The sequence below is a fragment of the Pseudochelatococcus lubricantis genome, from assembly GCF_011762225.1.
GTDB lineage: Bacteria > Pseudomonadota > Alphaproteobacteria > Rhizobiales > Beijerinckiaceae > Pseudochelatococcus > Pseudochelatococcus lubricantis.
Genome location: NZ_JAASQI010000009.1, coordinates 112838 through 168677, shown reverse-complemented (window position 1 = coordinate 168677; position 55840 = coordinate 112838). Strand labels below are relative to the sequence as shown.

The following is a 55840-nucleotide window of genomic DNA, read 5'->3' as shown; positions in this document are numbered from 1 at the left end:
CACCCAACTGGCGGCTCCTCGCCCGGCCCGCAACGGAAACGAGCTTCTACCGCTCCGAAACGCGCTTCACGGCCGCCTCCATCGCCCGGGGCGAGGAACTGCTGCACCGTTATTGCACCGCCGCCTGCTTCCGGCCCGTCGACGACCCCTCCGACCTCACGCCCTACAACCTGTGGGCGCGCACGGACGGCGACCTGTTCGGGTGGCTGACGCGGGTGTTCGACGTGATCGGGCACAGCCCCTTCGAGCACGGCGCCATCGCACGGCTGAGCGAGCGCGAGCGCTGGCTGCTGATCGACTATTTCCGGGCGCGCGTGGCGGGATCGGCCGTGAACGGCAGCGAGCGCTGGCGCTATCCGATCCCCGCGCCGGCGCTCGGGCTGACCTGCGCCGACGGGCGGAAGCGGCAGCTGCGGGACCTGTCGGGCCGCATCGTGCAGATCGTGGCGAGCGGGGACGGCCGCCTTCCCCGCCTGCCAGAACCGCCGCCGGACATCGGCGTGGCCACCGTCGTGCTTTCGAAGCGCGAACCCGCGACCGGGGAACTTGCCGGGGATATTTGCTACACGTCCTCGCCCGACGCCTGGACCGCGTTCGCCATCGTCAGCGGCGTCGACGAAAGCGCGTTGGCGGGCACGCGGATCCATATCGACGCCAACGGCTGGCTACGCACGCGCGTGCTGCCCTCCGACGTCCTCGACGACGACACATGGCGGCTCGAAATCGCCGACATCGCCAGCGCACCCCTCGTGGCGGACGTCTCGGGCGGACACGGGCATTGAGCGGATGGAATCATTGCCGCGCCGGGGCCTTACCCGGCGGCGCGGCTTTCCGCGAAGCGGCTGGACGGACGCTGGAGACCGAGGTGGTCGCGCAGCGTCGAGCCGGCATATTCGCGGCGAAATATCCCCCGGTTGCGAAGGATGGGAACGACGTGCTCGACAAAGTCCTCAAGGCCGGAGGGCTCGACATCCGGCATGAGGTTGAAACCGTCGACGGCGCCCGCCGCGAACCATTCCTCGATCGCATCCGCGAGCTGTTCCGGGCTGCCGATGACCAGCCGGTGCCAGGATTGCACCCGGTCGAGAAGTTCGCGGACCGTGAGCGTCTCGCGGCGCGCCAGCCGGAGCGCGATCTCGCGTGCGCCCTGCGAATGGGGCGAGAGTTCGGTCGTTTCGAGCAGCGAGCGCGGCAGCGGCTTGTCCCACGCCAGCTCACCCGCATCGACTCCGAGCTGGCGCGCGAAGGTCGCCAACCGACGATCGCCCGCCAGATCGTTGAGCACGCGCGCCCTCTCCCGCGCTTCGGCTTCCGTGCCGCCGAGTATGAAGGACAGACCCGGCATCACCCTGATCGCATCGGCCGGGCGCCCATAGGCCGCCGTGCGCCGCCGCAGGTCGCGCGTGAATTCGAGCGCGTGGTCGAGCGACCCCAGCGACGCGAAAACCGCGTCGGCGTGACGGGCCGCGAGATCGAGCCCGCCGGGCGATCCCCCGGCCTGAAACAGCACCGGCTGGCCCTGCGGCGCACGCGGCAGGTTGAGCGGGCCCTTGACGCTGAAGAACCGGCCGCGATGGTTCACGGGACGGACCGAATGCGGGCGGGTGAACTGTGCCGCCGCCTGATCGGCGACGAGGGCGTCGTCGTCCCAGCTATCCCAGAGCGCACGCACGACATCCACGAATTCCACCGCCTTCGCGTAGCGCTGCTCGCGGTCGGCGTGCGGCTCGCCGCCGAAGTTATCGGTCGTCGCCGCGTCCCAGGTCGTGACGACGTTCCACGCCGCGCGCCCGCCGCTCAGATGGTCGAGCGATGCGATGCGCCGGGCAAGACCAAAAGGATTGTCGACCGTGGTGGACACGGTCGCGACGAGACCGACATGGCTCGTCTGCCCCGCGAGCACGGACAGCAGCACCACGGGATCGAAGGAGTTGACCGGCCCGGCGACCTGCCCGTCGGGACCGAGCGGAACGTTCGTGCCGTCGGCCAGAAAAATCGCATCGAGCGTGCCCTTCTCGGCAACCGCCGCGATGTGGCGCCACTGCGACGGCTTGATGTAGCCCAGCGGATCCGTGCCCGGAAACTGCCAAGCGGCCGGATGCATCCCGGCTGCGAGCACGTTCAGGCCAAGATGCAATTCCCGTTTGCTGGCTGTCGGCATGGCTGTGTCCCTGCGGTTGATCGACCCGAGGCAAAACATTAGCCAGCCGGCTCCTTGCGCACAATATAATTTTTATATAATTTATCGAATTTATAGCATTATCCCGCAGACAGAACGATACCGGAGCCTCTCCCATCATGACCGCAGTCCAGCGCATCCCCGCAGAATCCCTTGACGTCCTGCCCGACCTGCAACCGGTGTTCGATGAGATCGCCGCGACCAGTTCCGAGCGCGACAGCGAGCGGATTCACCCCCTCGACGTTCTGGAAAAGCTCCGCGCGGTCCGTTTCGGCGCGAGCCGTTTTCCCGCCGCGGAAGGAGGCCGGGGGGCTTCGTGGCGCGAGACGCTGGACGCACTGGTGAGGCTGGCGGAGGCCGATTCGAGCGTCGCGCATGTCTTCCGCAACCATCTCTTTGTCAGCGAACGTTTTCTGACGGGCCGGGAGGAAGGCTACAATCCCGAGTGGCGGAAGGCGGTGCTGCGCGGCGAACTCATCGGCCTCGCGACGACGGAACTCGACCGCAAGCAGACCGGCGGGCGCGGCGACCTCAAAACCGTCCTCACCCCGGACGGCGACGGCTTCCGCTTGAACGGAACGAAGTTCTACAGCACCGGCACGCTCTACGCCGAATGGACGCTGGTGCGCGCCACCGGCCCCGGCGACGAGGACGTGTCCATCATCATTCCGACCGGCCGCGAAGGCGTGGAGCGGATCGACGACTGGGACGGCATCGGCCAGAAAGTCACCGGCAGCGGCACCACCAATTTCCATGACGTCCGGGTGGAGGCCGACGAAATCATCCGCGACGCCCGCCCGTTCGTGCAGCCATTTTCCAGCACCATCGCCCAGACCGTCGTCACTGCGGTGAATGCCGGCATCCTGCGCGCCGTGCTGCGGGATGCGAAAGCGCTGCTGCTCGGCCGCACGCGCAACTTCTATTATGCGCCCGCTTCCGTCGCCGCCGATGATCCGCTGCTGCAGCAGACCATCGGGCGTATCTCCGGCGATGCCTTCGCGGCCGAACTCGCCATTCTGGCCGTGGGCGACACGCTGGACGCTTTTGCCGATGCGCGGGACGGCGGCGCGGATGAAGAGACGCTGGCGGACCTCGCTCACGAGGCCTCCATCGCCGCCGCCAAGGCGAAGATCGTCATCGACGAGTTCGTTCTGCGCTCGGCCAACGCCGCGTTCGAGGTCGGTGGCGCGACTGCCGCCACTTTGCGCAAGAACATCGACCGGCACTGGCGCAATGCCCGCACGTTGGCGTCGCACAATCCCGTGGTCTACAAGGCGCAGGCGCTGGGCGCCTATGAACTGCGCGGCACGAAGCTGCCGAGCCTCGGCTTTTTCTGACACCTTGCCGGCGGCGCAGGCCGTTGCGCCGCCGGACAAGCCGGGCGATAACGCGGTAGCGCCGCGTGCCGGCGCACTGCCCTTTTCGAGGAAAACCAATGTTCGAGGCCCAGACGATCACCGTCGCCGACCCGCGTGCGTTCCATGACGATCTCGACCGGCAATTGCGCGCACTCATCGAGGGGGAGCGCGACGCGATCGCCAACGCGGCGAACGCCTCCGCGCTGATCTTCCAGCTCGTTCCCGATCTCAACTGGGCCGGATTCTACTTCCTGCGCGCTGACGACGAACTCGTGGTCGGCCCGTTCCAGGGCAGGCCCGCGTGCGTGCGCATCAAGGTCGGTAAGGGCGTTTGCGGCACGGCCGTGGAGCGGCGGGAGTCTATCGTCGTCGCCGACGTCCACGCCTTCCCCGGCCACATCGCCTGTGACGCCAACTCACGTTCGGAGCTGGTAGTGCCGCTGTTCCACGGCGACAGGGTACTGGGCGTGCTCGACCTCGACAGCCCGGTGCCAGGCCGTTTCGGCGAGGCTGAGCGGATCGGCTTCGAACGCCTCGCGGCCACCTACGTCGCGGGTACCGACTGGTAGGACGGCGGCGGCTCGCCCGGCATCCACCGCTGCCCACGCATCCGGCGTCACGTTGCCGCCGGCTTCGCCGCGTGGCCCTGTTCGACGAGCCAGCCGTCATGCAGCCACTTCTCCGTCTGACGATGGCCGGGTAAGGTAATCCAGACGATATCGCGCTCGAATACCATCGCCTTGCGGTCGGGGCCGACGATCACCCAGAACCAGCGGCCGTCGACGGTGTTGCGCATCTTCACCTTCATGCCGGTCAGCGTGAGATTCTCCGCGCGGCCGTCGCGCGTTACGCGCAGAGGCTCGTCGTGCGGCTCGATCCAGCTGAGCTGAAGACCGGGCAGCAGATCGGGCGCGGCCTGCCGCAGGAAAGCCATGGCAATCTCCCGCGCCTCCTCCCGCGACGGCAGGTCGCCGCCCATGAGGTCGAGGTCCATGCGGGCGAAGCCTTTCAGGCGGCCATCCGCGGCGACGATCGTGCTGAAATGCTCGCCGCCGGCAAAGGCGTTGCGGCCGTCCGCGCGTTCATAGCGCACGAGTTCCGCGTGTTCGCCGTCGACAGCAGCGGCCCGGCGGCCGGCCTCGCGGTAGCCGGCGGGAAGATGCTGGCGGATGACGGCGGCGGATACGTCCGGAGCGGCAGTGGTCATGGCGGGTCCTTTCTTCGTCTGCGCAAGGGCAACGGTGGCAACGGTCGCGGCCAACAGGCCCAGAACGGCGATAGCGATAACGGGCGTTATGCGGGGCATGACCGGTTTCCTCATGTTGCGGTGGACGGCACAGGCCGGCGGGCGACATCCGCCATGAGCGGCGCAAGCAATGCGACGGCACAAAAAGTCATGCGTCAGTGCCCTTTCGTAAATTGACGTTAGCTTTAGATTTGAGGGGTGCGGCGGCCACTCCCCTTGCCTCTCACTCGGCCTGTTTCGCTTCGGCGATCAGGTGCTCCATACGGGCAATGTTCCGTGCAAGGTCGCGCCTGAACGCTGCCAACTCTTCAAGCTGGGCATCGGCTTTGGCGAGCTGGGCCTGAAGGATGTCCAGCACCTTTTCCTTGCCCCTGACGCCGGTTGCATCCTCGAAATAGAGGTCGATCACACCGGCGATTTCGTCGAGGCTGAGGCCAAGCCGCTTCAGCGTGGCAATCTTCTCCAGACGCTTCAGGGCTGTTCCGTCATAGTAGCGATAGCCTGCCCCTTCCCGCTCGGCCGGTTTCACCAGCCCGAGCCGTTCGTAGTAGTGAATGGTGCGGTGACTGACCCCGGCGCGCTGCGCAAGCTCGCCGATCTGCATGAGAGACGACAAACGATCACCTTTATCAACCTGACGTCCAGTATAGATTATGCATGAAACGCCGCTTCGTCAATAGCGGGCGCGATAGCGATATGCGGCGGCATGCCTCATGATGCGGCTCCCGGGGTACAAGCAGGACGGTGACGAGAATGGACAAGGATCTGGAGCGGATGGACCGAGATGCCCTCATCGCGGAGGTGAAGCGGCTTCGTGACGGCATTCGCCGGCATCGCGACAGTTCCGGCCATGACCTGTGCTGGTATCATCCGCAGCTCTGGGGACTGCTGCCGGAACCGGCGGCACCGGAGGTGGCGGTGCCGCCGTGGCCGAAATTCATGCGTGGCTGCGTGGCGTTCCGATCGAGCCTCGACAGAGAATTGCCGGATGCGCCGGTGGCGGACGTGGAATTCGATGCGCCCGCCGTCACGAGCGCGGCAGACCGGCGATCCGGCTGATGAAAAGGCGCAGGGCCCTGCGCACGGCGAGGGCGGGCGGCTCAGCGGGATGCCATTCCGGAAAATGACCATCTATGGCCATGCGCGCGAGGCCGTAAACGAACGCGCGCGAGGCGAGCACCAGGAGGTCGACATCGCTCTCCGGCGCCAGCTGCCCTTGCCGTTTGGCCTCGGTCAGCAACGCGGCCATTCTTTGCCGGATGGCCTCATTCTGGCTGCGGAGACTGTCGGAGGCCTCGAAATCGATCAGTTTGCGGGAGCTGATGATCTGAAAATGGGTAGGGTTGGCAATCGCCCATTGCAGATAGCCCTGCCCGATCGCCTCGACGGCCGCGAGCGGATCCGCTCCGTCGGCAGCCGCCTGTGCCTCGGCGACAGCCGCCGTCAGGCGGTCCATGGCCTGTTCGGCGACCGCCGTCAGAAGCGCCGCCTTCGAGCGGAAATGCCGGAAGGGAGCGCCCGGTGAAACCCCGGCCCGCTTCGCCGCCTCGCGCACGGACACCTGCTCGACACCGCGCTCGGCAATGATCTCCACGGTCGCGGCAATCAGGGCCTCGACCAGATTGCCATGATGGTAGCGCTTGGGGTGACCGGTCTCGCCGGCGTCGGTCGTCTCGGTCATGCCCCTCCGCATAGCACGGCGCGGAAATGTAATCACCGATTATTTCCTTGCGCTCGCACCCTTCCTATGTAATCGTTGATTACATTATCGATGGAGGTATCCATGTTCCGCATCATCGCAACGACCGGCCTCGCCCTTGCCCTGCTGTCGCCCTTGCCTGCGGCAGCGCAGGACAAGCCCGCCGTCGAAATCGTGTGGCCCCCGGCCGGATCGGTCGTCACGCTCGGAGAGGACACCGAAAAGGCGATTGGCGTCGTCGTCAGAAGCAACTTCGCGCTGCTCCCGGCCGGCCAGTGCGGTGACAACCGGCAATGCGGCCACGTGCACATGAAGATCGACCCGGACGGCGATACCTGCAACATTCCCGGCAGGCCCTACAACAGCATGAACAGCGACTTCGGCGGTGACCTTGTCAAGGCACGTTTCGGCCATTGCCCGGACGCAACCGGCCAACACGTGATCGGCATCCTGCTCGCCGACGACCGCCATCGGCCCATCCTCGTGGACGGCAAGCCCGTGACGGCTCTGGTGAAGGTGATAACGAAACAGGCCGAGCCGGCGACCCGGTGAACGCCGTGATTGTGAACATCGCGTTCGCCACCGACAGATGATGCCGCGCTTCCAGCCCCGCCCCGGCTGCGATTGACAAGAAAATCTAACGGATATGTAGAAATATTTATATGCGAGATTTTACTGCCGCTATTTAGATAATAAAGACGGCTAACCGCGCTGCTTTGCATATCCGATACGCGCTATATACATGTATAAAGAGATTTTAGAAATAATGCAGAAAAAATCCCGGAGTATGGACAGAGCATCACTTGAGGGTTCTGGTCCCTTTTCCCTCATGCGATAAGGCGGCACGGCAAAGCCTCCACCCCGTTTCGGCGATGCCGTGCCGCCTTCCCAGCCGGCCACGGTACCCGTCACGGACAGGAGCGACAACGACGCACCGACATGGCGAGAAGAGACGCGCCGATTCGCGTCACGTCGAGAGCCCCGAAACCCCTGCCAGCGCAATGACCCTCAAGGAATTCAGACAAAAAGAAACCCGCCAACCGACTGAGTCAGCGGGGATTTCTGGAGCGGGCGATGGGAATCGAACCCACGACATACAGCTTGGGAAGCTGTCGTTCTACCACTGAACTACGCCCGCGACCGGCAGGATGCAGATTTGTCTGATACCGCCTTTTGCAGTGCTCGCCAAGGAAAATCGCACAGGCGGATGCGGGTGTCACCAAGCAAATACGGGAGCAGATTTCGCTGCTCCCGTACCACAAGTCGTGAATGCGACAGAAGCGCGGATGGCCGTGCCTGTCGTCATGCGGCGCGAGCGGCGGCGCGCTGCGCGGTGAAGTGACCGCACCAGTCCTCAGCCGTCACGACGGGCCACAGCGACTTGGCTTCCGAACCGGCCTGGGGCGCGGGCGGGTTGAAACGGCATACGCCAGCTTCCGTCGCGGAGGCGGCGGCCGCCTGCTTCGTGGCGTCGTCGAAAAAGACGCAGTTCGTGCAGGAAGTCGTATTCATCGTCGTTCTCCTCATTCTTTGAAACAGGTTCCGAAGGCAGCGGATGGAGGGTTTCGCCGCCTTGATTGAAATCACTATAAATTAGATTCATTCCAAAATGCAAGCGGAATATCGGCCGAAGATGTGAAATTCCGGACCCGCACGGCGGCGTCGGATAAAATCTGCATGTTTTTCATAGAGATATAAGGATTCGCATCGGACGAGGTTCTGTTTCCCGAGTAGCCCTCCGGGCAGCTAGCTCGCGCGGGACCGGTCGATGCACCGCGCATGCTGCCCTATGCCTCCTTCAAGGGAAAGCCGATGCAAGCGGGGCGCCCCCTGCTCTTCCGGCAAGAGGGGCCCGGCGGTAGGCAGCGCGACCGAAACGGCCCAAGCAACCCGGCACCCCGATCAAGCCGCTCAACCGATATAAGTGTAGCCGAGATACCGCTTTGCCTCGATCGGGTCATAGCCGAGACGTATGCGCAGTTTCTTGCGCAACTTGCTCATATGTCCCTCGATGACGTTTTCCTCGACGTTCTCGTTGAAAATTCCATAGATCGCGTTGAATATCTGCGCCTTGCTGACACGCCTTCCGCGGTTGCGCACCAGATACTCCAGGATATGGCGCTCGCGGCGCGGCAGGATGAACTTTTCGCCGTTGATCTCCGGATCGCGCCCGTCGAAAAAAACCTGAATGCCCATGCGGCCCAGCTCGCTGTCGACACGCGCATTGATGCGCCTCCAGATCGCGTCGACACGCGCCAGAATCTCCCGCACGTGGATGGGTTTGCGGACGACATCGTCGATGCCGCCCTTGAACAGTTGCAGCGTCTGCTCAAGCGAACGGGTCTCGTTCATCGCGATGATGGGCGCGCGGCAATGCGTCCGGATCATATCGGCACACGATACACGCTCGTCGAAATCACCAAGCAGGAAGCCCTGGACGCATTCCAGATCGGGGTCGGAAGTCGTGGACAGCCACTCGCGAAAGTCCCCGGCGTTAAAGCCAAGCGATGGCAAGCCTTCGCGATCGAAACCCGCGACATAGCCATCCGTTACGATCTGTCGCTGATCAACAACAACGTACATCACCGCCACCTGAATCGTAAAATCCAGATCACCATAGCTTAAAAAAATAAATCATGGCAATAGCTCTCAATAAACGAAAGTATAACTCAATTATATTGAACCGATAATCATGGTTAAATTATTTTATTTATTTGAATTTATATCAAAAAATTTTTCTATTATATAATAATATGTATATTATTTATAATAATAGTTTTTATAAAATATTGATATATTTTAATAAAATAAATAAATATTTGATATCATGACGCACTATCCCAATGGCGACCATCTTAGCACCGTCCCTGAAAATATAATTGCCTGCAGTTACGCTTTACTATGGATTTTGCGGCGCATCAATAAGTAAGATGGCGACAAAACAGGTCTTATCTCGGCTCTACACTTATTATGGGCCCCAGTCTCCTGTCCGCCAGGCCGCCCAGATCGTATGATAACGGGGCCCTGACGCTGCCATCGACTGACAGGCGCGAGACGGAACCATCGAGATAGAGGGCATCGGGGCAACGCAGTTCGTCGCGGAAGAGCCGGGCGAACTGGCCGAAGCTGATTCCCTGCCGGGAAATCGCCAGCACCACCGTGCCGTCCGCGCGCACGCCGACGCCGTTGCGAATCTTGCGCGAGTCGCCGTCCGATTTGAACCGGGGATGAATGCGGCCACCCGTCACGAGCAGCGGGCCGGACTGCGTGGCGACATCCGGCCTGATTCCACGCTTGAGGAACGCCTGCGTCTCCGCAACGCCCGCCCTGCTGCCCCTGACAAAGAAAACGCCGTTCGGCTTCATATAGAAGTTGCCGGTGCCACGGCGGGTGTTGGCCGGGTGGCGCACCTGCCCCGCGCTGACGAAAAGCCCCACGGGCGACAGATCCTCCTCGAACATGCCGGCGTTCATGGTGATCAGGCCCCGCCTCCCCTGCCGCGCGAGCTCCCGCTCCAGCGCACCGAGCGAACCGTAGGGCGCGCCCTTGGAGTCGTCCCAGTGAAGGTCAATACGGTAGCGCCGCAGGTCGATCTCGCAGACCGTGTGCCCCACGCCGGCGAACGAGACCTCCCTGCACATCTGCGCGCCTTCGCGCGAAGCGGCGCCTGACGCACAACACAAAGTGGCGACGCCCGCCAGCACAGCAGCCAGAAGGCGGCGCCCTGCCGCGCCCGCAACCGCCATGCGCCGCTTTCCCACAAGACTCCCGCTATTCACAGCCCCCTCCCGTTTCCGCAACTCCACAGACTCCACCGAACCGTCGTGGTATCAGGTCGGATATCACCTGCCGGGCCGGCCGGCAGCCCGGCGATCATAGCGGAATCGCACCGCTCGGCTACCGACGCGGCAGTGGATAAGACGATCACACGCTCAATACCAGTTATTGACGAAACAGGGTCAATGGGGCACTATATCTTGTGTCTACGGCGCGATTTTATCTGCCGGTGCGGACCAGCGTTGAGCGTCCCGACAACAAGGTTTCATCCCCGGACAGGATCGGGGCCAAGCTGATCGATGCCCGTGCCGGAAAGCGGCGGCGGGCGTCCGGTTGGCGGCATCCGCCTGTCATCACTTCTGAATTGCGATCCGAAGCTTCAAGCAGGAACAGGCCGATGTCTCTGTCACCCGATAACCCCGCGTGGAAATCCGTCCCTGCCACCCTGCCCTCCGGCGCGCCGCATGCGGCGCAGGCAGGGACTGGCGGGGCGCTGGCATTCTCCGTCATCCGCCGCAATGGCTCGCTGTCGCCGTTCGATGCCTCCAAGATCGCGGTGGCTGTCACCAAGGCGTTCCTGGCGGTCGAGGGGAATCAGGCCGCCGCCTCTCGGCGCGTGCATGAGATCGTGGAGGAGCTGACGCAGCAGGTCGTCGTCGCCCTCACACGCCGTGTCGACGGCGAGCGCGCGATCCATATCGAGGATATCCAGGATCAGGTGGAGCTGGCGCTGATGCGCGGCGGCCATCACAAGGTCGCGCGTGCTTATGTGCTCTATCGCGAAGAGCGGGCGAAGGAACGTGCAGCCAAGGCGAAGCTCGCCGGCGAGCCTACGGTCACGCTCAACGTGCGTTCCAGCGACGGCAGCCTTTCGCCGCTCGACGACAGGCGGCTTGCGCGCGTCATCGCCGATGCGTGCGGCGGCCTCGACGGCACCTCGGCCGAGACCGTGCTCGCGGAAACCCGGCGCAACCTCTACGACGGCATTTCCTCCGACGAACTCGCGCTGGCGCAGATCATGGCGGCGCGCACCCTCGTCGAGACCGAACCGAACTATGCTTTCGTCTCCGCGCGCCTGCTGCTCGACAAGCTGCGCCGCGAGGCGCTGACCTACGTCCTCGGCAACGCCCGCGAGGCGGCCGATGCCGCGACCGGCGATCATTACGCCCCCTACTTCCCCGGCTTCATCGCCAAGGGCATCGCCGCCGAGCTGATCGAGCCGGAACTGGCCCGCTTCGACCTCGCGAGGCTTGCGGCGGCGCTGAAGCCGGAGCGTGACCGGCAGTTCCAGTTCCTGGGCCTGCAGACGCTTTACGACCGTTATTTCCTGCACGACCACGGCACGCGCTTCGAGCTGCCGCAGGCGTTCTTCATGCGCGTCGCCATGGGGCTGGCCCTGCGGGAAATCGACCGCGAGGAGAAGGCCATCGAGTTCTACGACCTGCTGTCGTCGTTCGACTTCATGGCCTCGACACCGACGCTGTTCAACGCCGGCACCCTGCGTCCGCAACTGTCGTCTTGCTTCCTCACCACGGTGTCGGACGATCTCGAAGGCATCTTCAAGGCGATCAAGGACAACGCGCTGCTCGCCAAATATTCGGGCGGCCTCGGCAATGACTGGACGCGGGTGCGCGGCCTCGGCGCCCACATCAAGGGCACCAACGGCAAGTCGCAGGGCGTCGTCCCGTTCCTGAAGGTGGCGAACGACACGGCGATTGCCGTCAACCAGGGTGGCAAGCGCAAGGGCGCGGTCTGCGCCTATCTGGAGACGTGGCACGTCGACATCGAGGAATTCCTCGACCTGCGCAAGAACACCGGCGACGACCGCCGCCGCACGCACGACATGAATACGTCGAACTGGATTCCGGACCTGTTCATGGAGCGCGTCGCCGGCGACGGCCAGTGGACGCTGTTCTCGCCCGACGAGGTGCCGGACCTGCACGACCTCTACGGCGCTGCCTTCAGGACGGCCTACGAGAACTATGAGGCGAAGGCGGAGCGGGGCGACATCGCGGTGTTCCGCAAGGTGCGCGCGCTCGACCTGTGGCGCAAGATGCTGACCATGCTGTTCGAGACCGGCCATCCGTGGGTCACGTTCAAGGACCCGTGCAACCTGCGCTCGCCGCAGCAGCATGCCGGCGTCGTGCATTCGTCCAATCTCTGCACCGAGATCACGCTCAACACCTCCGCGACGGAAGTGGCTGTCTGCAATCTCGGCTCGATCAACCTCGTCAACCACATCGGCGAGAACGGCCTCGACCATGAGCATCTGGCGCGCACCACGCGGGTGGCGATGCGCATGCTCGACAACGTGATCGACATCAACTTCTACACCATCCCGGAAGCGCGCCACTCCAACCTGCGCCACCGCCCTGTCGGCCTCGGGCTGATGGGTTTCCAGGACGCGCTGCAGCTCCTGCGCATTCCTTATGAGAGCGACGAAGCGGTGAACTTCGCCGACAAGAGCATGGAGGCGATCAGCTTCCACGCGATCAAGGCGTCCTCCGATCTCGCCGCCGAGCGCGGGCGCTATGCCTCGTTCGAGGGGTCGCTGTGGTCGAAGGGCATCCTGCCGATCGATTCGATCGCCATTCTCGACGAGTCGCGCAACGGCACGCTTGAGATGGACCGCTCCACCAGCCTCGACTGGGACGGCCTGCGCGAGCAGGTGAAGCGCGTCGGCATGCGCAATTCCAACACCATGGCGATCGCGCCCACCGCCACCATCTCCAACATCTGCGGCGTGGCGCAATCGATCGAGCCCGCCTACCAGAACCTCTATGTCAAATCGAACATGTCGGGCGACTTCACCGTCGTGAACGCGCTGCTGGTGCGCGATCTCAAGGCGCGCGGCCTGTGGGACGAGGTGATGGTATCCGACCTCAAGTACTTCGACGGCTCGCTCGGCCAGATCGACCGCGTCCCCGACGATCTCAAGGCGCTCTACGCCACGGCCTTCGAGATCGACTCGGCCTGGCTGGTCGAGGCCGCCTCGCGCCGCCAGAAGTGGATCGACCAGGCCCAGTCGCTGAACCTCTACATCGCCAACCCCTCGGGCAAGAAGCTCGACGAGCTTTACCGCCTCGCCTGGCGCAAGGGCCTCAAGACGACCTACTACCTGCGGTCGACCTCCGCCACGCATGTCGAGAAATCGACGCTCAAGGGAACGGATGGCAAGCTGAACGCGGTCGCCGTCGCGCCTGCGGCAGCCTCGCCCGCGCCGGTGACGCACGCCGTGGCCCCCGCCGGCGCCAACGACATCCGTCTTGACAGCGTGGCATCCGGCAAGGCTTGCCTGATCGACGATCCCGATTGCGAAGCCTGCCAGTAATCATCGGCAGATAAGGAAGAAGAACATGCTCGACTGGTCCGAACCGTCCTCCATCGCGCAAAAGGCGGCTGCCGCCGGTTTCGCCGCGGGCGTCGCGCCCACGGCGAAACCGGCCGGCGGGGACGCCACCGGTCTTGACGCCACCGGTCTTGGCGCCATCGACCGCAACGCGGCGCGTGTCACCGTCGACGACAAGGCGATGATCAACTGCCGCGCAGACGTCAACCAGCTCCTGCCGCTGAAGTATCACTGGGCCTGGGAGAAGTACCTCGCCGCCTGCAACAACCACTGGATGCCGACCGAGGTTTCCATGCAGGCCGACATCGCCCTGTGGAAGTCGCCCGACGGGCTCACCCCCGACGAGCGCCACGCGATCAAGCGTAACCTCGGCTTCTTCGCTGCCTCGGAAAGCCTTGTCGCCAACAACATCGTGCTGGCGATATACCGCCACCTGACCAACCCCGAATGCCGGCAATACCTGCTGCGTCAGGCGTTCGAGGAGGCGGTACACACTCACACCTTCCAATACATCGTGGAAAGCCTCGGCCTCGACGAGGGCGAGCTGTTCAACATGTACCGCGAGGTGCCTTCCATCACCGACAAGGCGGCGTGGGCGCTCTCCTACACCCAGCATCTCGACGATCCGGAGTTCACCACCGGCACGCCGGAGAAGGATCAGGCGTTCCTGCGCGATCTCGTCGCCTTTTACGTGGTGTTCGAGGGGATGTGGTTTTACACCGGTTTCGCTCAGATCCTGTCGCTGGGACGGCGCAACAAGATGGTCGGTGTCGCCGAGCAGTACCAGTACATCCTGCGCGACGAATCGATCCATCTGAACTTCGGTATCGACGTGATCAACCAGATCAAGGCCGAAAACCCGCATCTGTGGACTGACGCATTCCAGAAGGAAGTGCGCAATATGCTTGCGGAGGCCGCCGAACTTGAGGCGGGCTACGGCCGCGATACCATGCCCCGCGGCTTCCTCGGCCTCAATGCCGGGCTGTGCGAGCAGTACATGCACTTCATCGCCAACCGCCGCTGCGCCCAGCTCGGCCTCGCGCCCGTGTTCGCCCCGGCCGAAAATCCGTTCCCGTGGATGTCGGAGGCGATGGACCTCAAGAAGGAGAAGAACTTCTTCGAGACCCGCGTCATCGAATATCAGAACGGCGGCGCGCTGAGCTGGGATTGATCCGGTTTGCGGATAACCTCCCTTCCCTTTGGCGACCCGCTGGCAACGTTCCAGCCCTTCGCCGACGATCCCGTGGCCGCGCTGCTCGACAGCGCGGCCGTTGGTGAAGTGCGCAGCCGCTTTTCCTATCTCGCCGTCGAGCCGTTCTCGGTCATCACGGCCAATGAGCGTGGCGTGCAGGTCGACGGCGCGCAGGTCGACGGCGATCCGTTCGCCGTGCTGCAACAGGCGCTCTCCCGTCTGCGCGGCGGCTTCGAAGCTCACCCGGCCGTGCCTTTCCGCGGCGGCGCGGTTGGCTATCTCGCCTACGAAATGGGCCGGCACGCCGATCGCTTTCCGCCCCTGCCCGCCGATCCCTTTTCCGTGCCGGAGATGGTCATCGGGCTCTATGACTGCGTCATTGCCTTCGACCACAGCGCACGCAGGGCCTTCCTCATCAGTACCGGCCAGCCGGAAACCGACCCTGCCCGGCGGGAGGCACGAGCACGGGCGCGCGAGGCGCATGTCCTGCAGCGGCTCACCCAGGGCGCGGCACTCCCGCCCCTCGACTGGTCGGTGCGTGGCGCATGGCGGGAGGAGCAATCGCGCGCCGACGCCGAACGGGCCGTCGCCCGGGTCGTCGACTACATCCACGCCGGCGACATCTTTCAGGCGAACCTCACCCAGCGCCGGCTTGCTTCCCGGCCGGCGGGCCTCGACGATTTCATGCTCTACCGGCGACTGCGGGCCATCAGCCCCGCGCCCTTCGCCGCCTTCCTCCGCTGCGGCCCGGAAACGAGCGTTCTTTCCGCCTCGCCGGAGCGTTTTCTGGCGCTCGACCGCGAGGGCCATGTCGAAACCCGGCCTATCAAGGGCACCATGCGGCGGGATCCCGATCCCATCCGGGACGCCGAACTCGCGGCGACGCTCCGGACAAGCGTCAAGGACCGGGCCGAAAACCTGATGATCGTGGATCTCATGCGCAACGATCTCGGCCGCATCTGCGAGCTGGGCAGCGTTGCCGCGCCCGCGTTGATGGAGCTGGAAACCTTCGCCTCCGTGCATCACCTCGTTTCCGCCGTCACCGGACGGCTGCATGCGGGGCGCGATGCGGTGGACCTGCTGCGCGTATGTTTTCCCGGCGGTTCGATCACGGGGGCACCAAAAATCCGGGCCATGGAGATCATCGCGGAGCTGGAGCGGCGGCAGCGCGGCGTCTGCTTCGGCTCCGTCGTCCATATCGGCTTCGATGGCGCCATGGACAGCAGCATCGCTATCCGCACGCTTGTGCGCCACCGGGACACACTGATCGCACAGGCGGGCGGCGGCATTGTCGCCGATTCGCTTCCCGCAGGCGAGTATGAGGAAGCATTGCTGAAGATGCGCCCGCTGCTGCAGGCACTGACCGGGGAGATATCGTGATCGGCTGGCTCAACGGATCGTTGCTCGACGGCACCCGGCACGCGCTCTCCGTCTCGGACAGGGGCTTTCTGCTCGGCGATGGCCTCTATGAGACGATCCGCGTCACGAACGGCGAAGCCGCTCACCTCGAACGCCATCTGGCGCGCTTGGCGCACGGCGCGGCGGTGATCGGCCTGCCGCTGCCCGCTGTCGATGTCGCGGCCGCCGTCGCCGCCGTCATCACGGCCAACGCACTGCAGGCGGGCTCGCTGCGCCTCACCATCACGCGTGGCTCCGGCCCGCGCGGGCTTCTGCCACCCGATGCGCCCGATCCCACGTTGCTGATAACGGCCTTCCCGACATCGCCACAGGCTGCTGCCGCACACGTCATTGTCGCCAGCCGCACCCGCCGCAACGAGCATTCGCCGCTCGCCGGCATCAAGAGCACCAACTGCCTCGACAACATCATCGCCCGCCTCGAAGCGCGCGATTGCGGCGCGGACGATGCCCTGCTGCTGAATACTGCGGGACGGATCGCGGAAGCGAGTGCCGCGAATGTGTTCGCGCTGATCGGCGGCGTTTGGCTCACGCCGCCGGTGGCGGAAGGCGCGCTGCCCGGCATCACGCGCGCGCGCATTCTGGAAACCGGGGGGCGTGAGGCCTCCCTGACCGTCGACGATCTGCTGAACGCGGACGAGATCGTGCTGACCAGCAGCCTCGGCATCCGCGCCGTGAAGGCGTTGGCGGGCAAGGATCTGCCCGCCAACGGCCCCGGTGCATCGAGACTCGCCAGGGTGCTGTTCGGCTGATCAGCCCGCCGCTTCTTCGCGCAGGATGCGCGCGGCCGCGACGAGATTGATGAGCGCCGGGCGCACCTCCTCCCACTTGCGAGTCTTCAGGCCGCAATCCGGGTTGACCCAGATCTGGTCGGCGGCAAGACGCTGGCAGGCCTTCTCCAGCAGCTCCACCATCTCCGCGACGGACGGCACGCGCGGCGAGTGGATGTCATAGACGCCCGGCCCGATTTCGTTGGGATAGCGGTAGGTGATAAAGGCGTCGAGCAGTTCCATCTTCGAGCGCGAGGTCTCGATGGAGATCACGTCGGCATCCATGGCTCCGATGGCATCGATGATGTCGTTGAACTCCGAGTAGCACATGTGCGTATGGATCTGCGTTTCGTCCCGCACGCCGGACGACGTGAGCCGGAAGCTCTCCACCGCCCAGTCGAGGTAATGCTTCCAGTCCGCCTTGCGCAACGGCAGTCCCTCGCGAATCGCCGGCTCGTCGATCTGGATAACGCGGATTCCGGCGGCCTCCAGGTCCGCCACCTCGTCGCGCAGCGCCAGCGCGATCTGGCGGCAGACGTCGGCACGCAGGATGTCGTCGCGCACGAAGGACCATTGCAGCATGGTGACAGGGCCGGTCAGCATGCCCTTCACAGGCTTGTCGGTCAGCGACTGGGCGTAGGCGATCCACTCCACCGACATCGGCTGCGGACGCGAGACATCGCCGAAAATGACGGGCGGACGCACGCAGCGCGAGCCGTAGCTCTGCACCCAGCCATTGCGGGTGAAGGCGTAGCCGTCGAGCAGCTCGCCGAAATACTGCACCATGTCGTTGCGCTCGAACTCGCCGTGCACGATCACGTCGAGGCCGATCTCGTCCTGCCAGCGGACGGTGTCCGCCGTTTCCTTGCGCAGGAAGGCGTCATAGCCCGCGTTGTCCAGTTCGCCGCGCGTGTGGGCGGCGCGCGCCTTGCGCACCTCGCTCGTCTGCGGGAAGGAGCCGATGGTGGTCGTGGGGAAGCGCGGCAGATTGAGCGCCTCCCGCTGCGCCTCGCGCCTTTCGCTGAACGGGTGGGCGCGGCGCGTGTCCTCCGGCTTCACCGCTGCGAGGCGGGTGGCGACCGCCGGGTTGTGGATGCGCGCCGACGCGGCGCGCGTCTGCGCGGCAGCAGCGGAGGCGGCAAGCTCATCCTTCACGGCATCGCGCCCCTGCGCCAGCGCACGGCCCAGGATCGACAACTCGTCGAGCTTCTGGGCGGCGAAAGCCAGCCAGCCCTTCAGTTCCGCGTCGAGGCCGGTTTCAAGCGTGAGGTCGTACGGCACGTGCAGCAGCGAGCAGGAGGCCGAAACGATGAGATGATCGGTGCCCCGCCTTGCCGCGACGGGCTCGATGCGGTCGAGGATCGCCGGCAGGTTGGCGCGCCAGACGTTACGGCCATCGATCACGCCGAGCGATAGCACCAGCCCCGCCGGCGCCTCCGCCAGCACGGCATCGAGCTGCCCGGGCGCCCGGGCGAGATCGAGATGCAGGCCGGCGACCGGCAGCGACAGCGCCGTCGCGCGGTTGTCCCCAAGCGCGCCGAAATAGCTGGTGAGCTGGATCTTCAGGCCCGGCACGGCGCGGGCGAACATGCCATAGGCGGAGGCGATGGCGGCGCGGGTCGCGTCGTCGAGATCAAGCGAGAGCACTGGCTCGTCGATCTGCACCCAGTCGGCGCCGTGGGCGGCGAGGCGGCGCAGGATTTCCGTGTAGACAGGCAGCAGGCCAGGCAAAAGCGAAAGCGTATCAAAGGCTTCATCGCGGCTCTTGCCGAGCTTCAGGAAGGTGACCGGGCCGATCAGCACCGGGCGCGTGCGGTATCCGAGTGCCGCTGCCTCGCGAAACTCGTCGATGATCTTGGTCGAGGCGAGCGCGAACTCCTGGCCGCGCGAAAACTCCGGGACGAGATAGTGGTAGTTGGTGTCGAACCATTTCGTCATTTCCAGAGCCGGCAAGCCGGATGTCGAACCATGCGCATGGCCATGAACGGCGCAGGCTTCGACGTCGCCCTCGGTGCCGCGGGCGAGCGCGAAGTAGGTTTCCAACGACACCGGCCCGCCCTTCCAGCCATAGGCGGCGGGAATGGCGCCGACGGTGACGGCGGTGTCAAGAACCTGGTCGTAAAGGGAAAAATCGTTCGACGGAATGTGCGCGATGCCGGCCGCGTGCTGGCGCGCCCAGTTGGCGACGCGCAGGCCGGCGGCGGTTTCGAGCAGGGCTTCCTGCCCGATCTTGCCGGACCAGAAGGCTTCGAGCGCCGTCTTCAGCTCGCGGCGAGGGCCTATGCGCGGCACGCCGAGGGTGGCGGTGGGCACAGAAGGCGGCGGATTGGGAGACGAAGACGTATGAGACAAAGACATCGGCTATAACCCCTTGAAATGGGGGGCAAAAGGCCGAGCGGACGCACGCGGACGCCGCCCCGGGTCCACTCCGGGGACGCGCCACGACAGGCGACCACCGGGTACCCCGCCCGAGGACGTTCATGCATCGTGGCAGGTCTCCTGGCTCGCGGGTCAGCGCACCCGTCCGGCCTTCCCGATGGATGTGGCAAGAATGCCACCATCAGTGACACGAATTGGACGGGCGCTCGCCGCCGACAGTTGCGGGGTGCAGCTCCGGAATCGGATCGCGGCCGCTCCCGCGGCCACGCCCTGCACCGGATTCCCTCTTGGCTTCGCCGCCGCCGACGGCAGGGCGAAGAACCACGACCGTCGCACTATGACAGATCGGGACCGACGGTCAAGCATATATATAAAGATATGTTTATATCATTGTTTTACTTCTGGCTGCTGAAGCGCTCGACGATACGTTTCCGGAGCCCGTCGCGCACGGAACGGTAGGCATCGAGGCGCTGGTCGCGCGATCCCTGCACGGCGGTGGGATCGAAGGTCGGCCAATACTCCACCGCGGCGGCCATGGTTCGGGTCAGTTCCATCGCCCGGTGATGCGCCTCGGGGGAAAGGGTGACGATGAGATCGAAGCCGGTATCCTCCAGCTCCTCCAGCGACTGGGGGCGGTGGCCGGCAAGGTCGATGCCGATCTCGTCCATGACAGCGACAGTGAAGGGGTCGATCTCGTCCGGCCGCACGCCGGCCGAGGCGACGTAAAGCGAGCGCCCGAAATAGTGGCGGGCGATGCCCTCCGCCATGGGCGAACGCACCGCGTTCAGGGCGCACATGAACAGCACGGACTGGATGCGACGCCCCGCCGTTCCGTCGGCCATGTCAGCCCTTCCAGTGCAAGGCGAACAGCAGCGTGAACAGCCGGCGTGCTGTGTCGAAATCGACGTCGAGCTTGCCTGCCAGCCGTTCGCGCAGCAGCTCCGACGCCTCGTCGTGCATGCCGCGCCGCCCCATGTCGATGGCCTCGATCTGCGACGGCGTGGCCGTGCGGATGGCGGCGTAATAGCTTTCGCAGATAAGCTCGTAGTCCTTGATCACGCGCCGGAACGGCGTCAGCGACAGGAAATGCGAAACGACATGCGCGCCTTCCGCCTCGCGTATCTCCAGCGCCAGCTTGCGGTCGACCAGCGCGATGCGCAGCGCATACGGACCACCCTCGTGGCCGGCGACGGTAAAATGGTTTTCTTCAAGAATATCCCAGATGGCGACGGCGCGCTCGTGCTCCTGATCGGGATTGCCCCGCCCGAGCGAGGCCTCGTCCAGCGTCACGGACACGAGACGGCAGCGCTTGTCATCACCGGCGCTTGTCACGACTTGACCTTTCGGTTTGTGAGTGCCCCATCCCGCCCCGCAGCATTTCGTGTTGTCAAAGATTGAGGCGGATGCTGACGGAACGCGCGTGCGCCTGCAGGCCCTCCGTCTCGCCCAGTGCGATCGCCGCCGGGCCGACGGCCCGCAGGGCATCCGCCGTGCAATGCAGGATGGAGGTGCGCTTGAGGAAATCGAGCACACCAAGCCCCGACGCGAAGCGGGCGGAACGGGCCGTGGGCAGCACGTGGTTGGGGCCGCCCACATAGTCGCCGACGGCCTCCGGCGTATACTGCCCGAGGAAGATTGCACCCGCGTTGCGTACTGCCCCGGCCAGCGCCTCGGCGTCGTCCGCGACGATTTCGAGATGCTCCGGCGCGATGCGGTCGACGAGGCCGATAGCCTCGCCGAGCGACGGCACCAGAACGATCGCACCGTAATCCTCCCAGCTCTGGCGGGCGATCTTTTCGCGCGGCAGCGTCACGAGATGGCCCTCGACGGCGGCAGCGACCGCGTCCGCCAGTGCCGCGCTGTCGGTGATGAGGATGGACTGCGCGGCCGTGTCGTGCTCCGCCTGCGCCAGCAGGTCCGCCGCCACCCATTCGGGATTGACGTTCCTGTCCGCGAGAATCAGCACCTCGGACGGGCCGGCGATCATGTCGATGCCGACGAGGCCGAACACGCGCCGCTTCGCCGCCGCGACAAAGGCATTGCCGGGCCCAACGATCTTGGCGACGGGCGCGATCGTCTGCGTGCCGTGCGCCAGCGCCGCCACAGCCTGCGCGCCGCCGACACGATAGATCTCGTCGACGCCCGCGATGCGCGCCGCCGCCAGCACCAACGGGTTGACGGCGCCGCCCGGCATCGGCACCGCCATGACGATGCGCGGCACGCCGGCCACCTGCGCCGGCACGGCGTTCATCAGCACGGACGAAGGGTAGCTCGCGGTGCCGCCCGGCACATAGAGCCCGACCGATTCGATGGCCGTCCAGCGCCAGCCCGCCGTCACGCCCGCCTCGTCGGTGAAGCGCTCGTCCGCCGGTTTCTGACGCCGGTGATAGGTTTCTATCCGCGCACGCGCCACTTCCAGCGCCGCCAGTGCCTCGCGCGGGGAATCGGCGAGCGCGGCGTCGATCTCGTCCTCGCTGACGCGCAGGCGCGCCGGATCGAGCGCAAGCCCGTCGAAACGGGCCGTATAGTCGATCACGGCCCGGTCGCCGCGCGCCGCCACATCGGCGATGATATCGCGGACAACGGCGTCGACATCCTCGGCAACCTCGCGCTTGGCCGCGAGAAGCGCCCGGAAGGCGACTTCGAACCCTTCGTCGCGCGCGTCAAGTCTTACCGGCATCCGATCCTCCGTCATGCTCGCGGCCGCTGCCCTCGCCTTCCGTGTGGGCGGGACGGCCAGCCACCTCCCACATCGGGCCAAGGTCCTTCATTTGCGCCTCTATGCATTCGACATCAAGCCGAATGGCGGCGCCACCGGAGAATTCGAGGACGACGGCACCGGACGGCTTTTCGCCTTCGATGAAGTGGATGGCCAGCAGGTTGAACAGCGAATCGGGCGCGGTGTGTTCCAGGTTGCGGTGACGCACGGCGCGCACCTGGTCGAAGTGCAGCGCCGCCAGGCGGCGGCGCGGCGGCGCGTCTTCGGGCCGCTCCCAGTCGAAACGCTGCAGCGCCAGCACGAAACGGTGCTCGTGGGGCAGGAAGTGCAGGTCCGCACGCCTGACGTGCGCATCCTGCAGATGCGCGGAGATGACGTCGAGGTCATTTTCGTCCAGCGCCAGCAACCGCAGCAGCCGGTCGCCATCCGCCTCGCCGGCCATGTCGTTCTCGTCCATCGTCCCGTATCCATACCCCTAATCTTCTACGATTTATCGGTGACGACAGCCGCAGGCAAGCACGCAAACGATCATGACAGCCGATGAGCGCTCACGTGCCGCAATCCGGCAACGGCGCGGAGCTTCCGTTCCCGCCTTCCGCCAGAGACCGCGCTGCGCCGGCGAAGGGTAATCCCCAGGCGAAGCGAGGTCTTCGCCCCGGAAAGGTCATAATGCGGGCGGAACTTTCACGGCGGAAATGGTATGTAAACTGGTGAATCGGCTGGCACGGATGCACGTAGTCCGGGCGGGACGCCAATAGGGGGATCAATTGAAACGTAGTTCGGCACTGTTGAGCTTTGCCATCGTCGCTGCCCCCCTGCTGTTTGCAGGGGCGGCCGAGGCCCAATATTACCGCGACGACGGACCGCGCGACCGCGGGGAGTTCCGATGGGACGATGGGCCGCCGCCGCCGCGCGGCTATGACCGGAATCGCGACCGCGACTGGGACCGCCGTCCGCCGCCTCCGCCGCCGCCCGGATGGGGCCAACGCCCGCCGCCGCCCGGCTGGCGCCCCGGACCGCCGCCGCCTCCGCCGCCGGGATGGGGCCAGCGCCCGCAGCGCGGCGGCGTGTGCGTGACATCCCGCGGCGCCTGCCCGTCCGGCCCCCTGCGCTCCGGCACGCCCTGCCGCTGCGACATACCGGGCTTCGGCGTCAAGCGCGGCGTGGTGCAATAACGCAGCGGCCTGAGGCGCGAGGCGACAACACGGACTGCCAGAACCGTGGCCGGGCTGAACGGAGATATCCGCCATCGCAGCCCGGTCCGGTTATTCGGACTGTCGGACGAAGAGCATGGCTGTGTGCAGGGATCAGCCCTTCGTCAAGTGATCGAAGAGGATCATCGCGCCGAGACCGAACAGAGCACAGCCACCCGCTGCCTCGGCAATGCGGCCGAAACGCTGTCCGAGAAAGCGGCCTGCGAGCATTCCAATCGAACTCATCACCATGGTCGCGAAGCCGATGGCGACAGCGATGGCGAGGATGTTCACATTGAGGAAGGCCAACGAAACACCTACCGCCATCGCATCAAGCGACGTGCCAACTGCAGTGACGACGATTGCCCAGAGCGAGTGAGAAGCAGGCGCCGCCTCCTCTTTGCGCGTCGACGCCTGAAAGATCATGTGAAGGCCGACAGCCGCCAGCAGGGCAAAGGCGATCCAATGGTCGACAGCCGCTATGTACTGGCTGGCGGCGACGCCCGCCGCCCAACCGATCAGGGGGGTGAGCGCCTCGACCACGCCGAAAATCGCGCCGGTCCTGATCGCATTGCCGAAACTAGGCCGATGCGATGACGCCCCCTTGCCAACAGAGGCGATGAAAGCATCGATCGACATGGAAATGGCGAGGACGCCGATGGCGACCGGAGACATAAGCAGTTCCCCTGGGCTGATCCGGACGATGGACGGACCCCGCCCGCAGAGTCCCACCGCCACGGTCTTGCAAAGCCCAATCAGGACCGGACACGCCACGCGGAATGCCCCGCGAGTATGTTGACGTGCCTCCGCCATCGCTGGCGATCGCTACTCCCCGATGCGGATCGGGTAGACAAAACGTCAAAGAAAGTCAATAAAAACATATATTTAATATTGCATCTCACTTGCAGGAAGCGCCTTGCAGGAAGCGCAGACTCCGCGCGCATGCGAGGATGAGCGGCGGCAGGCTCGGGCCTCGCGGGAAGGATCCGGCCGCTCAGCCGTTGCCGCGCGCCAGGACGGCCCTGCCCAGCCGTTCCAAGGCCTGGCGCAGGGGATCGTCGGCGACGTTCGCCACCGCGTCGCGCACCATCCGCTCCTGCGCGGGATCGAGCTTCGGTTCGGGCACGGGCGCGACGGTGCGGCGGCGGATCGGGCCCTGCCGCAGCGCGAGCTGGCCGACACAGCGCCAGCCGAAATGCACGTTCACACGCTCCACCACCACGGGGGCCATATGCTGCAGCTCAAGCGCGAAGGCGCCGGTGACGCGCACCACGAGCGTGGCGGGCTGGCTCGCGGCCTCGTCGTATTGCGGCATTTTGCGGTTGGCGCGCCCCCCCGTGCCGCCGGCGCCCCTGCCCCGGCGCGGCCACAGCACCTGTAGCGGTTCCGTGTGGCGGGCAAGCCGCTCGCCGACGATCTCCGGCCATGCGAGGATGACATCGGCGGCGGCGAAGCCCTGCGCGGCCAGAACGGGCTCTATGCAGCGGTCGACCAGCTCGGCAAGCGGCTTCAGCCTGACGGAATGCCTGACGTTCACCATTGATGGCGGTCCATTTCGGGGATATTGCTCCGCGCCCCCTGTCCCGCGCCGGGAGAGAGCGTTAGAAAGTTCATGGTAGAGGGTTGCAGCGCAGAGTCCAGATGATTCCCGCAGATGACATCGCCGGCCACGAGACGGCCGACCCAACGGCGCTGCTCGCGTGGTACGACCGCCACCGGCGCGGGCTGCCTTGGCGCGCGCTGCCGGGCGAGACGGCGGATCCCTACCGGGTGTGGCTCTCCGAAATCATGCTGCAGCAGACCACCGTGCAAACGGTGAAGGGCTATTTCGAGCGCTTTCTCGCGCGCTTCCCCACCGTGGAGGCGCTCGCGGGGGCGCCCGTGGAGGCGGTGATGCAGGCGTGGGCCGGGCTCGGCTACTACTCCCGCGCGCGCAACCTGCACGCCTGCGCGCAGGCTGTCGTGGAGCGGCACGGCGGGCGCTTTCCCGCCAACGAGACGGCGCTGCTGGCGCTGCCCGGCATCGGCGCCTACACGGCGGGCGCCGTGGCCGCCATCGCCTTCGACAAGCCCGCCGTCGCGGTGGACGGCAATGTCGAGCGCGTGCTGTCGCGGCTCATGGCGCTGGAAGAGCCCCTGCCGCGCGCCAAGCCGGCAATCCGGGCGCTGGCGCTCGCGCTGATGCCGAAGGCCCGCCCCGGGGATTTCGCGCAGGCGCTGATGGACCTCGGCGCCACCATCTGCACACCGAAAAAACCCGCCTGCGTCCTGTGCCCGTGGTCCCCGCCATGCCGGGCGCGGCGCGAGGGAACGGCGGAGACCTTTCCGCGCAAGGAGGCGAAGAAGACGGGTAACCTGCGCATGGGCGCTGCCTTCGTCGCCGTGCGCGCGGACGACTGCATCCTGCTGCGTGACCGCCCGCCGCGCGGGCTGCTTGGCGGCATGGCGGAAGTGCCGGGCAGCGACTGGTCGGCCGCGTTCGACGCCGGGCAGGCGCTCGCGGCCGCGCCCCTGAACACGCGCTGGCGGCGGCTGCCGGGCAGTGTGCGCCACGTCTTCACGCATTTTCCGCTGGAGCTGACGGTCTATCGCGCCGAGCTGCCCGCACGCACGCCCGCGCCGGAGGGCAGCCGCTGGCGGGCGCGCGCGGAACTGAAGGACGAGGCGTTGCCCACCGTGATGCGCAAGGTGCTGGCTCACGCCGCCATCGAGTGACGGGCCCGGTAGTCGCCGCGCAACTCATCGATGGAGACGAGACTGCCGTCGCGCAGCACGTGCCAGAACGTCCAGCCGTTGCATGAGGGATGGCCCTGCACCAGCGCGCCGACCTTGTGGATGGAACCGACGGCCGGGCCGACGACCAGCGTGCCGTCCGCGCGCACGGTGGCGCAGTGCTTCTCGTGCGCATCGACAAGCGTCTCGCCGGCCGCGATCAGGCCGGATTCGACCAGCGACAGGAAGGGGATGCGCGGTTCGGTGCGCCGGGAGGGCGCGGCGGAGACGGCCCGCGGGTCGAGCGGCTCCACGGCGGCGATGCGCGCGCGTGCCGCATCGGCGTAGGCGGGGTCCCGCTCCAGGCCGACGAAACGGCGGCCGAGCTTCTTCGCCACCGCACCCGTGGTGCCGGTGCCGAAGAAAGGATCGAGCACCACATCGCCGGGATTCGTGGCCGCTATGAGCGCGCGGGCGATCAGCGCCTCCGGCTTCTGCGTGGGGTGGACCTTGCGGCCTGCGGCATCCTTCAGCCGTTCCTCGCCGGTACACAGGGGCAGGAACCAGTCGGACCGCATCTGCGTGTCCTCGTTGCCCGCCTTCAGCGCCTCGTAGTGGAAGGTGTAGTTGCGGGCGTCCATGCCGCGCGCGGCCCAGATCAGCGTCTCGTGCGCGTTCGTGAAGCGCCGGCCGCGGAAGTTGGGCATCGGGTTCGCCTTGCGCCAGACGATGTCGTTCAGGATCCAGAAGCCGAGATCCTGCACCGCCGTGCCGACGCGGAAAATGTTGTGATAGGAGCCGATGACGAACAGCGTCGCCGTCTTCTTCATCACGCGCCGGCACTCGGCGAGCCAGGCCCGGGTGAAATCGTCGTATTCGGCAAAGCTCGCGAAGCGATCCCAGTCGTCGTCGACGGCATCGACGAGCGAGTTGTCCGGCCGCGTCAACGCACCTTCGAGCTGAAGGTTGTAGGGCGGATCGGCGAAAATGAGATCGACGCTCTCCGACGGCAAGCGCCGCAGGGACTCGACACAATCGCCAAGCACGATCTGATCGATGGGGAGCGGCTGCTCCATCCGATCCGCCGGCGTCTGCCTTCCGGTACGCGAAACTCTGATCCGGGGCAGACCGCCAGCGGCATCGGTACGCGGAATACTCATGACGCCTACCAGTTACGCGACTGACAGGGCGACTATGCGCATCGAGGGTAAAGATGAGGTTGAAGCCGCCACGCGGGAAAACGATGCCGGCGGTAACACCTGTCCCAAATTCGGACACAATCGCCACAAGGCGCCGCCAGAACGACTCAGAGACAAGGGTTTTGCGGCGTTATCAATCGGTTAACCATGTTTCGCGAGTCCGCGAAGCCGCCTCACCGCTTGAACGGCTCCATGCCGGCGCGCGCCAGCGCGTCGACGCGCTCGTTCTCGGGATGGCCGTTGTGGCCGCGCACCCAATGCCAGGCGACGTCGTGGCGGCTGGCGGCCTCGTCCAGCCTGCGCCACAGGTCCTCGTTCTTCACCGGCTTACGGTCGGCGGTCTTCCAGCCGCGTTGTTTCCAGCTCGCGAGCCAGGAGGTGATGCCCTGGCGGACGTATTGCGAATCGGTGTGCAGGTCGACGGTGCAAGGGCGCTTCAGCGCCTCCAGCGCATTGATCGCCGCGAGCAGCTCCATGCGGTTGTTGGTGGTGTGCGCCTCGCCGCCGGAAAGCTCCTTCCCGGTGCCGCGAAACATCAGCAGTACCCCCCAGCCGCCGGGGCCGGGATTGCCGGAACACGCGCCGTCGGTATAGATCGTCACCCGCTCGCTCATCGCATGAGGCCGTAGTCGGCGGCGGAGGTGGCGTGGCGGTGGAAGCCGAGCTTGCGGTCGTATTCCAGCGGATCGAGCGGCTTGACCAGCGCGCCTGGGGGCACGTTCAGCCAGTCGACCAGCCGCGTCAGCAGGAAGCGCAGGCCCGCGCCGCGCGCGAGCACCGGCAGCGCCGCGACCTCGGCCTCGGTCAGCGGCCGCACTTCCTCATAGGCATGCGTCATCGCGTGCCCCTTGGTGATGTTGAAGGAGCCGTCGGGCTCGAAGCACCACGCATTGAGGCAGATGGCGAGATCGTAGGCGAAAGCGTCGTTGCAGGCGAAGTAGAAGTCGATCAGGCCGGACAGCCGCTCGCCCAGAAAGAACACGTTGTTGGGAAAGAGATCGGCATGGATGACGCCCTCAGGCAGGCCGCGCGGCCACGCCGCCTCCAGCGCCGCGAGATCGTCCGCGATACGCGCGCGCAGGCCGGGGCTGACGCTGTCCGCCTGATCGCGCGCCTGCTCGCAGAGCGGCCGCCAGCCCGCCAGCGACAGCGCGTTGGCGCGCCGCAGGGAAAAATCCGCCCCCGCCGCGTGCAGACGCGCCAGCGTACGCCCGAGTTCGGCGCAATGGACGGCCTCCGGCCGGTTGACCGACATGCCGGACAGGAAGGTGACCATCGCCGCCGGCCGGCCGGCGAGCCGCTGCAGCGCCCTGCCCTCACGGTCGCGCACCGGACGCGGACAGGTGATGCCACGCTCGGCCAGATGGTCCATGAGGCCGATGAAGAACGGCAGGTCGGCCTCGTTCACCCGTTTCTCGTACAGGGTGAGAATGTAGAAGCCGCTTTCCGTCTGCAGCAGGAAGTTGGAGTTCTCGACCCCCTCCGCGATGCCTTTGGCGGACAACAGCGCGCCGATATCGTAGCGGGCGACGAACGCGGACAGTTCCGCATCCGAAACATCGGTATAAACGGCCATGGATATATGCTCTGGTCAGACTGTCGCCTGCTCGCGCAGGTCGCGCGGCAGGGGGAAAAACACGCTTTCGTCGGCGGTGGAAACCGTCTCGACGCGCACATCGAAGCGCAGGGCGAAGGCGTCGATGATCTCCTCGACGAGGATTTCGGGCGCCGAAGCTCCCGCCGTCAGCCCGAGCCGGCGGATGTCGCCGAACAGCGACCAGTCGATGTCCTCCGCCCGCAGGACGAGCCGCGAGACGGGACAGCCCGCCCGCTCCGCCACCTCGCGCAGGCGCTGGGAATTGGAGGAATTGGGCGAGCCCACCACGATCATCGCATCCACCTGCGGCGCGACGCGCTTGACCGCCTCTTGCCGGTTTGTGGTGGCGTAGCAGATGTCTTCCTTGTGCGGGCTGACGATATCGGGAAAGCGCGCCTTCAGCGCCGCGACGATGCCGGCCGTGTCGTCCACGGAAAGCGTCGTCTGCGTGACGTAGGCAAGCTCCTGGTCCGCGGGAGGCAACAGCCGCGCGACGTCCGCTATCGTCTCGATCAGCGAGATCGCGCCCTCCGGCAACTGACCCATGGTGCCGACCACCTCGGGATGGCCGGCATGGCCGACGAGCACGACGTGACGGCTACGCTTGTGGTGCACCTCAGCCTCCCGGTGCACCTTGGTGACGAGCGGACAGGTGGCGTCGATGGCGAAGAAGCGGCGCGTCACGGCCTCACGCGGCACGGACTTCGGCACGCCGTGGGCGGAGAAGATGACGGGCGCCGTCGTATCCGGAATCTCGTCGAGTTCGTCGACGAAGACCGCGCCCTTGCGGCGCAGGCTCTCGACCACGTATTTGTTGTGGACGATCTCGTGGCGCACGTAGACGGGCGGACCATAGAGCGCCAACGCCTTCTCCACCGCATCGATGGCGCGCACCACGCCGGCGCAGAAGCCGCGCGGGGCGCAGATCAGCACATCGAGCGGCGGCTTGTCAGCCGGCGGAAACGAAGCCGGAGAGACGCAGACGGGCATCGGCCTACCTTCCCGGAGCGCCCCTCCGCCCGCCGGTGTCGCCGGCCCGCGGAAACGCGCCCAAAAAAAATCGCGGAACATCCGCCGGTCGGCCCGGAGCCGCGGATGTTCCAGGGAAGCCGATCTGTGCGGGGATCGGACGCATCTGTCAAGATACAACGGTGGACCGGCGCAGACGGACGGACGTGCCCTGCCGCCCTGCGGCGGGAACCCGACCACGCAATTCAGCTGGCCTCGAATCGCTCTTGCTCGGTGGTCTCGGTGTAGACGTGCACGCGGTTGCGACCGGCGCGCTTGGCGGCGTAAAGCGCGTTGTCGGCGGCGCGCGTGAGTTCCTCCAGATCGTAACCCACAAGCTGGGACGAGGCGACGCCCACGCTGACGGTGATGTCGCGCGCGGCCTTCCCATCGCCCAGCCGGTAGCCCGACATGCTGCGCCCGATGCGCTCCATCACCTGCACGGCATCCTTCTCCCGCGCCGATTGCAGGATGCAGAGAAACTCCTCGCCGCCGGTGCGGAAGAGACTGTCGGTGGGCCGCAATTTCATCGAGGCGCGCTCGGCGAAGGCGCGCAGGACGTCGTCGCCGACGGCATGGCCGTAGGTATCGTTGATCTGCTTGAAGTAATCGAGATCGATGATGGCGACGCAGAGCGGCGCGCTCGATATCGCGTGCCGGCGCACAATACGCTCCGCATATTTGCCAAGCGCGCGGCGGTTGCCGAGGCCCGTCAGCGGATCGACCAGAATCTGCACCGCCTGCTCGGCCTCCAGCCGCTCCTTGGTCAGGGAAAGCGTGAGATAGGCGATGGCGATGTTCGCGCCGAGCGACACCAGCCGCATCGGCGCCGCCCAGTCGTCGGGCAAGGCCGCCGCGACCGGGTTCCCGGTGTGCAGGGCGCCGGCGAGAAGCACCAGCCCACGCATGACGAAAATCGCGCTTTTGCCCGCAAGCGCCACGCAAAGCGGCATACGTGACGGCATGTATTCACGCCGTCCGCGCGACAGCTCGAAAATCGCCAGCGCGCCATAGAGCACGGGCACGGCGGTGGTCGCGACGGTTCGTCCCATGACGAGAAGGTCGCCGCTCGCGACAAGGGAAAAGGCGAGCCAGCCGATGCCGCCTGCCGACGCCTGCAGGATGGATGTCGGCAGCCTCTCGAACAGACGCGCCGCCTGCCACGCCGCGCCATAGCCGAAGAACAGCATGGCGAAGCCAACGTCAACGAAGTGGGGCACACCGATGCCCACGGCGTAGCCCGCCAGCAGATCGAACAGCGCCGCACCCGCGAAGCATATGCCGAGGAACAGCAGCTCGCGATTGGCCCGGCTGTTACGCCACGAGAAAAGCAGCAGCCCCCCGAGCAGCAGGTGCACGACAATGCCGACCGTCCGCAACGTCACGGGATCTAGCTGCATCGGGCGCGGCCTCCGGCGCCAGCACGCCGCGGCAGGACGAATGCCCTGCGGTTCACGACGCAGGGCGAATGCCTGTCGATCAGCCGGCTCCACCTGACATGGGAGGATTCTACGACAGCGCCCATAATCGAATCCGGTTCAAAAGCAGCTTCAGATAAAGTATAGTTTCTAATGATACTACTTTAGCAAATGCATAAGAGCGGATAACACAGCACCCGCCCGGCCAGAACGGGGTATTATCCTTTCACGCGATTTCCAACCTTAAAACTGTCGCCGTGTCAATCCGCTATACGCAGGCGGCCGCGATTATCCTGCGCGGCGAGGGCATCGATGTCGCGCCACACCAGCGCCAGCCGGGGCCGGCCGGCAAGCAGGGCGCCTTCCTCCAGCGCGTGGCGGATGATGGCGGCGCGCCCCTCCACCGCCGCGCCGAGCGCGCGGGCGAAGGCCACGGCCGCGACGTTCACGGCCGAAATCCACACGCCCGTGCAACTGGCACCGCAGAAGGACAGGCGGCGGGCCAGAGCCGACACCAGCCGGGCGCCGATGCCGCGGAAGCGGAAGCCGTGGCGCACGTAGACCCCCTGAATTTCGGCATCGGCGTGCAGCAGCGGATCCCGCGCCAGCCCGCCCACGCAGAGGCCCACCACCTCGCCGCGATACTCCGCCACCAGCCGCGCGCCGCCGGGGGCCTGCGACCACGCGCCGCGCTCACTCTCCGGCGTTCCCGCGATTTGCGCCGGCAACAGGCCGCAGTTCATCTCGCGCCATACATTGTCATGAAGGCGGGCCATGGCGGGCCCGTCCGCCACCGTCGCAGAGCGGACGATAACCTTTGCCGCCCCCGGCGCCCCGATCGGATCGAACATGTTTTCCAGCATCTGGCATCTCCCCGGGCTTCTCTCCCGTGCGGGACCGCGCCGACGACGCAGCCTCGCACAAATCGCGGGGATAGTGCTTCCCGAGAATGGCCAGAAAGCGGCGAATCGCCGGTAATCCGTAGCGGCGCGTTACACCGGCGCCCCCGGCCCCCGACCGCTCGCGTGCGGGTTTTGCGCAAGCGCCGCAAGGGCTTGACCGTCCATCGACGATCCAGGCGCTCAAGGTACGGTATTATTCGCCCGGCCGCGCCTGAAGGCCGCGCAGCGGATGCGCCGCATAGACGCCCAGGATGTGCGTCTGCCGCGAGAAGAACGCGAGCTCTTCCAGCGCCAGCCGCAGGGAGCGATCTTCCGGATGGCCGTCCACCTCCGCATAGAAGCGGGTGGCGACGAAGCGGCCCTCGACCATGTAGCTTTCGAGCTTCGTCAGGTTGACGCCGTTGGTGGCGAAGCCGCCGAGCGCCTTGTAGAGCGCGGCGGGCACGTTGCGCACCTCGAAGATGAAGCTCGTCACCGTGGGGCCGTTGCCGGCGGGCGCCCATTGCGGCTCGCGCGCCAGCACCACGAAGCGGGTGGTGTTGTCCTTCTCGTCCTCGACATCGCGCGCCAGGGTGACGAGACCGTAGATCTCGCCGGCAAGCGACGGAGCGAGCGATGCCTGCGTCGGGTCGTTCCATTCCGCCACCTGCCGCGCGGAGCCCGCCGTGTCCGACGCCACCACGGCCTTGAGGCCGAGTTCGCGGATGATGCGCCGGCACTGGCCAAGCGCGTGGACGTGGCTGTGGACGGTGGTGATGGTCTGGAGCGTCGCGCCCTTCGGCGCCAGAAGCTGGAAGCGGATCGGCAGGAAGTGCTCGCCGACGATGTAAAGCCCGGAGGCGGGCAGCAGGTGATGGATGTCCGCGACGCGCCCGGCGATGGAGTTCTCGATCGGGATCATGCCGAGCCCGGCCCGGCCCTCCGAAATCGCCGCGAGGGCATCCTCGAACGTGGCGCACGGCAGGGGCTGCCAGTCGGGAAACACCTCGTGGGCGGCGATATGGGAATTGGCCCCCGGCTCGCCCTGATACGAAATGACGCGGGGTTGCTGGTCGAACGTGGCGGTCATGCTTTCTCGGTTCCTGTGAGGATGGCGCGGGCGCGGGCGAGATCGCCGGGCGTGTCGACGCCGAGCGGCACATCATCCACGACGACGATGTCGATGCGCATGCCGTGCTCCAGCGCCCGCAGCTGCTCAAGCTTCTCCCGCTGCTCCAGCGGCGAGGGCGCCAGCGAGACGAAGCGCGCCAGCGCCTCCCGGCGATAGGCATAGAGCCCGATGTGATGCAGCAGCGGCCCCTCCCCCCACGGGGCCGTGGCGCGGGTGAAGTAGAGCGCGCGCAGGCGCCCTCCGCCGAGGTCGCTACCGACAGCCTTCACCACGCTGGGCGCTGTGCGTTCCTCTGCGCGCGTGATGACGGCCGCGAGCGTCGCGATGTCGACGGCCGGATCGTCGAGCGGCGTGAGCGCGGCGGCGATCACGGCGGGGTCGATGGTCGGCAGGTCGCCCTGCACGTTGACGACGACGTCGTGCCGCCCCTGCGGATCGATGAGGGTAAGCGCCTCGAAGATGCGGTCGGAGCCCGAGGGGTGGTCCGCGCGGGTGAGGACGGCGCGCCCGCCCGCCTGCTCCACCACGGTGGCGATGGCGGGCGAATCAGTTGCCACGACTACCGGCCCGACCGCCGCAGCCTCCGCCCGGCGCAGCACCTGCACGATCATCGGCAAACCGGCGATGTCCGCCAGGGGCTTGTCCGGCAGACGGGTGGCGGCGAGACGCGCGGGAATGATGACGACGGGCGAGGCCATTGCAGGACCGGAACCTTCGAAAAAAGGGGAGTTCCCGCCACGGTTAGCGAAAAAATCCCGGGATGTCACACACGATCTTTCGCGATACCCCGCTATCGTCGGCTTCCCCTTGATTATACGAGTTGCAAAGTACTGGGAAAACCGGTTAATCATCCTCGCTGTGATCGCTCGCATGGGCCGGCATGGTCCTCCCGGGCAGCAGTTTAGGTTTGGACCGGAGCCGCACACCGATGGATTCCTTCGAGCTCAACAAGATCGCCGGCGGAGTGCTCGGCACCCTGCTTTTCACGATGGGCCTTGGCGTTTTATCGGGCATCATCTTCAACCCGGCGATCCCGGTCATCCCCGGCTATGACCTGCCGAGCGGCGCGGATGCGGGCGGCGGCGCTGCGGCACCGGCCGCGGCGAAGGTGGCGCCCATCGCCACGCGGCTGGCGAGCGCCGATCCCGCGCGCGGCGAGAAGGCGGTCGCCAAGTGCAAGGCCTGCCACAACTTCGTGGAAGGCGCGGGCGCCAAGGTGGGCCCGGACCTGTACGACATCGTCAACCGCACCATAGGCGCCGTCGAGGGCTTCGGCTACTCCGCGCCGATGAAGACCCACGCGAGCGCCGGCGACAAGTGGACGTACGACAACCTCGACCACTTCATCACCAATCCCAAGGGCTTCGTGCCGGGCACGATCATGGCCTTCGCCGGTGTGGCGAAGCCGGAAGAGCGCGCCGATATCATCGCCTACCTGCGCACACTCGCCCACGAACCCGCGCCGCTGCCGGTGCCCGACGCAGCACCGGCTGAAGGGGCAGCGCCCGCTGAAGGAGCCGCGCCGGCCTCCGGCCAGTAAGGCACGGATGGCCTCCACGGGAAAATCCCGGCGCGGCCGGGGTTTTCTGCGCGGGGCTTCCTGCAGCGGCCCGGAGCATTCCTACCTTTCGCTGAAATGCTCCGTCTTTTCGTTTGAGCAGGATTGCTTCGGGCAGGATTGCTCCGAAAAGTGTTATCCACTTTCCGGGTCGTGCGTCAGAGCTTGTCGAGCAAGCCGAAACCGATCATCGCCGCCGTCAGCAGCGGGCGGCGCAGCCAGCGGCCGCCGGGCAGCTCAGGCACCGGCAGCGCGGTCATCCGGTCGAAACGCTCCGTATCGCCGACAATGGCCTCGGCGATGAGGCGGCCGGTGTAGGGGCCGAGCATCACTCCCTGCCCCGAAAAGCCGGATGCGACGTAAAGCCCGTCCTCCCGCCCGCCTTCCAGCCGGCGCACGAAGGGCAGGCGCGTCGAGGTGACGCCGAGCCGCCCGCCCCAGCCGTGCGTGATCGCCGCTGTCGCGAGTTGGGGATAAAGCACGAGCATGCGCCGCCGCACGCGCGCGGCGAAATCCGCCGGCAGATCCGCGCCATAGCTTTCCCCGCCGCCGAAGATGATGCGGTTGTCGTCCGTGCGGCGGAAATAGTTGACCACGCAGCGCGTGTCCGAAGCGGCGATGGCGCCGGCCAGCACCGTGTCGGCCAGCGCGGGGTCGAGCGGCGCGGTGGCGATCATGAAATTCACCAGTGGCATGACGTGCGCCGCCGTCACCTCCGACAGCGGATCGAGCGAGCCATCGCCCGTCAGCAGCACCGCCCGCGCCCGCACGGCGCCCGCTTCCGTCGCCACGCGCCAGAGATCGCCCTCGCGCGCGACGCGAAGCACCCGCGACTGCTCGTGAAGCCGCGCGCCCGCCGCTTCCGCGAGCCGCGCGAGGCCGCGCGCCAGCGCCAGCGGATCGAGGTGGCCGCCATGGGGATTGAAGACGCCGCCGTGGCAACCGCGCATGTGGGTGTACTTCTCCACCGCGCGCGCATCGAGCACCTCAAGCCCGGCGACACCGTAATGGCGGGCCAGATGCTCGGCATCCTCCGCCAGCGCGCGGAAATGGCGTGCGCGGTGCGCCAGCAGCAGCAGGCCGGGCCGCAGGTCGCAGCCGCCCGCGCCGTCGCCTGCCAGACTGGCAGCGTTGTCGATGTCGGCAGCGATGTCGCCGAGCCACAGACGCGCCTCCTCGGCGATCTGCCATAGCTCGCGCGCCCGCGCCTCACCCACGCGCGCCTCCAGCCACGCCTGCTCGCGCCGCTGGCCGGGATGCACCTGGCCGCCGTTGACGCCCGATGCGCCGCCGCCGACGCGCGACGCCTCGACGACGCGCACGTCCACGCCCGCCCGCGCCAGCGTGAGAGCCGCGCCGAGACCGGTGAAGCCCGCGCCGACCACGCAGACGTCGGCAAGGATATCGCCCGCGACAGCGGGACGGGGTGCGCGGGCATCTGCCCGCTCCGCGTAAAGATTCGTCAAGGAAGCTGGCGCCATCGGCCGTCGGTCCGCAATGGAGGGAGAGCGCTATGGGGGGCGAGGATGAGGCGGGGATTGCCGGCCAGAACCATTCCGCTTGTTGGCGAACGCGCGAATGGCCCTGACGTGCTGTTTGGACGCGCTTTCGGAGCGGAAGCGCAGCGGCCGGACGGAAAGGCTGCTGCAACCCCCGCCCTTTCCTGAAGTGCAGATTCCATATGTTCAGACGTTCAGCAACAGATATTCGCGCTCCCAGGGGCTGATCACCTGCATGAACGTCTCGTACTCGGTGCGCTTCACCGCCGAATAGGTGTTGACGAAGCTCTGGCCCAGCACGTCGATCAGCGGTTCGCATTCGCCAAGCTCGATCACCGCCTCCAGAATGCCGCGCGGCAGGTCGAAATCGAGATTGTAGGCGGAGCCCGTCACCGGCTCGCCGGGCTGGAGGCCCGCCTCGATGCCGAGATAGCCACAGGCGAGCGTCGCGGCGATGGCGAGATAGGGATTGGCGTCGGAGGACGGCACGCGGTTTTCGACGCGCCGCGCAGCGGCGTCCGAAGGCGGCACGCGCAGGCCCGTGGTGCGGTTGTCGTAGCCCCAGCGCACGTTGATGGGCGCGGTGGAGTTGCGCGTCAGCCGCCGGTAGGAGTTGACGTAAGGCGCCAGCATCGACATGGCGGCGGGCAGATAGGTCTGCAGGCCGGCGATGAAGGAGAAGAACGCGGGCGACGGCGAATCGTCCTCGTTGGAGAACAGGTTGCGGCCGGTCTTCGTATCCACGACGGAGGTGTGGATATGCATGGCCGAGCCCGGCTGGCGGGCGATGGGCTTGGCCATGAAGGTGGCGTACATGTCGTGCTGCAGCGCGGCCTCGCGGATGGTGCGCTTGAAGAGGAACACCTGGTCGGCGAGATCGATGGGATCGCCGTGGCGCAGGTTGATTTCCATCTGCCCGGCGCCTTCCTCGTGGATGAGCGCGTCGATGGCCAGGCCCTGTGCCTCCGAATAGTCGTAGATGTCCTCGAACAGGTCGTCGAACTCGTTGACGGCGGCGATGGAATAGGCCTGCCGGCCGATCTCCGCCCGGCCCGAGCGGCCGATCGGCGGCTCCAGCGGATAGTCGGGGTCGGTATTGCGCTTGACGAGATAGAACTCGATCTCCGGCGCGACCACGGGCTCCCAGCCGTTGCGGCGGAAAAGCTCGACCACGCGGCGCAGCACCTGCCGCGGCGCGTTCTCCTGCGCGCGGCCGTCACGGTGGAAGGCGTCGAGGATGACCTGTGCCGTGGGGTCGGAGGCCCACGGCACCGCCGTCAGCGTGGAGAAGTCCGGCCGCAGGACGAGATCGCCGTCGGCGGGCATCTCGCGCTGGAGCACCTCCTCCGGATAGTCGCCCGCGATGGTCTGGTAGAAGATCGCCCCCGGCAGGCTCATCACCGGATTGCCGAGAAACTTTTCGGACGGCATCACCTTGCCACGCGCGACGCCGGCCTGGTTGGCGACGAAGCACTCGATCTCCTCGATGCCGGCGCGCGCCATGAAATCGCGCGCGTCGTCGATATCGACCGCGCCGCGCCGGCTGCGCAAACTCTTCTTCTGGGCTGTTTTCTTCCTGGTCATCCATCACCCGTTCGATCTGCCGCAGGCAGTAATCGCCGAGACGCCGCATCTGTCAATCATCTGACATCAAATCCCCGGATCGTGGTCCGGCAGGATGGGGAAAAGCGAAGGCGCTTGCGGCGGCTCCGCGTGGCCGCTAACGTTTTTTCCGCAACAAGGCGAGGGGAGCACGGGGCGTATGTCCGTGCCCGGAACTCAGGATTGGCGCGTCTATGACCGAGGCTCGGACTGAAGCTCGAACAGAAGCACGCAAACGCGATTCGCTGGCGATCGGCGCGGTTCGCCGCGACTTCGCGCCGTGGCTCGACCCGCACGCGAAGCCCCTGATCCGCTTCGATCAGGTGACCAAGCGCTTCGGCGATTTCGTAGCTGTGGATAACCTCACCCTTCATATCTACGAGCGCGAGTTCTTCTGTCTGCTCGGCCCGTCGGGCTGCGGCAAGACGACACTGATGCGCATGCTCGCCGGCTTCGAGGAGCCGACGCAGGGCAAGATCGTTCTCGGCGACCAGGTGGTGAGCGGCATCCCGCCCCACCGCCGGCCCGTCAACATGATGTTCCAGTCCTACGCGCTCTTCCCGCACATGAACGTGGAGAAGAACATCGCCTTCGGGCTGGTGCAGGACGGCCTGCCGAAGCAGGAGATCGCCGACCGGGTGGCGGAAATCCTGCGCCTCGTGCAGCTCACGCCCTTCGCGCGGCGCAAGCCGGACCAGCTCTCCGGCGGCCAGCGGCAGCGCGTGGCGCTGGCGCGCGCGCTCGTGAAACGGCCCAAGGTGCTGCTGCTCGACGAGCCGCTCGGCGCGCTGGACAAGAAACTGCGCGAGGAAACGCAGTTCGAGCTGATGGACCTGCAGGTGAACCTCGGCATGACCTTCCTCGTCGTCACCCACGACCAGGAAGAGGCCATGACCATGGCCGACCGCATCGCGGTGATGGACAGGGGCACCATCAGGCAGATCGCGCCGCCCGGGCAGGTCTATGAGCAGCCGGCGAGCCGCTACGTGGCGGAGTTCATCGGCGACGTGAACATCATCGAGGGCAGGATCGCCGCGAGCGACGCCGGGCGGCTGCGCATCGCGCGCACGGACGGCGAGGGCGAACTGGCGATCGAGGCGCCGCCCGGCGTGGCGACGCAGACGGGGCAGGAAATAGCCGTGGCGCTGCGGCCCGAAAAGCTGGTGCTGCACCGCGAGCCCCCGGCCGGCGCGCAGAACCTGCTGTCGGGCGAAATCTGGGATATCGGCTATCTGGGCGACTGGACGATCTATCTGGTGAAGCTCGCCAGCGGCCAGATCGTGCGCGTGTCGCGCGCCAACGCCAGCCGCTTCGTCGAACAGCCGCTGACCTGGGACGACAAGGTGCACATCACCTTCGCGCCCGAGGCCGGCGTGCTGCTGACGCAATAGGCGGGGAGCGCCGGCATGAGCGACAACGCCCTTCCCGCCACGCAGACGCCGGAGACGGCGCCCTTTTCGCGGACACCGCGCCTGCTGCGCGCGGTGGTGCCCGCCCTGCCCTTCCTGTGGCTGCTGATCTTCTTCCTCACGCCGTTCGCCATCGTGTTCAGGATGTCGCTGTCGCAGCCGGCGACGGCGCAGCCGCCCTATACGCCCGTGATCGACTGGGCGCAGGGGCTCGCCGGGCTGTGGGCGGCGCTGGGCGAACTCAACATCGACAACTTCCTGCTGCTCGCGGACGACTATCTCTATGTCGCCTCGGCGTTCTCGTCGCTGCGGATGGCGGCGGTCTCGACGCTGCTGCTGCTCCTGATCGGCTTCCCCATGGCCTATGCCATGGCCAAGGCGCCGGAAAACCGCCGGCCTGTGCTGCTGGTGCTCGTCATCCTGCCGTTCTGGACGAGCTTCCTGATCCGCGTCTATGCCTGGATCGGCATCCTGAAGCCCGAAGGGCTGCTCAACACGGTGTTGATCAGCCTCGGGCTGATCGACCAGCCGCTGCAGATCGTGAATACTGACATCGCCATCTTCATCGGCGTGGTCTACTGCTACCTGCCCTTCATGGTGCTGCCGCTCTACGCGACGCTCGAAAAGATGGACTGGACGCTGATCGAGGCGGCGCAAGACCTGGGCTGCCCGCCGTGGCGGGCCTTCTGGCGCATCACCGTGCCGCTGGCGCTGCCCGGCATCGCCGCCGGCGCCCTGCTGTGCTTCATCCCCATCGTCGGCGAATACGTGATCCCCGAACTGCTCGGCGGCCCGGACTCGCTGATGATCGGCAAGACGCTGTCGGACGAGTTCTTCAAGAACCGCGACTGGCCGCTGGCATCGGCCGTGGCGGTGGTGCTGCTGATCATCGTCGTCGGCCCGGTGATGGTCTACCGCGAGCTTGAAACCCGCAGGCTGGAGAAGGCCCGATGACCCGCCGCTTCACGCTGTTCGACACCACGGCGCTGACCTTCGGCTTCGCGTTCCTCTACGTGCCGTTGCTGGTGCTCATCGCCTATTCCTTCAACGACTCGCAGCTTCTCAATGTCTGGGGCGGCTTCTCCACGCGCTGGTATGTGTCGCTCTGGCACAACGCGCCGCTGCTCACGGCGCTGCGCAACTCGCTCGCCATCGGGTTCCTCTCGGCAGCGATCGCAACCTTCTTCGGCACGCTCGCGGCGCTCGCGCTGGTGCGCTACACGCGCTTCTGGGGTCGGCCGCTGTTCACCGGCATGGTCTATGCGCCGATGGTGATGCCGGAAGTGGTCACGGGCCTGTCGCTGCTGCTGTTCTTCGTCTCGGTGGGCGCGGAACGCGGCTTCTGGACCGTGACGCTCGCGCATACGACATTCACGATGTGCTACATCGCCGTCGTGGTGCAGTCGCGGCTGGTCGCCTTCGACAGGACGCTGGAGGAGGCCGCGCAGGACCTCGGTTGCCCGCCGGTGCGCACCTTCTTCACCATCACGCTGCCGCTGATCGCGCCTTCCGTCGCGGCCGGCTTCCTGCTCGCCTTCACCCTGTCGCTCGACGACGTGGTGATCGCGAGCTTCGTCACCGGCCCCGGCACCTCGACGCTGCCCATCGAGATTTTCAACAGGGCGCGCCGCGGCCTCTCGCCGGAGATCAACGCGCTGTCGTCGCTGATGCTGCTGGTGGTGACGGTGGTGGTGGTAGGGTCGTCGCTGGTGACGAAGCGGGCGGCGTTGCCGACACGGTAAGGTTGCGGGCTGCCCGCAAGCTTGACGAAATGTTAATGCGATTCATCTCCTATTGGACGTTACACTGACGCGGTTCGATTCGTGTCATCGCCTTTCGGGAGATCGCTCTTGGTTCGCCGTATTCGCCCCCGTTCGCCGGATGAGCCTTCCGTCGAGGCGTTGCGCCGCGCCACAACCCTCGCCACGCGCCGCGACCTGCTCGGCCTCGCGGGCGGCATCGCCGGCGCCGCGCTCGCCGCGCGCCTGCTGCCGGCCGCGGCAATGGCGCAGGAGAGCGCGCCTCCGGCCGGCGATGCGTATGAGGCGCACGGCCTTTCCGCGTTCGGCGACCTGCAGTTGCCGAAGGATTTTCCGCACTTTCCCTACGTGAATCCGGACGCGCCGGTGGGCGGCAAGATCGTGATGCGGGTCACGCAGGGCAGCTTCGACACCTTCAACACACTGAACGCCTTCGTGCTGCAGGGCGACGCGGCGGCCGGCATGAGCGCGACGTTCGACTCGCTGATGGCCGGCTCGGGCGACGAGCCGGACGCTGTCTACGGCCTGGTGGCGCAATCGGTGCAGGCGAGCGCCGACCGGCGCACCTATCGCTTCCGGCTGCGCCCCGAGGCGCGCTTCCACGACGGCACGCGGTTGACCGCGGCGGACGTCGCCTTCTCCTTCGATATCCTGAAGGAGAAAGGCCATCCATCCTACCGCGCCATCCTGGCGGAGGCCGAGCGGGCGGTGGCGGAGGTGGATGACGTCGTCACCTTTCACCTCTCAGAACGGCGCGGGCGCGACCTGCATCTCATCGTCGCCAGCCTGCCGATCTTCTCGAAGGCGTACTGGAGCACGCGCGATTTCGCCGCCTCCACGCTGGAGCCGCCGCTGGGCTCGGGCGCCTACAAGGTGGGGCGGTTCGAGGTGGGGCGCTTCATCGAGTTCGACCGCGTGGACGACTACTGGGCGCGCGATCTCAACGTCAATGTCGGGCAGAACAGGTTCCGGCACGTGCGCTACGAGTATTTCCGCGACGAGCAGGTGATGTTCGAGGCGTTCAAGTCCGGCATCATCAACTTTCACGAGGAATATACCGCGAGCCTGTGGGCGAACGGCTACGACTTTGCCGCCTTTCGCGAGGGCCGCGTGAAGCGCGAGAAGATCGAGACCGCCGCCGCGCCCAACGTGCAGGGCTGGTACTTCAACACGCGCCGCGAGAAGTTCGCCGATCCGCGCGTGCGCGAGGCCATCGGGCTGGCGTTCGATTTCGAATGGACCAACGCCAAAATCATGTACGGCGCCTACCGGCGCACGACGTCGTTCTTCGAGCACACGCCCCTGAAGGCGGAGGGCCTGCCCGCGCCGGAAGAGCTGGCGCTGCTGGAGCCGTTTCGCGGCAAGGTGCCGGACGAGGTGTTCGGCGAGCCGTTCGTGCCGCCCGTCTCCGACGGCTCCGGTAACGACCGCAACATGCTGCGCCGCGCCTTCGCGCTGCTGACGGAAGCAGGGCTGAAACGCGAGGGCGACACGCTGCGCCTGCCGGACGGCAAGCCGTTCGAGATCGAATTCCTCGATTCCGGCACGCGGCTGCAACCGCACACGCAACCGTTCCAGGGCAACCTGCGCCGGCTCGGCATCACGGCGACGTCGCGCATCGTCGATCCGTCGCAGTATCAGGAGCGGCTGCGCAAATACGACTACGACGTCGTCAGCGTGGCGCGGCAGGGCAGCCTGACGCCGGGGGCGGAACTGCGGGTGTTCTACGGCTCCGAAGCCGCCAGGACACCGGGCGGGCTCAATCTCGCCGGCATCAACAGCCCGGCGGTCGATGCGCTGATCGAGCACATCATCCGCGCCGGGACGCGCGAGGAAATCACCATCGGCGCCCGCGCCCTCGACCGCGTGCTGCGCGCCGGGCGCTACTGGGTGCCGATGTGGTTCCGGCCTGACGACTGGTATGCCTTCTGGGACATCTTCTCCCGCCCCGCGCAGCCGCCCCGCTACAGCTCGGGCGCGCCGGGCACGTGGTGGTTCGACGCCGAGAAAGCCGCACGCATCGGCTGGAAGGGCTAGTCCATGTTCGCCTACGTCGCGCGGCGCCTGCTGCTGATGATTCCCACCATCTTCGGCATCATGCTGATTTCCTTCGTCATCGTGCAATTCGCCCCCGGCGGGCCGGTGGAGCGTATCATCGCGCAGATGCAGGGAGCGGACGGCGGCGCCACGGCACGCATCGGCGGCGGGGGCGGCGGCGATCTGGGCGCGGCAGGCGGCGCCGCGGACGCGGGTTCCGGCGGGCGCTATCGCGGCGCGCAGGGGCTCGACCCCGCTTTCATCGCCCAGCTCGAAAAGCAGTTCGGCTTCGACAGGCCGGCGCACGAGCGCTTCATCAAGATGATGACGGACTACGCCACCTTCAACTTCGGCAAGAGCTACTTCCGTGACGTCTCTGTGCTGTCGCTGATCGGCGAGAAGCTGCCGGTGTCGATCACGCTCGGCCTGTGGATGACGCTGATCTCCTACGCTATCTCCATCCCGCTCGGCATCGCCAAGGCGGTGCGCGACGGTTCGAGGTTCGACGTGTGGACATCGGGCGTGGTCATCGTCGGCTACGCCATTCCCTCCTTCCTGTTCGCGATCCTGCTGATCGTGTTTTTCGCGGGCGGCTCGTTCTGGCAGATTTTCCCGCTGCGTGGCCTCACCTCCGAGAATTTCTCGGAGCTGTCGCTCGTCGGCAAGATCGCCGACTACCTGTGGCACATCACGCTGCCGATCTTCTCCATGGCGATCGGCGCGTTCGCGACGTCGACACTGCTGACCAAGAACTCGTTTCTGGACGAAATCCGCAAGCAGTACGTGCTCACCGCCCGCATGAAGGGCCTCACGGAACGGCAGGTGCTCTACGGCCACGTGTTCCGCAACGCCATGCTGATCGTCATCGCCGGTTTTCCGGGCGCGTTCATCGGCGCCTTCTTCGCCGGCTCGCTGCTGATCGAGACCATCTTCTCGCTGGACGGGCTGGGGCTGCTGTCGTTCGAGTCCATCGTCAACCGGGATTACCCGGTGGTGTTCGCCAGCCTGTTCATCTTCTCGCTGCTCGGACTCGTGGTGAACCTGCTGTCGGACCTCACCTACACGTGGATCGATCCGCGCATCGATTTCGAGACGCGGGAGGTCTGAGATGACGGACGCCGCAGCCATCGCCGCCGCGCCGCCCCTGCCCGAAAAGGGTTGGCTGCGGCTGTCGCCGCTCAACCGCCGCCGGCTGCGCAACTTCCGCGCGCACAGGCGCGGTTTCTGGTCGCTGTGGATATTCCTGGCGCTGTTCTTCGTGACGCTGGGCGCGGAGTTCATCGCCAACGACCGGCCGCTGGTCGCCTCCTACAAGGGCGAAATCCTGTTTCCCGTGCTGGTGGACTATCCGGAAGAAAAATTCGGCGGCTTCCTCGCCCGCACGGACTACCGCGATCCGTTCATCGCCGACGAGATCAACGCGAACGGCTGGGCCCTCTGGCCGCCGGTCCGCTTCGCCTACAACACGCACAACCTCGCCATTCCGGTGCCGGCGCCCGCGCCGCCGACGTGGCTGCTGACGGACGAGCAATGCGGCGGCTCATGCGCCGGCATCGAGTGGAACTGGCTCGGCACCGACGACCAGGGCCGCGACGTGCTGGCGCGCCTCATCTACGGCTTCCGCCTCTCGGTGCTGTTCGGGCTGATCCTGGCCGGAATCTCGTCGGTGATCGGCATCTTTACAGGCGCCGTGCAGGGCTATTTCGGCGGCTGGACGGACCTCGTGCTGCAGCGGATCATCGAGATCTGGAACTCGATCCCCTCGCTCTACCTGCTGATCATCGTCTCGTCGATTATCACGCCGGGCTTCTTCGTGCTGCTCGGCATCCTGCTGCTGTTCTCGTGGGTGGCGCTCGTCGGTGTCGTGCGGGCCGAGTTCCTGCGCGCGCGCAACTTCGAATACGTGAACGCGGCGCGGGCGCTCGGCCTCTCCGACGCCACCATCATGTTCCGCCACCTGCTGCCCAATGCCATGGTGGCGACGCTGACCTTCCTGCCCTTCGTGCTCAACGGTTCCATCACCACGCTGACCTCGCTCGACTTCCTCGGCTTCGGCCTGCCGCCGGGCTCGCCCTCGCTCGGGGAGCTGCTGGCGCAGGGCAAGGCGAACCTGCAGGCGCCCTGGCTTGGCCTCACGGGCTTCTTCGTCATCGCGCTGATGCTGTCGCTGCTGATCTTCATCGGCGAGGCGGTGCGCGATGCCTTCGATCCGCGCAAGACGTTCAACTGAAGGAGACAAGCATGAGTGCGCCGCTGCTCTCCGTCAGGAATCTCGCCGTCAACTTCCGCCAGGACGGGCGCGAGATAAAGGCCGTCAGGGGCGTTTCCTTCGATCTCGCGGCGGGCGAGACGCTGGCGCTCGTCGGCGAATCCGGCTCCGGCAAGTCGGTGACGGCACTGTCCGTGCTGCGGCTGCTGAACTATCCGGCGGCGTACCATCCGTCCGGCGAGGTGCTGTTCAAGGGCCGCGACCTGCTGCGCGCCACGGAGGACGACCTGCGCAAGGTGCGCGGCAACGACATCACCATGGTGTTTCAGGAGCCGATGACCTCGCTGAACCCGCTGCACGTGATCTCGCGCCAGATCGGGGAGATTCTCGCGCTGCACAAGGGCATCACGGGCGAGGCCGCGCGCCGGCGCACGCTGGAACTGCTGGAACTCGTCGGCATCCGCGACGCGGAAAGCCGGCTCGACGCCTATCCGCACCAGCTCTCCGGCGGGCAGCGCCAGCGCGTGATGATCGCCATGGCGCTCGCCAACGAGCCGGATCTGCTGATCGCCGACGAGCCCACCACGGCGCTCGACGTGACCGTGCAGGCGCAGATTCTCGACCTGCTGGCACAGCTCAAGGCGCGGCTCAACATGTCGCTGCTGTTCATCACCCACGATCTGGGCATCGTGCGCCGCATCGCCGATCGGGTCTGCGTGATGACCGGCGGCGAGATCGTCGAGACCGGGCCGGTGGCGCAGGTGTTCGACGCACCGCAGCATGCCTATACGCGCAAGCTGCTGGCCGCAGAGCCGAAGGGCGCCCCCCAGCCGGTGGCGGACAACGCGCCGGTGGTGGTGGAAGCCGGCCCCATCAAGGTATGGTTCCCGATCCGGCGCGGCTTCTTCCGCCGGACGGTGGGCTACGTGAAGGCGGTCGACGGCGTGTCGCTGACCGTGCGTGAGGGCGAAACGGTAGGCATCGTCGGCGAATCGGGATCGGGCAAGACGACGCTCGGCCTCGCGCTTTTGCGGCTGATCCGCTCGGAAGGGCCGATCGCCTTTCTCGGCCAGCGCATCGACGGGCTGAAGCGCAAGGCGGTGAAGCCGCTGCGACGCTCCATGCAGATCGTGTTCCAGGACCCCTACGGCTCGTTGTCGCCGCGCCTTTCCGTGGCCGAGATCGTGGCCGAGGGGCTCGGAGCGCTTTCCGGCCGCGTGGAATCACTCGGCCGATCAGAACTCGCCCGGGAAAAAGAAGCGCGGAGCGAGGACCGGATCGACTCCGGCCTTCGCGTGCAGCAAGGCCACCTGTCGCAGGCGGAACGGCGCGCCCGGGTGGCGCGGGCGCTCGCCGATGTCGGGCTCGATCCCGCGGCCATGGATCGCTATCCGCACGAGTTTTCCGGCGGCCAGCGCCAGCGCATCGCCATCGCGCGCGCCATGGTGCTGGAGCCGCGCTTCATCGTGCTGGACGAACCCACCTCGGCGCTCGACATGTCGGTACAGGCCCAGATCGTCGACCTGCTGCGCGAGCTGCAGCGCACGCGCAGGCTCGCCTACCTGTTCATCAGCCACGACCTCAAGGTGGTGCGGGCGCTATCCAACACCGTGATCGTGATGCAGAATGGCCGGGTGGTGGAACAGGGGCCGGCCGGCCCGCTGTTCGCCGATCCGCAGACGGAGTATACGCGCACGCTGTTCGCGGCCGCTTTCGCGTCATCGGCGCGGGAAAACGCGGGCGTGGCCTCCTGAGGCGGGCGAAGGGGGACGCCGCAAGGCCGCAGATCAGAGGGGAGCATCATGGAAGGCGTCACGGTCGTCGATCATCCGCTGGTGCGGCACAAGCTCACGCTGATGCGCGACAGGACGCGCTCCACCAAGGGCTTCCGGCAGTTGCTGAACGAGATCGGCATGCTGCTGTGCTACGAGGTGACGCGCGACCTGCCGACCGAGCTGATCGAGGTGCAGACGCCCATCGCCACGATGCGCGCGCCGGTGCTCGCGGGCAAGAAGCTCGTCTTCGCGCCTATCCTGCGGGCGGGCGCGGGCTTTCTCGATGCCATGCTCGACCTGGTGCCCTCCGCGCGCGTCGCGCACATCGGCCTCTACCGCGATCCGGAGACGCTGCAGGCGGTTGAATACTATTTCAAGGCGCCCGCGGATGTGGCGGAGCGGCTCGTCATCGTTATCGACCCGATGCTCGCCACCGCGAATTCAGCCATCGCCGCCATCGACCTGCTGAAGCAGCGCGGCGCGCGCGACCTGCGCTTCGTGTGCCTGCTCGCCGCGCCGGAGGGCATCCACCGGCTGCAGGCGGCGCACCCGGAAGTGCGCATCTGGACGGCCGCCATTGACGAAGGCCTGAACGAGCACAGCTACATCGTGCCCGGCCTCGGCGACGCGGGAGACCGCATGTACGGCACGCGCTGAGCCGGCACCCCGGAGGAACGGTGACGTTAACTATTTGTCGTAAAGGCGGGCAAACTGCCAAACATCCGTCATGATACTGGTATTCTTTGTTGTATAGGCACGTGCCGTTGCACGGTCGCCGCGCAACCTCCCGGTGGAGCGATTTTGCTATTCGTCGAAACGCTCAAGTGATCCGGGTTTCTTATTTGACCGCCGCACGGAAAAAGCGCTATCCACTTTTCCCGAACGCGCCACAGCAGCCATGAGCCTGTAAGGAACACCATGTTTCCGAAGCCCCTCCCCCTGCTCACCCCCAACACCTACGAATACGAATCGTTGCCGATGGTGAAGCCCACGGGCTTTCGCGAATACGATGCGCGCTGGTTGTTCGAGAAGGAGATCAACCTGATGGGCGTGCAGGCGCTGGGGCTCGGCCTCGGCCACCTGCTGCACGAATTCGGCGTGAAGCCGGAGATCGTCACCGGCCATGACTTCCGCGGCTATTCGGCGTCGATCAAGTATGCGCTGATCACCGGCTTGCTGGCGGCGGGCGTCAAGGTGAAGGACATCGGCCTCGCGCTTTCTCCCATGGCCTATTTCGCGCAGTTCGCGCTCGACGTGCCGGCGGTGGCGATGGTCACTGCCTCGCACAACGACAACGGCTGGACCGGCGTGAAGATGGGCGCGGCCCGCCCCCTCACCTTCGGCCCGGATGAAATGTCGCGCCTCAGGGAGATCGTGCTGAACGGCACCTCGCAGGCGCGCCCGGGCGGCGAATACGAATTCGTCGAGGGCTTCGCGCAGCGCTATATCGACGACCTGATCAACCGGCCGAAGCTGAAGCGCAAGCTCAAGGTCATCGCCGCCTGCGGCAATGGCACGGCCGGCGCCTTCGCCCCGCAGGTGCTGGAGGGCATCGGCGCGGAAGTGGTGCCGCTCGACACGACGCTGGACCACACTTTCCCGCGCTACAATCCCAACCCCGAAGACATGAAGATGCTGCACGCCATCGCCGACGCGGTGCGTGAATCGGGCGCGGACGTCGGGCTCGGCTTCGACGGCGACGGCGACCGCTGCGGCGTCGTCGACAACGAGGGCGCGGAAATCTTCGCCGACAAGATCGGCGTGATGCTGGCGCGCGATCTCTCCGCGCTTCATCCCGGCTCCACTTTCGTGGTGGACGTGAAGTCGACCGGCCTCTTCGTCACCGATCCGGTGCTGCAGCAGAACGGTGTGAAGGCGGACTACTGGAAGACCGGGCACAGCTACATCAAGCGCCGGGTGAAGGAACTCAACGCGCTCGCGGGCTTCGAGAAATCGGGCCACTTCTTCTTCAATGCTCCCATCGGCCACGGCTACGACGACGGCCTCGTCACAGCGCTCGCGGTCTGCGACATGCTCGACCGCAACCCGGACAAGTCGATGGCCGACCTCTACCGCGCCCTGCCGCGCACCTGGGGCACGCCGACCATGTCGCCCCATTGCGCGGACGAGGTGAAGTATGACGTCGTCGCGCGCGTGGTGAAACGCTTCGAGACGCTGAAGGCCGAAGGCGGCAAGGTCGGCGGGCAGGCGATCCACGATCTCGTCACCGTGAACGGCGTGCGCGTCGTTGCAGAGGACGGGACGTGGGGGCTGGTGCGCGCCTCCTCCAACAAGCCGGAACTCGTCGTGGTGATCGAAAGCCCCATCTCCGAGGCGCGCACGCGCGAGATGTTCAAGGCGGTCGACGACATCCTGCGGGAGAACCCGGAAGTCGGCGCATACAATCAGACCTTCTGATTTTTTCTGGAACCTTCTGATTTTACTGAATAATCGGACATGCAGGCGCGGGAGGCAACTCCCGCGCCTTTTCCATCAGGGCAACAGTTCGCGCATCTATCCCTGTCAATACTTCATAAACCATCTGGACAAATCAGCGATTTGGGATTCAGATGGAGTCGATTCGGAAAGATGCGGCACGTCTTACCGATCAGACGTTTGGGACTCCGAAGGGGGCGTTGCATGGCGCGCGCGCAAGCGGCGGGCGTGCCCGCACGCGCGGGCACGATTCTGGGAATTACGCGATCGATCGCCAATCCCGGATACCGCCAACTGGCTATGATGGAACCGTGGCTGAGGCTCATGGTGCCGACGCTGCTGTTTGTGTTTCTCACATCGCTGATCGCCGGCGCGGTGCTGCAGGGCATCGACAGCCGCAACGAAACCCTGAACGACGCCATTACCGAAATCGACCTCGTTGCCGCGCTCGCCACAAGCGAAATCGGCCAGAAGCTCGCCGCCTCCGCCGCCGGGGACGACGAGGTGTCGCTGCCGGCGTTGGCGCGGGCGGTTCTGGAGCGCACCATTCCCGCGCAGGCCGTCACGGACGGACGGCTGGTCGCGGTCGCCGACGCCACCGGCCGCGTCAGCGCCGCGCGTCCAGCGGCGGCGGTCGGCGCGAAACTCGCGGATATCCTCGGCGGCGCGCAGCCTCTCACCACTTTCGCCGACCGGGCCGGCGTGCTGCGCATCCAGCTCGCCTCCGGCGAGGCCGCACTCGCGACGGTGCGCAACCTGCCCGGCGGCGGGCAGGTTGCCGTCATCCAGCCGGAAAACCGGGCGCTGGCGGGTTGGCGCGCTGGCCTGACGGGGCAGACGACACTGCTCGCGGCCTGCGCCTTCGTGCTGGTGGCGCTGGCGCTGGCCTATTTTATGCAAGCGGGGCGCGCGCGGGCGGCGGACGAGGTGTGCGAAAAGGTGCGCGAGCGCGTGGACGCCGCCCTCGACCGCGGCCGCTGCGGCCTGTGGGATTGGGACATCGCGCGCGGGCGGCTCTACTGGTCGGACTCGATGTACGACATCCTCGGCTATCGCCGCCACGACGAGTTCATGTCGTTCGGCGAGATGAACCGTCTGGTGCATCCGGACGACGCCGATCTCTACGCCATGGCCGACATGGTGGCGAGCAACCGTGCTTCCGCCATCGACCACGAGTTCCGCATCCTCAACGCGGACGGCCAGTGGGTGTGGATCAAGGCCCGCGCGCAGCTCATCGACGACGAGGGCGGCGACGGGCCGCATCTTGTCGGCATCGCCGTCGACATCACCGAGCAGCGCCGCCTGGCCGAGCGCACCGCCACGGCCGACATGCGGCTGCGCGAAGCGGTGGAGACCATCTCGGAAGCCTTCGTGCTGTGGGACGCGAACAACCGTCTCGTCACCTGCAACTCGAAGTTCCAGCGCCTGCACGGGCTGGCGCCCGAAAGCGTGGTGCCGGGCATGGCCTATGACGAGCTTATGAGCCTCGGCACCCTGCCCCCCGTGCGCACGGAATTGATGGGGCAGGCGAAGCCCGGACACGCCCGTGAAACCGGCGCGCGCACCTTCGAGGCGCAGCTGGCGGACGGGCGCTGGCTGCAGATCAACGAGCGGCGCACGCGCGACGGCGGCTACGTCTCCGTCGGCACAGACATCACAGCGCTGAAGAACCACGAGGAAAAGCTGATGGAATCGGAACGGCGGCTTATCGCCACCGTGGCCGATCTCAAGCGCTCCCGCCAGAAGCTGGAGTCGCAGGCACGCCAGCTCGCCGATCTCGCCGAACGCTATCTGGAGCAGAAGGCGGAAGCCGAATCCGCCAACCGCGCCAAGGCGGAGTTCCTCGCCAACATGAGCCACGAGCTGCGCACGCCGCTCAACGCCATCATCGGCTTCTCGGAAGTGATGGAAAGCGGCATCTTCGGCGAACTCGGCAACGAGAAATACCACGAATACTGCCGGGACATCCGCCAGAGCGGCAAGTATCTGCTCGACGTCATCAGCGACATTCTGGACATGTCCCGCATCGAGGCAGGGCGTATCAGGCTGGCGTGCGAATCGCTCGCCGTCGACACCGTGATGCGCGAGGCCGCCCGGGCCGTGACTCGCGACGCGGAACTGAAGGGCCTCGCGCTCGCCGTGGAAACACTGCCCGAAACCGCCATCAGCGCCGACCCGCGCGCCGTGGAGCAAATCCTTGGCCATATCCTGCGCAACGCCGTCAAATTCACGCCCGAGGGCGGCCGCGTGACGCTGCGGGCGCGCGTGTCCGGTCCGAACATCCATCTCTATGTGGAGGATACGGGCATCGGCATTCCGGCCGAGGCGCTGAAGAAGCTCGGCCGGCCGTTCGAGCAGGTGGAGACGGAATTCGCCCGCAGCTACAAGGGATCGGGACTGGGCCTCGCCATCGCCCGCTCGCTCGCGGAACTGCACGGCGGCGCGCTGCGCATCCGCTCCAGCGTCGGCAACGGCACCGTCGTGATGGTCAGCCTGCCCGCCGAAATCCAGAGCCGGCAGGCAGCCTGATACCGAATCAGCGGCCGGCCGGCGTGCGGATGTCGAGAGGCCCGGCGGAGCGCGCCGCAACCGGTGACGACACGACGGCGGGCGCGGGCATTACAGCCGGCGCAGACGGCACGCGGGTTGCAACGGGAACCTGCGGCGACGCGGGCGAGGTGTAGAACGCGCTCATCTCATCGAAACCGGCGCTGTCCCCGGCCGCGCCATAGTTCGGAATCGCATCGCCCGGGATGGTGACGGTGCGCCCGCCCGATCCGTTGAGGCAGTCGGCGCAGATGCCGCCAACCGCCTGCTTGGCGCTGCGCTCCCAGCGGTCGAAACGGCGCTGCTCCTCGTCGAGGGCGCGCAGGTTCGCCTCACGGTCGCGCACTTTCTCGTCCCGCCATTCCGGCGAGAACATCTCGGGCCCGGCAACGGCGGCGGCATTGGCCGAGCCGGTGGCTGCGGCGCCTCCCCCGGCGGCGTGTGCCGCCCCTGCCAGCAACGTGAACGCCAGAACAGCGACAATCCTCACGGCAATACCCTCATAGCCACGTACGACAGCAGGCCGCCGCCGGAACCGGCGTTCGGGCGGCAGCGCGAACTCTATTATCTGGCAGATAATACCGTCATCAATAAGGCGCAATGACAGATGTCATGCATCCTGAACGACGAACATCCGCCTGGAAGCCCGTTCGCCGTCCTGTCTTCTTGTCGACGTATCGGATTCATCCGGAAAACGGCACCCGTTTTCCGGTCTGAAGCTCCATGCGGGCGTCACGCCTGCGGGCGCGGACGGTCGGCCAGCAGATCGCGGATCTGCGTGAGCAGCTTGACGTCGGCGGGCTCCTCGGGCGCCGGCGCCGGCGGCTTGTTCCGCTCCGCCTGGCGCTTCAGCTCGTTGATGCCCTTGACCACGAGGAACAGCACCCACGCGACGATGATGAAGTTGATGGCGGCGGTGATGAAGCTGCCGTAGGCGAGCACCGCGCCCTGCGAGCGCGCGGCGTCGAGGGACGTGGACGTCACCTCGCCGGAGAGCGGCAGGAAGTAGTTGGAGAAGTCGACGCCGCCGCGCGTGATCCAGGCGATCAGGGGCATGAAAATGTCGCCGACGATCGATTCAACGATCCGGCTGAACGAGGCGCCGATGATCACGCCGATGGCGAGATCCACCACGTTGCCCCGCAGGGCGAATTCCCGAAATTCCTTCAGCATCAGTTCAGTTCCTCAGGCCCGGAGGTTTTTAGAATCTGTCCTGTTTATGTTGAAACAGGACAGATTCTAGGTTCCTTATTTTGAGTGAATTCTGATTGATCAGATGATTCCATCTGATCGGCAAGCGCTCTGGGGTCAAGTTCCCGGGACGCCAATACTGCATTGCGGGCGTTTTTGGTAGCAGAACATCGCCCCCTCAACCACCAAAGCGGGCGGCGATGGCGCGGCTGAGGCGCTCGCCCTCCGCGAGATAGCGCGCGACCGATACCTGCGCCGCATCCGTGCAGATGCGGTAGGTGACGGAGAACCCCCGGTAACCCTGGTTGAAGGCGCCCGCGAGCCGCGCGCGCGTCTCCGCATCCCGCGATTCGCTGTCGATCAGCGCCGCCATGCGCCCGTGCCATTCCGGCGCATCCGGCGCGCCGCACAGCGCGCGCAGGAACGACAGGGCGCCCATGACTTCCGAAAGGCGCACCAGGTTGTTTTCATAGCCGGGCGGCGGCGTGCGAATGGTCTCCGCCTCCGGCTCCTGCACCGGCGCGCTTTCCGCCGGCGGCGCCTCGCGCACGGGCGGCAGCGGCGCACGCTGAGCGCGCGCGGCGGAACTCACATGGGCGGATGCCGCCGCCAGCAGGCAGACGGCGAGAAGCCGCGGGAAACGGCGGCGGGCGCCCCGCGCGCTCACACGTGCTGCCCGCCGTTGATGTGCAGCTCCGCACCCGTCACGTAGGACGACGCCTCGGTGCACAGGAAGTAGATCGCCTTCGCTACCTCATCGGGCGTGCCAAGGCGGCGCAGCGGAAACGCTTCCGCCATGCGCGCCGTGCCGGGAGAAAGGATCGACGTGTCGATCTCACCGGGCGAAATGGCGTTGACGCGCACGCCCAGCGGCCCGAAATCCGCCGCCATCTCGCGCGTGAGGGCCGCGAGCGCAGCCTTCGACGTCGCATAGGCCGCACCCGCGTAGGGATGGACGCGCGAACCGGCGATGGAGGTGACGTTGACGACCGAGCCGCTCGCCCGCGACAGTTCCTCGACGAGACCGCGCGCCAGCATGACGGAGGCGAAGAAATTCACCTGAAACACGCGGTGCCAGTCCTCGATGGGGGTGTCGAGCGTGTTCAGCCGGCCGCCGCTCCCGCCTTTGGGAGAGATGCCGGCGTTGTTGACGAGCGCGTCCAGCACCCCGCCCTCTTCAGCGAGGCGGCGCTTCATCTCATCGATGGCGGCGAGGGTGGAGCCGGTATCGGCGAGATCGACCTGGATATGGTCTTCCGGCCCCATCTCCCACGGACATTGCTCGGGAAAGGCGTGGCGGGAGCTGGTGATTACGCGCCAGCCCGCGGCGGAAAAGCGTTTGACCGTGGCATGGCCGATCCCCCGGCTGGCGCCGGTGAGCAGCATGATGCGACGTCGGGCATTCGTGGTTCTGGTCACGGCGGATTCTCGTCTGAGGTATATGCGACACACTACGCCCGGATCGCGCCGCGGTCCACTGCCACCGCGCGAATGCGCCGATATCATGCGCACGGGCGATCTTCCCGCGCAGCTGACGGCCACAGAACACTTGTATTCGCGTCGCGCAGGCGCGATAACTGCGGCCATGAGCGAGAAAATCCCCTCCTCCGCCCTCGCGGACATCGACGGCCTGCCTTTCGAAAAGGCACTGGCCGAGCTTGAACAGATCGTGTCGCGCCTTGAGCGCGGCGACGTGCCGCTTGAAGAATCCATCGCCATTTTCGAGCGCGGCGAGCTGCTGAAGAAACATTGCGACGCGCTGCTGAAAACCGCCGAGGCCCGGATCGAGAAGATCTCGCAGGCGGGCAATGGCACCGTCGCCACGGAACCGCTCGACGTCGAAGCCTGATCGTGCCCGCCGGTTGCATCCTTGCGCGGCGGAACACCCGGGATCACGGGGAATTTGACGAAATCTCGCCAAACGCCTATTCCCTGTTATCTTGCGCGAGAAGGCCGCGCACACCGTGGCGCGGCCGTTTCGCGATCCATGACATGACGGGACCCGAGAGGTTTCCGGAGGTTTTCTGACGTTGCCCATATCCACCCCGCTCCTCGATACCATCCTGACGCCCGCCGACCTGCGCCGCCTCCCGGAGGCCGCGCTTCCGCAGCTCGTCGACGAGTTGCGCGCGGAGGTGATCGACGCCGTGTCCGTCACCGGCGGGCATCTCGGCGCGGGGCTCGGCGTTGTGGAACTCACGGCAGCGCTGCACTACGTCTTCGACACGCCGGACGACCGGCTGATCTGGGACGTGGGCCACCAGGCCTATCCGCACAAAATCCTCACCGGGCGGCGCGACCGCATCCGCACGCTGCGCAAGAGCGGCGGCCTCTCGGGCTTCACCAGGCGGGCGGAAAGCCCCTACGATCCATTCGGCGCCGGCCATTCCTCCACCTCCATCTCGGCGGGGCTCGGCATGGCCGCCGCGCGCGACCTTTCGAACGGCGGCAACCACGTGGTCTGCGTGATCGGCGACGGCGCCATGTCGGCCGGCATGGCCTACGAGGCCATGAACAACGCCGGCGCGCTCGGGGCGCGGCTCATCGTCATCCTCAACGACAACGACATGTCGATCGCCCCGCCCGTGGGCGC

General features: G+C 66.4%; 52 protein-coding genes, 1 tRNA gene and 2 riboswitches (2 of these 55 cut by a window edge). Of the genes, 24 read left to right on the top strand and 29 right to left on the bottom strand.

Going from position 1 to position 55840, the window contains the following annotated elements; genetic code table 11:
- Nucleotides 1–782, top strand: partial view of a CopD family protein gene (locus FHS82_RS17385; protein WP_166955190.1) — the end only. The gene continues 1102 nt to the left of window position 1, outside the view; 782 of the gene's 1884 nt are visible here — the last part of the coding sequence; its start codon lies off the left edge, out of view; the stop codon is at nucleotides 780–782.
- Between the two features lie 29 nt (nucleotides 783–811).
- Here FHS82_RS17385 and FHS82_RS17380 read toward each other — a convergent pair whose 3' ends face one another.
- Nucleotides 812–2161 carry an LLM class flavin-dependent oxidoreductase gene (locus FHS82_RS17380; protein ID WP_166955188.1) on the bottom strand — a complete coding sequence of 450 codons (1350 nt, stop codon included), beginning with the start codon at nucleotides 2159–2161 and terminating at the stop codon, nucleotides 812–814.
- Nucleotides 2162–2298: 137 nt separating this feature from the next.
- Here FHS82_RS17380 and FHS82_RS17375 point away from each other — a divergent pair, with 137 nt between their 5' ends.
- Nucleotides 2299–3516: an acyl-CoA dehydrogenase family protein gene (locus FHS82_RS17375; RefSeq protein WP_166955186.1), complete on the top strand. Its 1218-nt coding sequence runs from the start codon at nucleotides 2299–2301 to the stop codon at nucleotides 3514–3516.
- 98 nt (nucleotides 3517–3614) lie between these two features.
- Complete coding sequence (locus FHS82_RS17370) at nucleotides 3615–4106, top strand: GAF domain-containing protein (RefSeq protein ID WP_166955184.1); 492 nt, start codon at nucleotides 3615–3617, stop codon at nucleotides 4104–4106.
- Nucleotides 4107–4153: 47 nt separating this feature from the next.
- On the opposite strand, the gene FHS82_RS17365 is transcribed toward FHS82_RS17370, so the two are convergent.
- Nucleotides 4154–4843, bottom strand: a complete 690-nt coding sequence (locus FHS82_RS17365; RefSeq protein WP_166955182.1) for a hypothetical protein — start codon at nucleotides 4841–4843, stop codon at nucleotides 4154–4156.
- A 163-nt stretch (nucleotides 4844–5006) separates the two neighbouring features.
- Nucleotides 5007–5399, bottom strand: a complete 393-nt coding sequence (locus tag FHS82_RS17360; RefSeq protein ID WP_208394307.1) for a MerR family transcriptional regulator — start codon at nucleotides 5397–5399, stop codon at nucleotides 5007–5009.
- Nucleotides 5400–5536: 137 nt separating this feature from the next.
- Between FHS82_RS17360 and FHS82_RS17355 the strand changes: the two genes are divergently transcribed.
- The gene (locus FHS82_RS17355; RefSeq protein WP_166955180.1) at nucleotides 5537–5842 is read left to right on the top strand and encodes a hypothetical protein; all 306 of its coding nucleotides are present in this window, start codon (nucleotides 5537–5539) and stop codon (nucleotides 5840–5842) included.
- On the opposite strand, the gene FHS82_RS17350 is transcribed toward FHS82_RS17355, so the two are convergent.
- Nucleotides 5811–6464, bottom strand: coding sequence for a TetR/AcrR family transcriptional regulator (locus tag FHS82_RS17350; protein WP_166955178.1), 654 nt, complete (start codon nucleotides 6462–6464; stop codon nucleotides 5811–5813). The genes FHS82_RS17355 and FHS82_RS17350 overlap by 32 nt on opposite strands.
- A 102-nt stretch (nucleotides 6465–6566) precedes the next feature.
- Between FHS82_RS17350 and FHS82_RS17345 the strand changes: the two genes are divergently transcribed.
- Entirely contained in the window at nucleotides 6567–7034 is a 468-nt protein-coding gene (locus tag FHS82_RS17345; RefSeq protein WP_166955176.1) for a hypothetical protein, read from the top strand.
- Between the two features lie 511 nt (nucleotides 7035–7545).
- Here the strand turns inward: FHS82_RS17345 and FHS82_RS17340 are convergent.
- The 4 genes from FHS82_RS17340 to FHS82_RS17325 form a co-directional block, all read right to left on the bottom strand.
- A tRNA-Gly gene (locus FHS82_RS17340) sits at nucleotides 7546–7620 on the bottom strand.
- A gap of 164 nt (nucleotides 7621–7784) precedes the next feature.
- Complete coding sequence (locus tag FHS82_RS17335; RefSeq protein WP_166955174.1) at nucleotides 7785–7994, bottom strand: hypothetical protein; 210 nt, start codon at nucleotides 7992–7994, stop codon at nucleotides 7785–7787.
- Between the two features lie 399 nt (nucleotides 7995–8393).
- On the bottom strand, nucleotides 8394–9065 hold the full coding sequence (locus FHS82_RS17330) for a response regulator transcription factor (RefSeq protein WP_166955172.1): 672 nt from the start codon (nucleotides 9063–9065) through the stop codon (nucleotides 8394–8396).
- Nucleotides 9066–9430: 365 nt separating this feature from the next.
- A complete protein-coding gene (locus FHS82_RS17325; RefSeq protein ID WP_166955170.1) occupies nucleotides 9431–10228 on the bottom strand; it encodes a phosphodiester glycosidase family protein in 798 nt (265 codons plus the stop codon).
- A 428-nt stretch (nucleotides 10229–10656) separates the two neighbouring features.
- Between FHS82_RS17325 and FHS82_RS17320 the strand changes: the two genes are divergently transcribed.
- Genes FHS82_RS17320 through FHS82_RS17305 form a run of 4 tightly spaced genes read left to right on the top strand, consistent with a single transcriptional unit; the run spans nucleotide 10657 to nucleotide 16968 of the window.
- Complete coding sequence (locus FHS82_RS17320; protein ID WP_166955168.1) at nucleotides 10657–13590, top strand: ribonucleoside-diphosphate reductase subunit alpha; 2934 nt, start codon at nucleotides 10657–10659, stop codon at nucleotides 13588–13590.
- 25 nt (nucleotides 13591–13615) lie between these two features.
- Nucleotides 13616–14779, top strand: a complete 1164-nt coding sequence (locus tag FHS82_RS17315) for a ribonucleotide-diphosphate reductase subunit beta (protein ID WP_166955166.1) — start codon at nucleotides 13616–13618, stop codon at nucleotides 14777–14779.
- Nucleotides 14780–14785: 6 nt separating this feature from the next.
- Nucleotides 14786–16180 (top strand): anthranilate synthase component I family protein, encoded by a 1395-nt coding sequence (locus FHS82_RS17310; protein ID WP_208394306.1) that lies wholly within the window; start codon nucleotides 14786–14788, stop codon nucleotides 16178–16180.
- Nucleotides 16177–16968 (top strand): aminotransferase class IV, encoded by a 792-nt coding sequence (locus FHS82_RS17305; protein WP_166955164.1) that lies wholly within the window; start codon nucleotides 16177–16179, stop codon nucleotides 16966–16968. Before FHS82_RS17310 ends, FHS82_RS17305 begins: the two co-directional genes overlap by 4 nt.
- On the opposite strand, the gene metE is transcribed toward FHS82_RS17305, so the two are convergent.
- The 5 genes from metE to FHS82_RS17280 all read right to left on the bottom strand — a co-directional run bounded on the left by metE (nucleotide 16969) and on the right by FHS82_RS17280 (nucleotide 22541).
- Nucleotides 16969–19344, bottom strand: coding sequence for a 5-methyltetrahydropteroyltriglutamate--homocysteine S-methyltransferase (gene metE / locus FHS82_RS17300; protein WP_166955162.1), 2376 nt, complete (start codon nucleotides 19342–19344; stop codon nucleotides 16969–16971).
- Between the two features lie 114 nt (nucleotides 19345–19458).
- Nucleotides 19459–19706, bottom strand: a riboswitch (cobalamin riboswitch).
- A gap of 54 nt (nucleotides 19707–19760) precedes the next feature.
- Entirely contained in the window at nucleotides 19761–20207 is a 447-nt protein-coding gene (locus FHS82_RS17295; RefSeq protein ID WP_166955159.1) for an arsenate reductase ArsC, read from the bottom strand.
- 1 nt (nucleotide 20208) lies between these two features.
- On the bottom strand, nucleotides 20209–20697 hold the full coding sequence (locus FHS82_RS17290) for a UPF0262 family protein (protein ID WP_166955157.1): 489 nt from the start codon (nucleotides 20695–20697) through the stop codon (nucleotides 20209–20211).
- A gap of 55 nt (nucleotides 20698–20752) precedes the next feature.
- Entirely contained in the window at nucleotides 20753–22045 is a 1293-nt protein-coding gene (hisD, locus tag FHS82_RS17285) for a histidinol dehydrogenase (protein ID WP_166955155.1), read from the bottom strand.
- Nucleotides 22029–22541 (bottom strand): DUF2948 family protein, encoded by a 513-nt coding sequence (locus FHS82_RS17280; RefSeq protein ID WP_246225407.1) that lies wholly within the window; start codon nucleotides 22539–22541, stop codon nucleotides 22029–22031. The genes hisD and FHS82_RS17280 overlap by 17 nt, the downstream gene beginning before the upstream one ends.
- A 310-nt stretch (nucleotides 22542–22851) precedes the next feature.
- Between FHS82_RS17280 and FHS82_RS17275 the strand changes: the two genes are divergently transcribed.
- Nucleotides 22852–23259 carry a hypothetical protein gene (locus FHS82_RS17275; protein WP_246225406.1) on the top strand — a complete coding sequence of 136 codons (408 nt, stop codon included), beginning with the start codon at nucleotides 22852–22854 and terminating at the stop codon, nucleotides 23257–23259.
- 132 nt (nucleotides 23260–23391) lie between these two features.
- Here the strand turns inward: FHS82_RS17275 and FHS82_RS17270 are convergent, their stop codons facing one another.
- Both FHS82_RS17270 and FHS82_RS17265 read right to left on the bottom strand, forming a co-directional pair.
- Nucleotides 23392–23952 carry a manganese efflux pump MntP gene (locus tag FHS82_RS17270; protein WP_166955153.1) on the bottom strand — a complete coding sequence of 187 codons (561 nt, stop codon included), beginning with the start codon at nucleotides 23950–23952 and terminating at the stop codon, nucleotides 23392–23394.
- 4 nt (nucleotides 23953–23956) lie between these two features.
- A riboswitch (yybP-ykoY riboswitch) is annotated at nucleotides 23957–24123 on the bottom strand.
- A 148-nt stretch (nucleotides 24124–24271) separates the two neighbouring features.
- Complete coding sequence (locus FHS82_RS17265) at nucleotides 24272–24817, bottom strand: DUF721 domain-containing protein (RefSeq protein WP_166955151.1); 546 nt, start codon at nucleotides 24815–24817, stop codon at nucleotides 24272–24274.
- Between the two features lie 101 nt (nucleotides 24818–24918).
- On the opposite strand from FHS82_RS17265, the gene mutY reads away from it, so the two are divergent.
- Nucleotides 24919–25992: an A/G-specific adenine glycosylase gene (gene mutY / locus FHS82_RS17260; RefSeq protein WP_166955149.1), complete on the top strand. Its 1074-nt coding sequence runs from the start codon at nucleotides 24919–24921 to the stop codon at nucleotides 25990–25992.
- Here mutY and FHS82_RS17255 read toward each other — a convergent pair.
- The 8 genes from FHS82_RS17255 to FHS82_RS17220 all read right to left on the bottom strand — a co-directional run bounded on the left by FHS82_RS17255 (nucleotide 25974) and on the right by FHS82_RS17220 (nucleotide 33922).
- Complete coding sequence (locus FHS82_RS17255; protein WP_166955147.1) at nucleotides 25974–27149, bottom strand: site-specific DNA-methyltransferase; 1176 nt, start codon at nucleotides 27147–27149, stop codon at nucleotides 25974–25976. The two genes, mutY and FHS82_RS17255, sit on opposite strands and share 19 nt — an antisense overlap.
- 212 nt (nucleotides 27150–27361) lie before the next feature.
- Nucleotides 27362–27802: a ribonuclease HI gene (rnhA, locus tag FHS82_RS17250; protein WP_166955145.1), complete on the bottom strand. Its 441-nt coding sequence runs from the start codon at nucleotides 27800–27802 to the stop codon at nucleotides 27362–27364.
- Complete coding sequence (thrB, locus tag FHS82_RS17245) at nucleotides 27799–28764, bottom strand: homoserine kinase (RefSeq protein ID WP_166955143.1); 966 nt, start codon at nucleotides 28762–28764, stop codon at nucleotides 27799–27801. The genes rnhA and thrB overlap by 4 nt, the downstream gene beginning before the upstream one ends.
- A gap of 15 nt (nucleotides 28765–28779) precedes the next feature.
- On the bottom strand, nucleotides 28780–29775 hold the full coding sequence (ispH, locus tag FHS82_RS17240) for a 4-hydroxy-3-methylbut-2-enyl diphosphate reductase (protein WP_166955141.1): 996 nt from the start codon (nucleotides 29773–29775) through the stop codon (nucleotides 28780–28782).
- Between the two features lie 224 nt (nucleotides 29776–29999).
- The gene (locus FHS82_RS17235; protein ID WP_166955139.1) at nucleotides 30000–31193 is read right to left on the bottom strand and encodes a GGDEF domain-containing protein; all 1194 of its coding nucleotides are present in this window, start codon (nucleotides 31191–31193) and stop codon (nucleotides 30000–30002) included.
- Nucleotides 31194–31471: 278 nt separating this feature from the next.
- Nucleotides 31472–32074: a GNAT family N-acetyltransferase gene (locus FHS82_RS17230; protein ID WP_166955137.1), complete on the bottom strand. Its 603-nt coding sequence runs from the start codon at nucleotides 32072–32074 to the stop codon at nucleotides 31472–31474.
- 232 nt (nucleotides 32075–32306) lie between these two features.
- Nucleotides 32307–33182: a prephenate dehydratase gene (locus FHS82_RS17225; RefSeq protein ID WP_166955135.1), complete on the bottom strand. Its 876-nt coding sequence runs from the start codon at nucleotides 33180–33182 to the stop codon at nucleotides 32307–32309.
- Nucleotides 33179–33922: a 3-deoxy-manno-octulosonate cytidylyltransferase gene (locus tag FHS82_RS17220; protein WP_166955133.1), complete on the bottom strand. Its 744-nt coding sequence runs from the start codon at nucleotides 33920–33922 to the stop codon at nucleotides 33179–33181. Before FHS82_RS17220 ends, FHS82_RS17225 begins: the two co-directional genes overlap by 4 nt.
- 230 nt (nucleotides 33923–34152) lie before the next feature.
- Between FHS82_RS17220 and FHS82_RS17215 the strand changes: the two genes are divergently transcribed.
- On the top strand, nucleotides 34153–34764 hold the full coding sequence (locus tag FHS82_RS17215; protein ID WP_166955131.1) for a c-type cytochrome: 612 nt from the start codon (nucleotides 34153–34155) through the stop codon (nucleotides 34762–34764).
- A gap of 176 nt (nucleotides 34765–34940) precedes the next feature.
- On the opposite strand, the gene FHS82_RS17210 is transcribed toward FHS82_RS17215, so the two are convergent.
- Both FHS82_RS17210 and FHS82_RS17205 read right to left on the bottom strand, forming a co-directional pair.
- Nucleotides 34941–36248 carry an NAD(P)/FAD-dependent oxidoreductase gene (locus tag FHS82_RS17210; protein ID WP_166955129.1) on the bottom strand — a complete coding sequence of 436 codons (1308 nt, stop codon included), beginning with the start codon at nucleotides 36246–36248 and terminating at the stop codon, nucleotides 34941–34943.
- Between the two features lie 219 nt (nucleotides 36249–36467).
- Nucleotides 36468–37865 (bottom strand): glutamine synthetase family protein, encoded by a 1398-nt coding sequence (locus tag FHS82_RS17205; RefSeq protein WP_166955127.1) that lies wholly within the window; start codon nucleotides 37863–37865, stop codon nucleotides 36468–36470.
- Nucleotides 37866–38077: 212 nt separating this feature from the next.
- Between FHS82_RS17205 and FHS82_RS17200 the strand changes: the two genes are divergently transcribed.
- The 10 genes from FHS82_RS17200 (at nucleotide 38078) to FHS82_RS17155 (ending at nucleotide 52038) form a co-directional block, all read left to right on the top strand.
- The gene (locus FHS82_RS17200; RefSeq protein ID WP_166955125.1) at nucleotides 38078–39274 is read left to right on the top strand and encodes an ABC transporter ATP-binding protein; all 1197 of its coding nucleotides are present in this window, start codon (nucleotides 38078–38080) and stop codon (nucleotides 39272–39274) included.
- A gap of 15 nt (nucleotides 39275–39289) precedes the next feature.
- On the top strand, nucleotides 39290–40246 hold the full coding sequence (locus FHS82_RS17195) for an ABC transporter permease subunit (RefSeq protein ID WP_166955123.1): 957 nt from the start codon (nucleotides 39290–39292) through the stop codon (nucleotides 40244–40246).
- Entirely contained in the window at nucleotides 40243–41034 is a 792-nt protein-coding gene (locus FHS82_RS17190; RefSeq protein ID WP_166955121.1) for an ABC transporter permease, read from the top strand. The genes FHS82_RS17195 and FHS82_RS17190 overlap by 4 nt, the downstream gene beginning before the upstream one ends.
- A gap of 261 nt (nucleotides 41035–41295) precedes the next feature.
- Nucleotides 41296–43089, top strand: coding sequence for an extracellular solute-binding protein (locus FHS82_RS17185; RefSeq protein ID WP_166955251.1), 1794 nt, complete (start codon nucleotides 41296–41298; stop codon nucleotides 43087–43089).
- A gap of 3 nt (nucleotides 43090–43092) precedes the next feature.
- The gene (locus tag FHS82_RS17180) at nucleotides 43093–44196 is read left to right on the top strand and encodes a microcin C ABC transporter permease YejB (RefSeq protein WP_166955119.1); all 1104 of its coding nucleotides are present in this window, start codon (nucleotides 43093–43095) and stop codon (nucleotides 44194–44196) included.
- A gap of 1 nt (nucleotide 44197) precedes the next feature.
- Nucleotides 44198–45319: an ABC transporter permease gene (locus FHS82_RS17175; protein ID WP_166955118.1), complete on the top strand. Its 1122-nt coding sequence runs from the start codon at nucleotides 44198–44200 to the stop codon at nucleotides 45317–45319.
- Nucleotides 45320–45330: 11 nt separating this feature from the next.
- Nucleotides 45331–47052 (top strand): ABC transporter ATP-binding protein, encoded by a 1722-nt coding sequence (locus FHS82_RS17170; RefSeq protein ID WP_166955117.1) that lies wholly within the window; start codon nucleotides 45331–45333, stop codon nucleotides 47050–47052.
- Between the two features lie 48 nt (nucleotides 47053–47100).
- Entirely contained in the window at nucleotides 47101–47730 is a 630-nt protein-coding gene (gene upp, locus FHS82_RS17165; RefSeq protein ID WP_166955116.1) for a uracil phosphoribosyltransferase, read from the top strand.
- A 261-nt stretch (nucleotides 47731–47991) separates the two neighbouring features.
- On the top strand, nucleotides 47992–49491 hold the full coding sequence (locus FHS82_RS17160) for a phosphomannomutase/phosphoglucomutase (RefSeq protein WP_166955115.1): 1500 nt from the start codon (nucleotides 47992–47994) through the stop codon (nucleotides 49489–49491).
- A 222-nt stretch (nucleotides 49492–49713) separates the two neighbouring features.
- Complete coding sequence (locus FHS82_RS17155; RefSeq protein ID WP_166955114.1) at nucleotides 49714–52038, top strand: PAS domain-containing sensor histidine kinase; 2325 nt, start codon at nucleotides 49714–49716, stop codon at nucleotides 52036–52038.
- A gap of 7 nt (nucleotides 52039–52045) precedes the next feature.
- On the opposite strand, the gene FHS82_RS17150 is transcribed toward FHS82_RS17155, so the two are convergent.
- The 4 genes from FHS82_RS17150 to FHS82_RS17135 all read right to left on the bottom strand — a co-directional run bounded on the left by FHS82_RS17150 (nucleotide 52046) and on the right by FHS82_RS17135 (nucleotide 54633).
- Nucleotides 52046–52546: a hypothetical protein gene (locus tag FHS82_RS17150; RefSeq protein ID WP_166955113.1), complete on the bottom strand. Its 501-nt coding sequence runs from the start codon at nucleotides 52544–52546 to the stop codon at nucleotides 52046–52048.
- A gap of 242 nt (nucleotides 52547–52788) precedes the next feature.
- A complete protein-coding gene (gene mscL, locus FHS82_RS17145) occupies nucleotides 52789–53229 on the bottom strand; it encodes a large conductance mechanosensitive channel protein MscL (RefSeq protein ID WP_166955112.1) in 441 nt (146 codons plus the stop codon).
- 196 nt (nucleotides 53230–53425) lie between these two features.
- The gene (locus FHS82_RS17140; protein ID WP_343042606.1) at nucleotides 53426–53914 is read right to left on the bottom strand and encodes a TIGR02301 family protein; all 489 of its coding nucleotides are present in this window, start codon (nucleotides 53912–53914) and stop codon (nucleotides 53426–53428) included.
- Nucleotides 53911–54633, bottom strand: coding sequence for an SDR family NAD(P)-dependent oxidoreductase (locus FHS82_RS17135; RefSeq protein WP_166955247.1), 723 nt, complete (start codon nucleotides 54631–54633; stop codon nucleotides 53911–53913). The genes FHS82_RS17140 and FHS82_RS17135 overlap by 4 nt, the downstream gene beginning before the upstream one ends.
- 199 nt (nucleotides 54634–54832) lie before the next feature.
- Here FHS82_RS17135 and FHS82_RS17130 point away from each other — a divergent pair, with 199 nt between their 5' ends.
- A complete protein-coding gene (locus FHS82_RS17130; RefSeq protein ID WP_166955110.1) occupies nucleotides 54833–55096 on the top strand; it encodes an exodeoxyribonuclease VII small subunit in 264 nt (87 codons plus the stop codon).
- Between the two features lie 181 nt (nucleotides 55097–55277).
- Nucleotides 55278–55840, top strand: partial view of a 1-deoxy-D-xylulose-5-phosphate synthase gene (dxs, locus tag FHS82_RS17125; RefSeq protein WP_246225404.1) — the 5' portion only. It continues 1360 nt past the right edge of the window; the window shows 563 of its 1923 coding nt (coding positions 1–563); it begins with the start codon at nucleotides 55278–55280; its stop codon lies off the right edge, out of view.

What these genes read in the sequence shown, in the direction of transcription:
- FHS82_RS17225 (WP_166955135.1), bottom strand. Translation starts at nt 33,182, where the DNA reads ATGACCGCCACGTTCGACCAGCAACCCCGCGTCATTTCGTATCAGGGC.
- FHS82_RS17200 (WP_166955125.1), top strand. Translation starts at nt 38,078, where the DNA reads ATGACCGAGGCTCGGACTGAAGCTCGAACAGAAGCACGCAAACGCGAT.
- FHS82_RS17175 (WP_166955118.1), top strand. Translation starts at nt 44,198, where the DNA reads ATGACGGACGCCGCAGCCATCGCCGCCGCGCCGCCCCTGCCCGAAAAG.
- FHS82_RS17180 (WP_166955119.1), top strand. Translation starts at nt 43,093, where the DNA reads ATGTTCGCCTACGTCGCGCGGCGCCTGCTGCTGATGATTCCCACCATC.
- FHS82_RS17265 (WP_166955151.1), bottom strand. Translation starts at nt 24,817, where the DNA reads ATGGTGAACGTCAGGCATTCCGTCAGGCTGAAGCCGCTTGCCGAGCTG.
- FHS82_RS17170 (WP_166955117.1), top strand. Translation starts at nt 45,331, where the DNA reads ATGAGTGCGCCGCTGCTCTCCGTCAGGAATCTCGCCGTCAACTTCCGC.
- FHS82_RS17345 (WP_166955176.1), top strand. Translation starts at nt 6,567, where the DNA reads ATGTTCCGCATCATCGCAACGACCGGCCTCGCCCTTGCCCTGCTGTCG.
- FHS82_RS17330 (WP_166955172.1), bottom strand. Translation starts at nt 9,065, where the DNA reads ATGTACGTTGTTGTTGATCAGCGACAGATCGTAACGGATGGCTATGTC.
- FHS82_RS17135 (WP_166955247.1), bottom strand. Translation starts at nt 54,633, where the DNA reads ATGCTGCTCACCGGCGCCAGCCGGGGGATCGGCCATGCCACGGTCAAA.
- FHS82_RS17315 (WP_166955166.1), top strand. Translation starts at nt 13,616, where the DNA reads ATGCTCGACTGGTCCGAACCGTCCTCCATCGCGCAAAAGGCGGCTGCC.
- FHS82_RS17280 (WP_246225407.1), bottom strand. Translation starts at nt 22,541, where the DNA reads ATGGACGAGAACGACATGGCCGGCGAGGCGGATGGCGACCGGCTGCTG.
- FHS82_RS17375 (WP_166955186.1), top strand. Translation starts at nt 2,299, where the DNA reads ATGACCGCAGTCCAGCGCATCCCCGCAGAATCCCTTGACGTCCTGCCC.
- thrB (WP_166955143.1), bottom strand. Translation starts at nt 28,764, where the DNA reads ATGGCCGTTTATACCGATGTTTCGGATGCGGAACTGTCCGCGTTCGTC.
- FHS82_RS17295 (WP_166955159.1), bottom strand. Translation starts at nt 20,207, where the DNA reads ATGGCCGACGGAACGGCGGGGCGTCGCATCCAGTCCGTGCTGTTCATG.
- rnhA (WP_166955145.1), bottom strand. Translation starts at nt 27,802, where the DNA reads ATGAGCGAGCGGGTGACGATCTATACCGACGGCGCGTGTTCCGGCAAT.
- FHS82_RS17230 (WP_166955137.1), bottom strand. Translation starts at nt 32,074, where the DNA reads ATGCTGGAAAACATGTTCGATCCGATCGGGGCGCCGGGGGCGGCAAAG.
- hisD (WP_166955155.1), bottom strand. Translation starts at nt 22,045, where the DNA reads ATGCCGGTAAGACTTGACGCGCGCGACGAAGGGTTCGAAGTCGCCTTC.
- FHS82_RS17160 (WP_166955115.1), top strand. Translation starts at nt 47,992, where the DNA reads ATGTTTCCGAAGCCCCTCCCCCTGCTCACCCCCAACACCTACGAATAC.
- FHS82_RS17380 (WP_166955188.1), bottom strand. Translation starts at nt 2,161, where the DNA reads ATGCCGACAGCCAGCAAACGGGAATTGCATCTTGGCCTGAACGTGCTC.
- mutY (WP_166955149.1), top strand. Translation starts at nt 24,919, where the DNA reads ATGATTCCCGCAGATGACATCGCCGGCCACGAGACGGCCGACCCAACG.
- FHS82_RS17155 (WP_166955114.1), top strand. Translation starts at nt 49,714, where the DNA reads ATGGCGCGCGCGCAAGCGGCGGGCGTGCCCGCACGCGCGGGCACGATT.
- FHS82_RS17320 (WP_166955168.1), top strand. Translation starts at nt 10,657, where the DNA reads ATGTCTCTGTCACCCGATAACCCCGCGTGGAAATCCGTCCCTGCCACC.
- FHS82_RS17235 (WP_166955139.1), bottom strand. Translation starts at nt 31,193, where the DNA reads ATGCAGCTAGATCCCGTGACGTTGCGGACGGTCGGCATTGTCGTGCAC.
- FHS82_RS17365 (WP_166955182.1), bottom strand. Translation starts at nt 4,843, where the DNA reads ATGCCCCGCATAACGCCCGTTATCGCTATCGCCGTTCTGGGCCTGTTG.
- FHS82_RS17190 (WP_166955121.1), top strand. Translation starts at nt 40,243, where the DNA reads ATGACCCGCCGCTTCACGCTGTTCGACACCACGGCGCTGACCTTCGGC.
- ispH (WP_166955141.1), bottom strand. Translation starts at nt 29,775, where the DNA reads ATGCCCGTCTGCGTCTCTCCGGCTTCGTTTCCGCCGGCTGACAAGCCG.
- FHS82_RS17205 (WP_166955127.1), bottom strand. Translation starts at nt 37,865, where the DNA reads ATGACCAGGAAGAAAACAGCCCAGAAGAAGAGTTTGCGCAGCCGGCGC.
- FHS82_RS17185 (WP_166955251.1), top strand. Translation starts at nt 41,296, where the DNA reads ATGGCGCAGGAGAGCGCGCCTCCGGCCGGCGATGCGTATGAGGCGCAC.
- mscL (WP_166955112.1), bottom strand. Translation starts at nt 53,229, where the DNA reads ATGCTGAAGGAATTTCGGGAATTCGCCCTGCGGGGCAACGTGGTGGAT.
- FHS82_RS17215 (WP_166955131.1), top strand. Translation starts at nt 34,153, where the DNA reads ATGGATTCCTTCGAGCTCAACAAGATCGCCGGCGGAGTGCTCGGCACC.
- FHS82_RS17270 (WP_166955153.1), bottom strand. Translation starts at nt 23,952, where the DNA reads ATGTCTCCGGTCGCCATCGGCGTCCTCGCCATTTCCATGTCGATCGAT.
- FHS82_RS17350 (WP_166955178.1), bottom strand. Translation starts at nt 6,464, where the DNA reads ATGACCGAGACGACCGACGCCGGCGAGACCGGTCACCCCAAGCGCTAC.
- FHS82_RS17255 (WP_166955147.1), bottom strand. Translation starts at nt 27,149, where the DNA reads ATGAGTATTCCGCGTACCGATGCCGCTGGCGGTCTGCCCCGGATCAGA.
- FHS82_RS17355 (WP_166955180.1), top strand. Translation starts at nt 5,537, where the DNA reads ATGGACAAGGATCTGGAGCGGATGGACCGAGATGCCCTCATCGCGGAG.
- metE (WP_166955162.1), bottom strand. Translation starts at nt 19,344, where the DNA reads ATGTCTTTGTCTCATACGTCTTCGTCTCCCAATCCGCCGCCTTCTGTG.
- FHS82_RS17335 (WP_166955174.1), bottom strand. Translation starts at nt 7,994, where the DNA reads ATGAATACGACTTCCTGCACGAACTGCGTCTTTTTCGACGACGCCACG.
- FHS82_RS17130 (WP_166955110.1), top strand. Translation starts at nt 54,833, where the DNA reads ATGAGCGAGAAAATCCCCTCCTCCGCCCTCGCGGACATCGACGGCCTG.
- FHS82_RS17325 (WP_166955170.1), bottom strand. Translation starts at nt 10,228, where the DNA reads ATGGCGGTTGCGGGCGCGGCAGGGCGCCGCCTTCTGGCTGCTGTGCTG.
- FHS82_RS17220 (WP_166955133.1), bottom strand. Translation starts at nt 33,922, where the DNA reads ATGGCCTCGCCCGTCGTCATCATTCCCGCGCGTCTCGCCGCCACCCGT.
- FHS82_RS17195 (WP_166955123.1), top strand. Translation starts at nt 39,290, where the DNA reads ATGAGCGACAACGCCCTTCCCGCCACGCAGACGCCGGAGACGGCGCCC.
- FHS82_RS17370 (WP_166955184.1), top strand. Translation starts at nt 3,615, where the DNA reads ATGTTCGAGGCCCAGACGATCACCGTCGCCGACCCGCGTGCGTTCCAT.
- upp (WP_166955116.1), top strand. Translation starts at nt 47,101, where the DNA reads ATGGAAGGCGTCACGGTCGTCGATCATCCGCTGGTGCGGCACAAGCTC.